Annotated in this window: 53 protein-coding genes (1 of these 53 only partly in view); 37 read left to right on the top strand and 16 right to left on the bottom strand. The window is 74.8% G+C overall.

Annotation, left to right across the window (positions count from 1 at the left end; translation table 11 throughout):
- Positions 1 to 1,014 carry the 3' portion of a mechanosensitive ion channel family protein gene (locus SH587_RS10135; protein ID WP_320670483.1) on the top strand. 90 nt of this gene lie to the left of the window's left edge, so only the last 1,014 of its 1,104 coding nucleotides appear in the window; its start codon lies off the left edge, out of view; the stop codon is at positions 1,012 to 1,014.
- Here the strand turns inward: SH587_RS10135 and SH587_RS10130 are convergent.
- Entirely contained in the window at positions 1,011 to 2,111 is a 1,101-nt protein-coding gene (locus SH587_RS10130; protein WP_320670482.1) for a peptidoglycan DD-metalloendopeptidase family protein, read from the bottom strand. The two genes, SH587_RS10135 and SH587_RS10130, sit on opposite strands and share 4 nt — an antisense overlap.
- A gap of 194 nt (positions 2,112 to 2,305) precedes the next feature.
- Between SH587_RS10130 and SH587_RS10125 the strand changes: the two genes are divergently transcribed.
- Entirely contained in the window at positions 2,306 to 3,283 is a 978-nt protein-coding gene (locus SH587_RS10125; RefSeq protein WP_320670481.1) for a class I SAM-dependent methyltransferase, read from the top strand.
- A 67-nt stretch (positions 3,284 to 3,350) separates the two neighbouring features.
- Here the strand turns inward: SH587_RS10125 and SH587_RS10120 are convergent, their stop codons facing one another.
- Positions 3,351 to 4,370 carry a mevalonate kinase family protein gene (locus tag SH587_RS10120; protein WP_320670480.1) on the bottom strand — a complete coding sequence of 340 codons (1,020 nt, stop codon included), beginning with the start codon at positions 4,368 to 4,370 and terminating at the stop codon, positions 3,351 to 3,353.
- Positions 4,367 to 5,257, bottom strand: coding sequence for a sugar phosphate nucleotidyltransferase (locus SH587_RS10115; RefSeq protein WP_320670479.1), 891 nt, complete (start codon positions 5,255 to 5,257; stop codon positions 4,367 to 4,369). Before SH587_RS10115 ends, SH587_RS10120 begins: the two co-directional genes overlap by 4 nt.
- Before the next feature lie 149 nt (positions 5,258 to 5,406).
- Here SH587_RS10115 and SH587_RS10110 point away from each other — a divergent pair, with 149 nt between their 5' ends.
- Genes SH587_RS10110 through SH587_RS10095 form a run of 4 tightly spaced genes read left to right on the top strand, consistent with a single transcriptional unit; the run spans position 5,407 to position 8,973 of the window.
- Positions 5,407 to 6,417 (top strand): branched-chain amino acid ABC transporter permease, encoded by a 1,011-nt coding sequence (locus SH587_RS10110; RefSeq protein WP_320670478.1) that lies wholly within the window; start codon positions 5,407 to 5,409, stop codon positions 6,415 to 6,417.
- Positions 6,418 to 6,420: 3 nt separating this feature from the next.
- Positions 6,421 to 7,401 (top strand): branched-chain amino acid ABC transporter permease, encoded by a 981-nt coding sequence (locus SH587_RS10105; protein WP_320670477.1) that lies wholly within the window; start codon positions 6,421 to 6,423, stop codon positions 7,399 to 7,401.
- Entirely contained in the window at positions 7,394 to 8,194 is an 801-nt protein-coding gene (locus SH587_RS10100) for an ABC transporter ATP-binding protein (protein ID WP_320670476.1), read from the top strand. Before SH587_RS10105 ends, SH587_RS10100 begins: the two co-directional genes overlap by 8 nt.
- Positions 8,194 to 8,973 carry an ABC transporter ATP-binding protein gene (locus SH587_RS10095; protein ID WP_320670475.1) on the top strand — a complete coding sequence of 260 codons (780 nt, stop codon included), beginning with the start codon at positions 8,194 to 8,196 and terminating at the stop codon, positions 8,971 to 8,973. The genes SH587_RS10100 and SH587_RS10095 overlap by 1 nt, the downstream gene beginning before the upstream one ends.
- A 108-nt stretch (positions 8,974 to 9,081) precedes the next feature.
- Here the strand turns inward: SH587_RS10095 and SH587_RS10090 are convergent, their stop codons facing one another.
- Complete coding sequence (locus SH587_RS10090) at positions 9,082 to 10,377, bottom strand: ABC transporter substrate-binding protein (RefSeq protein WP_320670474.1); 1,296 nt, start codon at positions 10,375 to 10,377, stop codon at positions 9,082 to 9,084.
- Positions 10,378 to 10,600: 223 nt separating this feature from the next.
- Here SH587_RS10090 and SH587_RS10085 point away from each other — a divergent pair, with 223 nt between their 5' ends.
- A complete protein-coding gene (locus SH587_RS10085; protein ID WP_320670473.1) occupies positions 10,601 to 12,940 on the top strand; it encodes a putative bifunctional diguanylate cyclase/phosphodiesterase in 2,340 nt (779 codons plus the stop codon).
- Between the two features lie 68 nt (positions 12,941 to 13,008).
- Positions 13,009 to 14,259 (top strand): NAD(P)/FAD-dependent oxidoreductase, encoded by a 1,251-nt coding sequence (locus tag SH587_RS10080; RefSeq protein ID WP_320670472.1) that lies wholly within the window; start codon positions 13,009 to 13,011, stop codon positions 14,257 to 14,259.
- Positions 14,260 to 14,337: 78 nt separating this feature from the next.
- Here the strand turns inward: SH587_RS10080 and SH587_RS10075 are convergent, their stop codons facing one another.
- Positions 14,338 to 14,535: a hypothetical protein gene (locus tag SH587_RS10075; protein WP_320670471.1), complete on the bottom strand. Its 198-nt coding sequence runs from the start codon at positions 14,533 to 14,535 to the stop codon at positions 14,338 to 14,340.
- A gap of 84 nt (positions 14,536 to 14,619) precedes the next feature.
- Here SH587_RS10075 and SH587_RS10070 point away from each other — a divergent pair, with 84 nt between their 5' ends.
- The 3 genes from SH587_RS10070 to SH587_RS10060 all read left to right on the top strand — a co-directional run bounded on the left by SH587_RS10070 (position 14,620) and on the right by SH587_RS10060 (position 17,337).
- Complete coding sequence (locus SH587_RS10070; protein ID WP_320670470.1) at positions 14,620 to 15,114, top strand: RrF2 family transcriptional regulator; 495 nt, start codon at positions 14,620 to 14,622, stop codon at positions 15,112 to 15,114.
- Positions 15,115 to 15,208: 94 nt separating this feature from the next.
- Positions 15,209 to 15,976 carry a Fe-S cluster assembly ATPase SufC gene (gene sufC / locus SH587_RS10065; protein ID WP_320670469.1) on the top strand — a complete coding sequence of 256 codons (768 nt, stop codon included), beginning with the start codon at positions 15,209 to 15,211 and terminating at the stop codon, positions 15,974 to 15,976.
- 104 nt (positions 15,977 to 16,080) lie between these two features.
- The gene (locus SH587_RS10060) at positions 16,081 to 17,337 is read left to right on the top strand and encodes an aminotransferase class V-fold PLP-dependent enzyme (protein WP_320670468.1); all 1,257 of its coding nucleotides are present in this window, start codon (positions 16,081 to 16,083) and stop codon (positions 17,335 to 17,337) included.
- A 25-nt stretch (positions 17,338 to 17,362) separates the two neighbouring features.
- Here the strand turns inward: SH587_RS10060 and SH587_RS10055 are convergent, their stop codons facing one another.
- From SH587_RS10055 to SH587_RS10045, 3 genes are all read right to left on the bottom strand, one after another.
- Complete coding sequence (locus SH587_RS10055) at positions 17,363 to 17,782, bottom strand: PIN domain nuclease (protein ID WP_320670467.1); 420 nt, start codon at positions 17,780 to 17,782, stop codon at positions 17,363 to 17,365.
- 3 nt (positions 17,783 to 17,785) lie between these two features.
- Entirely contained in the window at positions 17,786 to 18,007 is a 222-nt protein-coding gene (locus tag SH587_RS10050) for a hypothetical protein (protein ID WP_320670466.1), read from the bottom strand.
- 102 nt (positions 18,008 to 18,109) lie between these two features.
- Positions 18,110 to 19,375, bottom strand: coding sequence for an esterase-like activity of phytase family protein (locus SH587_RS10045; RefSeq protein ID WP_320670465.1), 1,266 nt, complete (start codon positions 19,373 to 19,375; stop codon positions 18,110 to 18,112).
- A gap of 99 nt (positions 19,376 to 19,474) precedes the next feature.
- On the opposite strand from SH587_RS10045, the gene sufU reads away from it, so the two are divergent.
- A complete protein-coding gene (sufU, locus tag SH587_RS10040) occupies positions 19,475 to 19,915 on the top strand; it encodes a Fe-S cluster assembly sulfur transfer protein SufU (protein ID WP_320670464.1) in 441 nt (146 codons plus the stop codon).
- Between the two features lie 25 nt (positions 19,916 to 19,940).
- Here sufU and SH587_RS10035 read toward each other — a convergent pair whose 3' ends face one another.
- A complete protein-coding gene (locus SH587_RS10035; RefSeq protein WP_320670463.1) occupies positions 19,941 to 21,386 on the bottom strand; it encodes an MFS transporter in 1,446 nt (481 codons plus the stop codon).
- 102 nt (positions 21,387 to 21,488) lie between these two features.
- Here SH587_RS10035 and SH587_RS10030 point away from each other — a divergent pair, with 102 nt between their 5' ends.
- From SH587_RS10030 to sufD, 6 genes are all read left to right on the top strand, one after another.
- Positions 21,489 to 22,082 carry a TetR/AcrR family transcriptional regulator gene (locus tag SH587_RS10030; protein ID WP_320670462.1) on the top strand — a complete coding sequence of 198 codons (594 nt, stop codon included), beginning with the start codon at positions 21,489 to 21,491 and terminating at the stop codon, positions 22,080 to 22,082.
- 49 nt (positions 22,083 to 22,131) lie between these two features.
- Positions 22,132 to 23,130 (top strand): amidohydrolase family protein, encoded by a 999-nt coding sequence (locus tag SH587_RS10025; RefSeq protein ID WP_320670461.1) that lies wholly within the window; start codon positions 22,132 to 22,134, stop codon positions 23,128 to 23,130.
- A complete protein-coding gene (locus SH587_RS10020; protein WP_320670460.1) occupies positions 23,127 to 23,681 on the top strand; it encodes a cysteine dioxygenase in 555 nt (184 codons plus the stop codon). The genes SH587_RS10025 and SH587_RS10020 overlap by 4 nt, the downstream gene beginning before the upstream one ends.
- A 187-nt stretch (positions 23,682 to 23,868) precedes the next feature.
- On the top strand, positions 23,869 to 24,183 hold the full coding sequence (locus SH587_RS10015) for a Rieske (2Fe-2S) protein (protein WP_320670459.1): 315 nt from the start codon (positions 23,869 to 23,871) through the stop codon (positions 24,181 to 24,183).
- A 3-nt stretch (positions 24,184 to 24,186) separates the two neighbouring features.
- A complete protein-coding gene (gene sufB, locus SH587_RS10010) occupies positions 24,187 to 25,638 on the top strand; it encodes a Fe-S cluster assembly protein SufB (protein ID WP_320670458.1) in 1,452 nt (483 codons plus the stop codon).
- Positions 25,639 to 25,765: 127 nt separating this feature from the next.
- The gene (gene sufD / locus SH587_RS10005; protein WP_320670457.1) at positions 25,766 to 27,070 is read left to right on the top strand and encodes a Fe-S cluster assembly protein SufD; all 1,305 of its coding nucleotides are present in this window, start codon (positions 25,766 to 25,768) and stop codon (positions 27,068 to 27,070) included.
- 240 nt (positions 27,071 to 27,310) lie between these two features.
- Here sufD and SH587_RS10000 read toward each other — a convergent pair whose 3' ends face one another.
- Complete coding sequence (locus SH587_RS10000) at positions 27,311 to 28,180, bottom strand: calcium-binding protein (protein ID WP_320670456.1); 870 nt, start codon at positions 28,178 to 28,180, stop codon at positions 27,311 to 27,313.
- Between the two features lie 243 nt (positions 28,181 to 28,423).
- On the opposite strand from SH587_RS10000, the gene SH587_RS09995 reads away from it, so the two are divergent.
- The 8 genes from SH587_RS09995 (at position 28,424) to SH587_RS09960 (ending at position 37,585) form a co-directional block, all read left to right on the top strand.
- Positions 28,424 to 28,915, top strand: a complete 492-nt coding sequence (locus SH587_RS09995; RefSeq protein WP_320670455.1) for a calcium-binding protein — start codon at positions 28,424 to 28,426, stop codon at positions 28,913 to 28,915.
- Between the two features lie 103 nt (positions 28,916 to 29,018).
- The gene (locus SH587_RS09990; RefSeq protein ID WP_320670486.1) at positions 29,019 to 29,684 is read left to right on the top strand and encodes a response regulator transcription factor; all 666 of its coding nucleotides are present in this window, start codon (positions 29,019 to 29,021) and stop codon (positions 29,682 to 29,684) included.
- Positions 29,685 to 29,689: 5 nt separating this feature from the next.
- Positions 29,690 to 31,057: a HAMP domain-containing sensor histidine kinase gene (locus SH587_RS09985; RefSeq protein WP_320670454.1), complete on the top strand. Its 1,368-nt coding sequence runs from the start codon at positions 29,690 to 29,692 to the stop codon at positions 31,055 to 31,057.
- Between the two features lie 36 nt (positions 31,058 to 31,093).
- Positions 31,094 to 32,944 carry a hypothetical protein gene (locus SH587_RS09980; RefSeq protein WP_320670453.1) on the top strand — a complete coding sequence of 617 codons (1,851 nt, stop codon included), beginning with the start codon at positions 31,094 to 31,096 and terminating at the stop codon, positions 32,942 to 32,944.
- Between the two features lie 58 nt (positions 32,945 to 33,002).
- Positions 33,003 to 34,610, top strand: a complete 1,608-nt coding sequence (locus tag SH587_RS09975) for a cellulase family glycosylhydrolase (RefSeq protein ID WP_320670452.1) — start codon at positions 33,003 to 33,005, stop codon at positions 34,608 to 34,610.
- A 74-nt stretch (positions 34,611 to 34,684) separates the two neighbouring features.
- Positions 34,685 to 36,121 (top strand): cystathionine beta-synthase, encoded by a 1,437-nt coding sequence (locus SH587_RS09970; protein WP_375341747.1) that lies wholly within the window; start codon positions 34,685 to 34,687, stop codon positions 36,119 to 36,121.
- Positions 36,122 to 36,126: 5 nt separating this feature from the next.
- Positions 36,127 to 37,218, top strand: coding sequence for a trans-sulfuration enzyme family protein (locus SH587_RS09965; protein WP_375341752.1), 1,092 nt, complete (start codon positions 36,127 to 36,129; stop codon positions 37,216 to 37,218).
- A 34-nt stretch (positions 37,219 to 37,252) separates the two neighbouring features.
- Positions 37,253 to 37,585: a hypothetical protein gene (locus tag SH587_RS09960; protein WP_320670449.1), complete on the top strand. Its 333-nt coding sequence runs from the start codon at positions 37,253 to 37,255 to the stop codon at positions 37,583 to 37,585.
- Positions 37,586 to 37,637: 52 nt separating this feature from the next.
- On the opposite strand, the gene SH587_RS09955 is transcribed toward SH587_RS09960, so the two are convergent.
- The 3 genes from SH587_RS09955 to SH587_RS09945 all read right to left on the bottom strand — a co-directional run bounded on the left by SH587_RS09955 (position 37,638) and on the right by SH587_RS09945 (position 39,733).
- Positions 37,638 to 38,366: a PadR family transcriptional regulator gene (locus SH587_RS09955; protein ID WP_320670448.1), complete on the bottom strand. Its 729-nt coding sequence runs from the start codon at positions 38,364 to 38,366 to the stop codon at positions 37,638 to 37,640.
- Between the two features lie 139 nt (positions 38,367 to 38,505).
- Positions 38,506 to 38,760 (bottom strand): hypothetical protein, encoded by a 255-nt coding sequence (locus tag SH587_RS09950; protein ID WP_320670447.1) that lies wholly within the window; start codon positions 38,758 to 38,760, stop codon positions 38,506 to 38,508.
- Between the two features lie 67 nt (positions 38,761 to 38,827).
- Positions 38,828 to 39,733: a beta-keto acid cleavage family enzyme gene (locus tag SH587_RS09945; RefSeq protein ID WP_320670446.1), complete on the bottom strand. Its 906-nt coding sequence runs from the start codon at positions 39,731 to 39,733 to the stop codon at positions 38,828 to 38,830.
- 108 nt (positions 39,734 to 39,841) lie between these two features.
- Here SH587_RS09945 and SH587_RS09940 point away from each other — a divergent pair, with 108 nt between their 5' ends.
- The 5 genes from SH587_RS09940 (at position 39,842) to SH587_RS09920 (ending at position 47,782) form a co-directional block, all read left to right on the top strand.
- Positions 39,842 to 41,077: a PucR family transcriptional regulator gene (locus SH587_RS09940; protein WP_320670445.1), complete on the top strand. Its 1,236-nt coding sequence runs from the start codon at positions 39,842 to 39,844 to the stop codon at positions 41,075 to 41,077.
- Positions 41,078 to 41,236: 159 nt separating this feature from the next.
- Complete coding sequence (locus SH587_RS09935; protein WP_375341751.1) at positions 41,237 to 42,781, top strand: acyl-CoA carboxylase subunit beta; 1,545 nt, start codon at positions 41,237 to 41,239, stop codon at positions 42,779 to 42,781.
- A complete protein-coding gene (locus tag SH587_RS09930) occupies positions 42,778 to 44,823 on the top strand; it encodes an acetyl/propionyl/methylcrotonyl-CoA carboxylase subunit alpha (RefSeq protein ID WP_320670443.1) in 2,046 nt (681 codons plus the stop codon). The genes SH587_RS09935 and SH587_RS09930 overlap by 4 nt, the downstream gene beginning before the upstream one ends.
- The gene (locus SH587_RS09925; RefSeq protein ID WP_320670442.1) at positions 44,820 to 46,610 is read left to right on the top strand and encodes an acyclic terpene utilization AtuA family protein; all 1,791 of its coding nucleotides are present in this window, start codon (positions 44,820 to 44,822) and stop codon (positions 46,608 to 46,610) included. The genes SH587_RS09930 and SH587_RS09925 overlap by 4 nt, the downstream gene beginning before the upstream one ends.
- Positions 46,611 to 46,627: 17 nt before the next feature.
- Entirely contained in the window at positions 46,628 to 47,782 is a 1,155-nt protein-coding gene (locus SH587_RS09920; protein WP_375341750.1) for an acyl-CoA dehydrogenase family protein, read from the top strand.
- Positions 47,783 to 47,828: 46 nt separating this feature from the next.
- On the opposite strand, the gene SH587_RS09915 is transcribed toward SH587_RS09920, so the two are convergent.
- Complete coding sequence (locus SH587_RS09915; RefSeq protein WP_320670440.1) at positions 47,829 to 48,299, bottom strand: peroxiredoxin; 471 nt, start codon at positions 48,297 to 48,299, stop codon at positions 47,829 to 47,831.
- Between the two features lie 89 nt (positions 48,300 to 48,388).
- Here SH587_RS09915 and SH587_RS09910 point away from each other — a divergent pair, with 89 nt between their 5' ends.
- Positions 48,389 to 49,552, top strand: coding sequence for a M20/M25/M40 family metallo-hydrolase (locus tag SH587_RS09910; RefSeq protein ID WP_320670439.1), 1,164 nt, complete (start codon positions 48,389 to 48,391; stop codon positions 49,550 to 49,552).
- A 43-nt stretch (positions 49,553 to 49,595) separates the two neighbouring features.
- Positions 49,596 to 50,339 (top strand): LOG family protein, encoded by a 744-nt coding sequence (locus SH587_RS09905; RefSeq protein ID WP_320670438.1) that lies wholly within the window; start codon positions 49,596 to 49,598, stop codon positions 50,337 to 50,339.
- Between the two features lie 96 nt (positions 50,340 to 50,435).
- Here SH587_RS09905 and SH587_RS09900 read toward each other — a convergent pair whose 3' ends face one another.
- A complete protein-coding gene (locus SH587_RS09900) occupies positions 50,436 to 50,792 on the bottom strand; it encodes a rhodanese-like domain-containing protein (protein ID WP_320670437.1) in 357 nt (118 codons plus the stop codon).
- A gap of 86 nt (positions 50,793 to 50,878) precedes the next feature.
- Here SH587_RS09900 and SH587_RS09895 point away from each other — a divergent pair, with 86 nt between their 5' ends.
- The 3 genes from SH587_RS09895 to SH587_RS09885 all read left to right on the top strand — a co-directional run bounded on the left by SH587_RS09895 (position 50,879) and on the right by SH587_RS09885 (position 53,284).
- On the top strand, positions 50,879 to 51,328 hold the full coding sequence (locus SH587_RS09895; RefSeq protein WP_320670436.1) for a Fur family transcriptional regulator: 450 nt from the start codon (positions 50,879 to 50,881) through the stop codon (positions 51,326 to 51,328).
- A gap of 117 nt (positions 51,329 to 51,445) precedes the next feature.
- The gene (locus tag SH587_RS09890) at positions 51,446 to 52,609 is read left to right on the top strand and encodes an acyl-CoA dehydrogenase family protein (RefSeq protein ID WP_320670435.1); all 1,164 of its coding nucleotides are present in this window, start codon (positions 51,446 to 51,448) and stop codon (positions 52,607 to 52,609) included.
- Between the two features lie 48 nt (positions 52,610 to 52,657).
- Complete coding sequence (locus tag SH587_RS09885) at positions 52,658 to 53,284, top strand: metallopeptidase family protein (RefSeq protein WP_320670434.1); 627 nt, start codon at positions 52,658 to 52,660, stop codon at positions 53,282 to 53,284.
- Here the strand turns inward: SH587_RS09885 and SH587_RS09880 are convergent.
- A complete protein-coding gene (locus SH587_RS09880; protein WP_320670433.1) occupies positions 53,281 to 53,820 on the bottom strand; it encodes a MarR family winged helix-turn-helix transcriptional regulator in 540 nt (179 codons plus the stop codon). The genes SH587_RS09885 and SH587_RS09880 overlap by 4 nt on opposite strands.
- Before the next feature lie 190 nt (positions 53,821 to 54,010).
- Between SH587_RS09880 and SH587_RS09875 the strand changes: the two genes are divergently transcribed.
- Entirely contained in the window at positions 54,011 to 55,639 is a 1,629-nt protein-coding gene (locus tag SH587_RS09875) for an MDR family MFS transporter (protein WP_320670432.1), read from the top strand.
- Positions 55,640 to 56,241: the final 602 nt, after the last annotated feature.

Genomic DNA, 56,241 nt, shown 5'->3' with positions numbered 1-56,241 from the left:
GAGAAGCGGCTCAACCGCACCTGCGGCGAGGACGGAGCCAGCTGGCAGGCTGATCTCTGCCGTTCGATCTGGGACGGGCGGCCCGGCCAGACCGGCAACAAGCTCGCCGCCGAGACCGTCCACTGGCTGACGACCGGCTTCCTCTCGATCCTCCTGATCTTCGTCGTCGCCTGGATCGTCAACCGGCTGGCGCGCCGCTGCATCGTCAAGCTCGGCCGCCGGGTCGGGGCCGGCGGCAAGCTCTCGCGCGGGCTCTCGGCCGTCCGCCGGATCACCCCCGACGCGCTGCTGGAGACCCGCGAGATCAGCGTCCGCGGCGAGCAGCGGCGGGAGGCGGTGCTGGGGATCCTCAAGAGCGTCGTCACCGGCCTGATCTACGCGACGGCGATCTTCATGGCCCTGGGCGAGATCGGGATCGACCTGGCCCCGCTGCTGGCCGGCGCCGGCGTGCTCGGCGTCGCGCTCGGCTTCGGTGCCCAGACGCTGGTCGGCGACTTCCTCTCCGGCGTCTTCATCCTGGTCGAGGACCAGTACGGCGTCGGCGACGAGGTGACGTTCCGGCCGAAGTCGGCGGCCGGCGAGCCGGTGACCGGGACGGTCGAGGCGCTGAGCCTGCGCAACACCCGGCTGCGGGCGCTCGACGGGACCGTCTGGCACGTGCCGAACGGCGAGCTGCGCGCGGTCGGCAACCAGAGCCAGCACTGGTCGCGGGCGGTGCTCGACATCGCCGTCGCGCACGGGGCCGACATCGCGAAGGCGAAGGCGACGATCGCGCGGGTCGCCGAGCAGGTCCGCGAGCACGACGCCAGCGTGCTGGAGCCGCCCGAGGTCTGGGGCGTCCAGGCGTTGAACCCGAACGGCGTCACGATCCGGCTGGTGCTGAAGACGACGCCCTCGCAGCAGTGGCGCGTGACCCGCCTGGTCCGCGAGCGGATCCTGCAGCAGTTCGCCGCCGAGGGGATCCCGCTGCCGGTCTCCTCGCCGCCCGCCGGCGAGGCGCTGCCCTCGGTCTAGCGCTTGCCGGCCGGGTTCCCGACCGCCTTCGCCCAGCGGTCGAGGTCGGGCTTCGGGTCGCGCGGCTTGCCGCCGGTGTACCAGCCCGGCTTGGTCCACAGCTCGAAGTGCAGGTGGCAGCCGTCGGCGTTGCCGGTGTCGCCGACCTGGCCGATCGGGTCGCCGGCCTTGACCGCCGTCCCCTCCTTCAGCGGCGAGCGGGCCTTCATGTGCATGTAGGCCTGGTCCTCGCCGGTCGGCGTGCCGGTGATCACGAGGTAGTTGCCGGCGGCCGACTGGACCTGGTTGTGGGCGACCTTGCCGGCCGACGCGGCGACCAGCGGGGTGCCGCAGGCGGCGAAGGCGTCGACGCCCTGGTGGCCGCCGCCGCGCTCGCCGAAGAAGGTGCCGGCGTCGCCCCAGTGCCAGCGGCCCTGGATCGGGAAGGTGTAGCCGTCGTCGCCGACCTTGGCGGCCGAGCCGCCGCCGGCCCCGCCACCGGCCTCGGTCGCGCCGGGCGGCGCGGGGGCGGTCTGGCGCAGGGTCCGCGACTCGGCGGGCGAGAGGACGCCGTCGGCCCGCATCGCCGCGGTCCGCTCCCACTGCTGGACCCGGCTGCGGACGGCGGCGGTGTACTTGCCGTGGGTCGGGACCCGGATCCCGCTGTCGATCAGCAGCCGCTGGATCGCGCGGACGTCGGTGCCGGTCGCGCCCAGCCGCAGGGTCCGCGAGGCGAACCGCTTCTCGGTCCGCTTCGGGTGCGCCCGCTTGCGCATCGCGATCCGCTGGGCGCTGTCGGCGACGCCGTCGACCGGCAGCCCCTCCTCGTGCTCGTAGCGGCGCAGCATCAGCTCGGTCGCGGGACCGAACTTGCCGTCGCGGGCGACCGGCAGGCCGACCTGCCAGAGGGTGTTCTGGAGCGCCATCACCTTGCTGCCCGAGTCGCCGAGGGCGAGGTCGGAGGCGCGCTTCTTGACCGCCGGTGCGCTGGCTGGCGCGTCGTCGCTGGGGACCGGATCCGCGCTGGCGACCGCCGGGGTCGCCGCGAGGGCCACGCAGACCGCTGAGGCGGCGAGGGCGCGGAACGGCGCAGGGACGTGGGCGGTCTGTCGTTGCACGGGCAGGCCTCCGGGTCTCGGTCGGAAAGCGAGATCGTCGAACCCGACCCTCGCTCGCGGCGGCACGCGGCGACGACGGACCGTTCGACGACGGTTCGGGTCGACACCCTACCCGTCTGACCCGCGGATCGCGATCAGCGACCGATCGCGGCGGGTGGCGCCTGTAGCGTCCGGGGCGTGACCGGAGCACGAGCATGAGCGGCCGCCGCGGCCCGCTCGCGGGGCGCCTGAAGCGCGCGGCCGGCTGGCCGGCGCGGCGGCTGCTGGACCCGCGCGTGGACTGGGCCGTCAACCAGATCGACGACCGGCTGGGCTCGCAGCGCGACACCCGCCCGACCGTCCACGAACGGCTCGACGGGCTCGAAGGCCGGCTCGACGCGCTCGAGCAGCTGGAGCGCTCGGTGCTGCACGCCGTCGGTCACGCGGTCGGCCCGGAGAACGAGCTCGAGGTCGGCCTCGAGCGGCTGGGCCCGGCGGCCGCGGCGCTGCTCAACTGGGCCAACGGACCGCACGGCTTCGCCGCCCAGGCGGGGCTCTGGTTCAACCCGCCGGCGCCGGTCGAGCACCGCGAGGGCGCGGTCGACCTGCTCCACGTCAACGAGCGGATCGTCGAGCAGCCGTGGGTCTTCGGCGCGGTCGCGGCGGCGACCGGCGGGCGGCCGGCGCGGCTGCTCGACCTCGGTGGCGGCGAAAGCACCGTCGGCGTCTCGCTGGCGTCGCTCGGCCACCGGGTGACGCTGGTCGATCCCCGTGGCCTGCGGCTGGCGCACCCGAACCTGACCGTCCGCGGCGAGCGGCTGGAGCAGACCCCGGACGACGCCGGGCCGTTTGACGCCGCGGTGGTGCTGTCGGCGGTCGAGCACTTCGGGCTCGAGCACTACGGCACCCCGCGCGGCGTCGAGCGGGCCGACCTCGAGGCGCTGGCCCGGGTCCGCGAGCTGGTCCGGCCTGGCGGCGCGCTGATCCTGACCGTGCCGATCGGGGCCCCGTCGGTCGACGGCTTCCAGCGGGTCTACGACCGCGCCGGCGTCGCCGAGCTGACGGCCGGCTGGACGGTCGACGAGCGGACGATCGTCCGCCAGCAGGACCGGCTGACCTGGGTCCGCGAGCCGGACGACGCGGGCGACGACCAGCGCCGCGGGGTGGCGCTGGTCCGCGCCCACCGCGACTGATCGGCGCCGCCCGATCGCCGCCCCGTCGATCGGCGGAGCGGCGGGACCCCCGACCGGCCGCCGCCGCTCAGGCCGGGCCGCCGAGCCGCGGCGCCGGCCACGGCTCGCGGACCGCGCAGCCGGCGGCGGTCCAGGCGTCGATCAGCGTCCGCGCCGTCGCGGGATCGGCCGGTCGCAGCGCGACGACCGCCCCACCGCTGCCGGCGAAGTTGACCGCCGCGCCGTGGTCGCGGGCGATCTCCGCCAGTCGGCGGTGGCGGGGGGAGGGGTCGATCACCCGCAGCCGGGCGTCGAGCGTGGCGTCGACCGCCCGGCCGAGCGCGTCGCGGTCGCCGGCGGCCAGCGCCGCCACGAAGTCGTCGGCGGCCGCGGCGGCGTCGGCCATCGCCGCCGCCACCGCCCGGTCGCCCCGCTGCCGCCGGGCCCGCAGGTCACCGTGGACGGCCCCCGACGACTCGCCGGCGGCGGGATCCCAGGCCAGCAGCAGCGGCGGCAGCCGGCCCGGGTCGAGCCGCCGCCAGCGGCCGACGGCGCCGTCGCAGACGTGCGCCGGGGCGACGTCCAGGGCCACCAGCCCGCCGCAGGCCAGCGCGACCCGGTCCTGGAGCCCGGCGGCGATCCCCAGCTCGACCGTCTCGCTCTCCAGCGCCACCCGCACCAGCGCGCGGTCGTCGAGCGGCAGCGCCCAGTGGTTGCGCAGCGCCCGCAGCGCGGCGACGACGATCGCGCTCGACCCGGCCAGGCCGACCTGGCGCGGCACGGTGGTGGTCGCGGTCAGCCGCACGCCGGCGGCCGGCTGCGGCCGTCCCCGCTCCTCGAGCCACCGCAGCAGCCGTGCGGTCGCCGCGGTCAGCAGCCGCCCGAGCGGCTGCGGGTGGTCGTGGCCGTCGCGCTCGCAGCGGGCCAGCAGCGCGGCCGGCGAGCGGTGGACGACGTGGCCGTCGCCGCAGGCGATCCCCGTCGCCGGCTCCGCGGTCGCGATCGCCCCGAAGTCCGCCAGCGCCAGCGCGACCACCCGGCCGCCGTGGCCGTCCGAGGGGTTGCCGGCGAGCGCCGCGCGGGCCGGGGCGCGGCCGACCGCGGTCACGGCGCGGCCAGCCGCTGCCGCAGGTGGGCGCCGATCGCGGCGCCGTGCTCGGGGTCGGCCAGCGCCGCGTCGATGCACGCCCGCCACCAGCCGTCGAGCGTGCCGGCGTCGCGCCGCTGCTCGCCCGGCAGCAGCGGCACCGCCACCACCGGGGCGCCGTCGCGGACCAGCCGGTCGAGGGCGTCGGTCAGCTGGACCTCGCCGCCGCGGCCGGGCGGCGTCTCGCGCAGGGCCCGCACCAGCGACGGCCCGGCGGCGTAGCGGGCGGCGACCACCAGCCGCGAGGGCGCGCGTTCGGGGTCGGGCTTCTCGACCAGCCCGGCGAGCGGGATCGGCGCCGCCACCGCCACCCCCTGCTCGGCGGCACGGGCGGCGTCGGCGCCGGCCGCGGTCGGGGCGACCACCCCGTAGGCGCCGACGTGGTCGGCCGCGACCGCCTCGACCGCGACCGCCGCCGCGGCGCCGTCGGCGATCGCCCGTCCCAGCCGCCGGACCAGCGCCCCGTCGGCCGGCAGCAGCGCGTCGCCGAGCGCGATCGCGAACGGCTCGTCGCCGCACCACGGCGCGGCCCGCAGGATCGCGTCGCCGAGCCCGCGCGGCTGCGGCTGGCGGACGGCGGCCAGCGCCGGCCAGTCGCCGTGCTCCTGCGCCCGCGCCTCCAGGTGGTCCTCCAGCGCGTGCTTGCCGGTCGCGGTCACGATCGTCACGTGCTCGACGCCGGCCGCGGCCAGCTCGCCGACGACGTGCTCGACCACCGGCAGCCGGCCGACCGGCAGCAGCTCCTTCGGGACCGCCACGCTCAGCGGTCGCATCCGGGTTCCGCGGCCGCCGGCGGGCACGATCGCGTGGCGCAGCGGCGGCGCCGGGGACGGGGGCGGGACCGACATCGCGCGATCCTCCCACGGCGCCTCGGTCGCGATGTTGCGTTCGTGGGGCGGCGCCTTCCACGCGCGTGAACCTGCGCGCCGCCGACGTCGCGTGGACGGCGCCGAAAACGGCCCCAGCGGGTCCGGCCGATCGGGTACGGTGCCCGGCCATGAGTGAGGCGGTCGCCACTCAGGGCGCCCCCGTCGCCGACGGCGACGAGCAGCGGCGGCTCCGCGACCGGCCGCTCCTGATCACCGCCGCGGCGATCGTCGCGGTCTCGCTGGCGCTGATCATCGGCGAGGGGCTCCACGGCTGGGGTCAGGCGTCGGTCAACGGGCTGGTCTCCGGCAGCTACGTGGCGCTCGGCGCCGTCGGCCTGACGCTGGTCTACGGCACGCTCAAGCTGACCAACTTCGCCCACGGCGACATGCTCACCTTCGGCGCCTACGCGGCGCTGCTGGGCAAGGTCACGCTCGGCCTGCCGTTCATCGCCGCGGTCGCCTTCGGGCTGGCGGCGAGCGCGATCCTCGGGCTGCTGTTCGAGCTCGGGATGTGGCGGCCGATGCGCCGCAAGGGCGCCGGTGCCTTCCAGCTGATGCTGATGTCGCTGGGGCTGGCGTTCGTGCTCCGCTACGGGATCCAGTTCATCGCCGGGACCGAGAACAAGAACTACGGGATCGACACCACGGCGGTGGTCGAGATCCTCGACCTGCGGCTGGCGCGGGTCGAGCTGATCGTGATGATCGTCGGCGTGGTGCTGATCCTGGCGACGGCGGTGATCCTGGCCCGGACCACGCTCGGCCGCCAGATGCGGGCGCTCTCCGACAACAGCGCGCTGGCCGAGACGACCGGGATCGACACCGCCCGGATCGTCTCCGTCACCTGGCTGTTCGCCGCCGGCGCCGCCGGCCTGGCCGGGGTGCTGGCCGCGATGGCCGCCAACTCCTTCACCCCCGAGTTCGGCTTCCGGCTGCTGCTGTCGCTGTTCGCGGCGGTGATCCTGGGCGGGATCGGCAACGCCTACGGGGCGCTGGTCGGCGGGCTGCTGATCGGCCTGGTCCAGGAGTGGTCGACGCTGCTGGTCGACGCCAACTGGAAGATCGCGATCGGCTTCGCGGTCCTGATCCTGATGCTGATCGTCCGGCCCCAGGGCATCTTCGGCACGGCGGGACGGGTGTAGGCGATGCACGAGCTGCTGCCGCTCGCGATCTCGTTCGACTTCTTCAACGGCGCCGACTTCTGGATCGGCGTCGGCCTGCTGGCCGGGATCTACACGATCCTGACGCTCGGCCTGCAGCTGAACGTCGGCTTCACCGGGATCCAGAACTTCGGCCAGATCGGCTTCGCTGCGATCGGCGCCTACGTGATGGCGCTGCTCGTCTCCGACGCCGACTGGAACTTCTGGGTCGCGATCCCGGTCGCGATCGGGTTCGCCGTCTGCGTCGCGGTGGTGCTCGGCGTGATCACGCTGCGATTGCGGGCCGACTTCTTCGCGATCGCCACGATCGCCTTCAGCGAGATCGTCCGCTACATCGCCCAGAACGCCCGCGGCCTGACCCACGGCAACCAGGGCGTGCAGGACTACGTCGCGACCTGGCGCAGCTTCTCGCGCGACGTCCGCCACGACGTCCTCGACGGGATCGGGATGGGCGGGGTCGAGTTCAACCAGATGCCGCTGCTGATCGTCACCTGGATCGCCGCGCTGCTGCTCCTGCTGCTGCTCCGGCACCTGACGAAGTCGCCGTGGGGCCGGGTCCTGCGGGCGATCCGCGAGGACGAGGACGCCGCCCGCGCGATGGGCAAGAACACGCTCCGGTTCAAGCTCCAGTCGCTGGCGATCGCCGCCGCCGTCGGCGCCTTCGCCGGGATCCTGCTGGCGCTCCAGACCCCGAACGTCGCGCCCGACAACTACCTGCCGCTCTACACGTTCATCGGCTACGCGGTCCTGATCCTCGGCGGCCTGACCAGCTGGTGGGGGGTCGCGGTCGGGGCGCTGATCGTCCAGTTCGTGCTCGAGGCGACGCGCCTGATCGACTTCGGCCTCAGCGAGTCGCAGACCTCGTCGATGCGGTTCATCATCGTCGGGCTGGTGATCATCCTGCTGGTCGCGTTCCGGCCCCAGGGCGTCTTCGGCAAGCGCGAGGAGATGGTGCTCGGTGACTGAGCCGACGCCGACGCCGTCCGGCGGCCCGGTGCTGCTGCAGGTGACCGACGTGGTCAAGCACTTCCGCGGGATCCGGGCGGTCGACGGCGCCACCTTCGGCGTCCGCGAGGGCACGATCACGTCGCTGATCGGGCCCAACGGCGCCGGCAAGTCGTCGCTCTTCAACGCGGTCACCGGCTTCTACCCGCCCGACCGCGGGGCGGTCGAGTTCGCCGGCCGCTCGATCTTCCGCAAGCCGCCCTACGCGGTCGCGCGGGCCGGGATCGCCCGCACCTTCCAGCTGACCCGGGCGCTGACCGCGATGCCGGTGATCGACAACATGCTGCTGGCGGCGCCGGCCCAGCGCGGCGAGCGGCTGGTCGGGGCGCTGCTGCCGTTCGGCACCCGCGCGCGGGAGAAGGAGCTGCGCGAGCGGGCGCTCGAGCTGCTGGCGCTGTTCCGGCTCGACGGCAAGGCCGACGACTACGCCGGCACCCTCTCGGGCGGCCAGCGCAAGCTGCTGGAGTTCGCCCGCGCGCTGATGACCGAGCCGCGGATGGTGCTGCTCGACGAGCCGATGGCCGGCGTCAACCCGAGCCTCGGCCGCGAGCTGCTGGCCTACATGCAGCGGCTGCGGACCGAGCGCGGGATGACCTTCCTCTTCGTCGAGCACGACCTGGAGGCGGTGATGGCCAACTCCGACCAGGTGGTGGTGATGGCCCAGGGCCGCGTGATCGCCGACGGCACCCCCGACGAGGTCCGCCAGGATCAGCGGGTGATCGACGCCTACCTCGGCGGGGCAGGGGGGACCTGATGGCCGACGAGCCGCTGCTGCGCGTGCACGAGGTCGTCGCCGGCTACCTGCCCGGCGTCGACATCCTGCGCGGGACCTCGATCTACGTCGACCCGGGCGAGATCGTCACGATCGTGGGCCCCAACGGGGCCGGCAAGTCGACGCTGCTGAAGTCGGTCTTCGGGCTGCTGAAGCCGCGCGCGGGCGACGTCCGCCTGCGCGGCGAGTCGATCGCCGGCCTCGCCCCGCACAGCGTCTGCCGGCTGGGCTGCACCTTCGTGCCCCAGACCGACAACGTCTTCCCGTCGATGACCGTCGAGGAGAACCTGGAGCTGGGCGCGCTCTCGAACCGCGAGGTCGACGTCCGCGAGCGGGTCGAGCGGATGTACTCGCTGTTCCCGCGGCTCGGCGAGCGGCGGCGGCAGCTGGCGGGCACGATGTCCGGCGGCGAGCGGCAGATGGTCGCGATGGCCCGGGCGCTGGTGCCCGATCCGGAGATGATGCTGCTCGACGAGCCCTCGGCCGGCCTCGCGCCGCGCTTCGTCGAGGCGATCTTCGAGCGGGTGGTCGAGATCAACCGCTCCGGCGTCACGATCCTGATGGTCGAGCAGAACGCCAAGCGGGCGCTGGCGATGAGCACCCGCGGCTACGTCCTCGACCTCGGCCAGCAGCGGTTCGAGGGGCCGGGGGAGGAGCTGCTCCACGACCCGAAGGTCGCCGAGCTGTACCTGGGCGGCGCCCGCGCCGACCGGCTCGAGGACCCGGCGACCGCACCGCTGCCCGGCGACCACGCCGAGTAGCGCCGGCGCTCCCGTCCCGGAACGACGACGGGCCCCGGGACGGCGTCCCGAGGCCCGCGAGCCGGCGTCCGCGCCGACCGTGGTCACGGCCGGCGCGAGCGCGGAGCGTCAGCCGCCGATCTGGACCGTGTCGGTCACCTTCAGGTCGGCGCCGTCGTAGGTGTAGATGTCGTAGCTGCCCGCGGTCGGGTCGCCGGCGTCATCGAAGTCGATCGGCCCCGAGGCGCCGTCGTAGTCGATGTCCTTGCCCGCCCGCAGGTCCTTGACCGCGGCGGCCAGCTGACCGGGACCGTACTTCGTGCCCGGCGCGCCGGAGACGGCCTTCAGCTGGTCCTTGATCGCCGAGCCCTCCTTCGAGCCGGCGGCGATCGCGGCCAGGCCGCAGAGCACGTGGGCGTCGAAGTTCTGGGCCGCGAACGTCGGCGGCTCGCCCGAGGGCGAGAGCGACGAGGCGCCGTAGAGGTCGGCGAAGGTCTTGGCGCCGGCCGTCTTCGGATCCGCCGCCGGGCGGGTGCCGTTGGAGCCGTCGATCGCCGCCACCGGGATGTTCTGCTTCTTCAGCTCCTTGGCGCCGCCGGCGACCGCCAGGCCATCGGTGTACCAGGCCTTCTTGGCGTCCCACTTGCCGGTCCGGACCAGCGCCGGGGCGACCTTGGCGAAGGTCTCCGGGAAGTCGACGATCACGTAGGCGTCGTCGCTGCCGTTGCCGGCGATCTTGCCCGCCTCGGAGTTGTACGAGGGCTGGTTGGGGTCGTAGAGGACGGTGCCGGTGACCGAGCCGCCGGCCTTCTCCCACTCGCCCTTGAGGGCCTTGGCGATGCCCTCGCCGTAGGCGTCGTTGCGGGCGCCGATCGAGATCTTCTTGCCGCTGGCGCCGCCGAGCTTCTGCCCGATCGCGTCCGACAGCACCTTGCCCTGGCGGGCGTCGGAGATCGCCGTCCGCCAGACGTAGCCCTCGTCCTCGAGCCCGGTCAGCTCGGGGCTGGTCGAGGCCGGCGAGATCAGCGGCACCTCGTTGTCGACCGCGATCCCGTTGCCGAGCGCGAGCGTGTTGGCCGAGGCGTAGGCGCCGACCAGGCAGGTGGCGCCGTCGTTGGTCAGCTTGCTCGCGGCCTGCGGCGCGGAGGTCGGCTTCGACTCGTCGTCGGCGGCGACGTTCTTGATCGTGATCCCGCTGACGCCCGCCTCCTTGAGCGCGGCGGTCAGCTGCTGGACGGCGATCTTGCCGGCCTTGTCGCCGCCCGGGCCGTAGGTGTTGAGGTCGCCGGTCAGCGGCACGATGTCGCCGATCGTCAGGTCGAAGGAAGCGTCGGCGGCATCGCCGCCGCCTCCGCCGCCACCACCACTACTGCCCTTGTCGTCGTCGCCGCACGCGGCGAGGCCCGTGGCCAGCACCGCGGTCATGCCCGCGGCCAACCACCTGCTTCGGAGACGGTTCACTGGTGCTCCCCTCCTGTGTGGGGTCGGTGGACGGATCGCCCCAGCGCGATCCAGGTCCGTGGCTATCCCTATCCGGCCCGGCCGTCGAACGCAAGCGGCGACGCGCCCACCCGCGGCGGCCCCGCCCTCCGACGAACGTCCGTGCTGCTCGTCACACGGCTACGATGGCGTCAAGGTGCGGGGGGTGATGGGACACACGTCGTCGCCATGGTCGGCGATCGCGGTCGTGGGTCAGCGGATACCCCTGCGGGTCCTGCAGCTGGTCGCCGGCCTGGTCGCGCTCGCGGGCGTGATGGCGATCGCGCACGCGATCGAGGGCGGGACCACGACCGACGTCGGGCTCCGCCTCGCCGAGACGGTGCTGGCCGCCGTGGCGCTCGTCGGGACCCTCCACCGCGCCCGCCGGACGCCGCCGGGCGCGCTCCGGGCCGGCTGGATCAGCCTCGGCGGGGCGGCGGTCGCCGCGCTGGTGACGACCGCCGCGGTGACGGTCGACCCGCAGGAGCCGGCGCGGCTCGGGGCGCCCTCGTTCTTCGACGTGCCGTCGCTGCTGGTGGCGCCGCTGGCGATCGTCGGCGCGCTGCTCTTCGCCCGCCCGCCGCGCGACCGCGCCCAGGCCGGCCGGATCCTGCTCGACGGGATCGCGATCGGCTGCGCCACCGGCCTCGTCGGCTGGTACCTGGTGCTGCGGCCGTTCGTCGACGCGGGGGTCGAGACGACCCCCTCGCGCGGGCTCGCGCTGGCCTACCTCGGCTGCGACGCCGCGGCGATGGCGCTCGGCCTGCTGGCGCTGCTGCGGGCCCGCCGCTCGCTGCGCTGGACGGTCGCCGGCGCGGTCGTCGCGCTCGGGCTGCTGCTCGTCTCCGACGTCGCCCGCGGGTTCGCGTTCCTGCCCGGCTACGCGGCGCCCGACGCGGTGACCGAGATCGGCTGGGTGCTGGCGCTGGCGATCTTCGCGCTGGCGGTCTGGATCGCGCCCGGGGCCGAGCGCCGCCACGGCCGCAGCGCCCCGCGCGGCTGGCTCTGGTGGCTGACGCTGCCCTACCTGTTCCTGATGCCGGTCGCCGGCGTGCTGCTGGTGGCGGCGGTCCGCGGCGACGCCGACGTGCCGATGGTCGCGGGGGCGGCGGTGATCATCGCCGTGCTCGGCTTCCGGCACGTGATGGCGCTGCACGAGAACGCCGGCCTGACCCACCGGCTGGCGACCTCGGTCCGCGAGCTGGAGCACCGGGCCGAGCACGACGAGCTGACCGGCCTGCTCAACCGCAGCGGCCTGATCGGCGGCCTCGACCGGCTCCGCGACGGCCACGGCGAGGGTGCCCCGGTGGCGCTGTTCTTCGTCGACGTCGACCGCTTCAAGGGGATCAACGACACCCTCGGCCACACCGTCGGCGACGCGGTCCTGCGGGCGATCGGCGAGCGGCTGCGCTACGCCACCGGCCGCGACGGCCTGGCGGCGCGGTTCGCGGGCGACGAGTTCGTGCTGGTGCTGACCGACGTCGGCTCCTCGGCCGAGGCGCTCGCGCGGGCCCAGGACGCGCTCGACCTGGTCGAGCGTCCGATCCCGCTCAGCGACGGCGGCGAGGTCGTCGTGACCGCCTCGGCCGGGGTCGCGATCAGCGACCGGCTCGGCGACGGCGAGTCGATCGTGCGCGAGGCCGACCTGGCGATGTTCGAGGCCAAGCAGGGCGGCCGGGCCCGGATCCAGCTGTTCGAGGAGGGCCTCCGCGAGCGCAGCCTCGACCGGGTCCGGATCGAGCAGGAGCTGCGGCGGGCACTCTACCGCCGGGGCGAGTTCGAGGTCCACCTGCAGCCGCTGGTGGCGCTGGAGAGCGACCGCCTGTGGGGCGCCGAGGCGCTGGTCCGCTGGCGCCATCCCGAGCACGGGATCCTGCTGCCGGGGCGGTTCCTGTCGGTCGCCGAGGAGAGCGGCCTGATCGTGCCGCTCGGCTACCTGGTCCTGAGCGAGGCCTGCGCCGCGGCCGCCGCGGTCCCGGGGATGGTCGTCTCGGTCAACCTCTCGCCGCGCCAGATCCACGACCCGGGCCTGGTCCCGACCGTCGCCGACAACCTCGCCCTCCACGGCCTGCCCGCCGAGCGGCTGTGCCTGGAGGTGACCGAGGACGTGCTGGTCGACGACCGCACGATCGGCGTGCTCGAGGACCTGCGGGCGCTCGGCACCCGGGTCGCGATCGACGACTTCGGGGTCGGCGCCTCGTCGCTCAAGCAGCTGCGGCGGATCCCCGGCGCGCTGGTGAAGATCGACCGCTCGTTCGTGATGGGGATCGACAGCGACGAGGGCCACGACGATCGGGTGATGGTCAAGGCGCTGGTGACCGTCGCCGAGCAGCTGGGCCTGGAGGTCGTCGCCGAGGGGATCGAGCGCCAGGAGCAGCTGGAGGCGGTGCTGGAGCTCGGCGCCAGCATCGGCCAGGGCTGGCTGCTGGGCCATCCCCAGCGGGCGGCGGCGTTCGTGACCGCGGCCGGCTCGCGGCCGCTGGTCCGCCGCGGGCCGCGGCGGGCCTGATCGCCCGGCCGGCGGGTCGGCCGGCGGCGACCGGGTGACGGGCTGTCAGCCGGTGCTAGGTTCGCGCCATGAGCAGCGAGTCGCGCACCGACGTCCTCCTGATCGGCGGAGGGATCGCCGCGGCCTCGGCCGCGCGGGCCCTGCGCGAGGGCGGCTTCGAGGGCAGCGTCGTGCTCGCCACCCGCGAGCTGGACGCGCCCTACCACCGCCCGCCGGGGTCGAAGGAGCACCTGCGCGGCGAGCAGGACCAGGCCGAGGCGCTGATCCTGCCCGAGGGCTGGTGGGCGGAGAACGACGTCGACCTGCGGCTGCGGACCGGGGTGCTGTCGCTCGACGCCGAGGCGAAGGTCGCCAAGCTCCAGAGCAAGGAGGAGCTGGCCTTCGACCGCGCGCTGGTCGCGACCGGGGCGATGGTCCGGCGGCTGGCCGTCGACGGCGCCGGGCTGGAGGGCATCCACTACCTGCGCTCGCTGCGCAACTCCGACGCGATCCGCGGCGATCTGGCCGAGGCCTCCGAGGCCGAGTCCGACGGCCGCCCGCGGGTGGTCCTGGTCGGCGGCAGCTACATCGGCTGCGAGGTCGCGGCCAGCCTGACCGCCACCGGCACCCCGGCGACGATCCTGATGCAGGAGTCCGAGCCGCTGGAGCGGACCTTCGGGACCGAGATCGGCCGCTGGGTGCGGGCGCGGCTGGAGGCCGGCGGGGTCGAGGTCCGCGGCAACGTCGACGTGGTCGGCTTCCGCAACGGCGACGGCGGCCAGGACGAGGGCCGGGTGGCCGCGGTCGAGCTGGCCGGCGGCGCCACCGTCGCGGCCGACATCGTCGTCGCCGGCGTCGGCGCCCAGCCGGACGTGATGCTGGCCAAGCGGGCCGGGCTGACCCTCGGCGACAGCGGCGGCGTCCGCTGCGACGACCGGCTGCGGACCTCGGCGGCCGGGATCTGGGCCGCCGGCGACGTCTGCGAGTACGACTCGGTGCTGCACGGCGACCGGGTCCGGATCGAGCACGAGGAGGCCGCGGCCGCCCAGGGCGCCTACGTCGGCCGCCAGTGGCTGGGCGAGGACGCGCCGTTCGCCGAGGTCCCCTACTTCTTCAGCGACCTGGCCGACTGGGTCAGCTTCGAGTCGCTGGGGCCGGCGCGGCGCTGGGACCGGACGCTGCTCCAGGGCAGCCTGGCGGAGGACCGCTTCGCCGTCTGGTTCCTGGAGGGCGACCGCGCGCGCGGCTACGCCACCTTCAACGGCGGCGGCGACCTCGACGTGGCGCGGGCGATCCTGGCCGCCGGCGAGCCGGTCGACGACGCGCAGCTGGCGGGCTGAGGCCCGGCCCCGGAACGACGACGGGCCCCTGGTCGGGGCCCGTTCTCGTGCTGCTCCCGCGCGGCGGGAGCGGGCGGATCAGACGTCGGTGACGACGACGTCGGCGTCGTCGGGACGCTCGCCGCGGGCGTAGGCCTGGTTCTCGGCCCGCTCGCCGGCGACCTGCGACAGCGCGTAGATGATCGGGACCATCGCGAAGCCCGGGATGATCACGAACCAGAGCAGGATCAGCCAGATCGTGTAGGTGGTCCCACTGGTGGCGGCGAGGACGCTCATGACGGCGCGAGCATATCCGACGCTCGGGCGGGAAGGCGGCTCGGGCCCGGGTCACTCCGACCGCGCTGGTAGGCTTTCACGACCGTGATCTTCACGACCAAGGCCGAGTACGGGGTGCGCTTGATGGTGCGCCTGGGGGAGCTCCCGGGCGACGAGCCCGTCTCCCTCAAGACGGTCGCCGACACCGAGCGGCTGCCGCTGGCCTACCTGGAGCGGATCGTGGCCCTGCTGCGCCGGGCCGGGCTGGTCGAGAGCACCCGCGGCGCGCACGGCGGCTACCGGCTGGCGCGTCCGGCGGCGGAGATCCGGATGGACGAGGTGATCGTCGCGCTCGAGGGCGCGGTGGCGCCGATGTCCTGCTTCGTCGACGATCGCGAAGGCGACCGGGTGCTCTGCTCGCACCTCGACGACGACGGCAGCGGCTGCGCGACCAAGCTGCTGTGGACCCGCGTCCAGGGCGGCGTCTTCGGCGCCCTCCAGCGGACGACGCTGGCCGAGCTGGTGCGCTTCCAGGCGCCCGGCGACGGCGAGCCGGCGGCGCTCGACGTCCGCAGCTCGCCGGCCGCCTCGGCGGTCTGAGCGGCCCCGGCCGCCTTCCGCACCCCGGTCCGCGCTGTGCGGGCCGACCCCCAGAGACCTTCACCCACCCCCTCACCACCCGACCCTGAGACCCATGGCTGACCTCGAGATCAAGAACCTCCACGTGAGCGCCGGCGAGAAGCAGATCCTGCGGGGTCTCGACCTGACGGTGAACCAGGGGGAGATCCACGCCCTGATGGGCCCGAACGGCTCCGGCAAGTCGACGCTGGCCAACGTGATCATGGGCAACCCGGCGCTCGACGTGACCGAGGGCCAGGTCATCTGGCAGGGCGAGGACATCACCGAGGCCGATCCCGACGAGCGCGCGCGGAAGGGCCTCTTCATGGCCTTCCAGTACCCGGTCGCGATCCCCGGCGTGACGATCGTCAAGTACCTGCGGATGGTGATCAACGCCCACCGCGAGGAGCGCGGCGAGTCCGAGATCTCGCTGAAGGAGTTCCGCCAGCTGGTCGAGGCCGCGATGGTCCAGACCAACGTGCCGAAGGAGTTCGGCTCGCGCTACCTCAACGACGGCTTCTCCGGCGGCGAGAAGAAGCGGCTGGAGATGCTGCAGCTGGCCCTCCAGCGGCCGCAGGTGGCGGTCCTCGACGAGACTGACTCGGGCCTCGACGTCGACGCCCTCAACGTCGTCTCGCAGGCGGTCAACGCGGTCAAGGCCGAGACCGGCCTCGGCGCCCTGATCATCACCCACTACCAGCGGATCCTGCACCTGATCAAGCCCGACCGGGTCTCGATCCTGGTCGATGGCCGGATCGTCAAGGAGGGCGGCCCCGAGCTGGTCACCCAGATCGAGGCCGAGGGCTACGGCAAGATCCGCGAGCAGCTGGCCGCGCAGGCCTGAGCGCGCTGCGCCCGCTGCGACGTTCCGGTCGCCGAGCGACCGGAACGTGACCGGCGGCGGGCGCCCCCACGGGGTTTTCCGCCCGTCGCGGTAGGATTTGGTTCGTGCCCGACGCCTCGCCCCTCACCGAGTCCGCCGCGCCGGCCCTCGACGTCGACGCGGTCCGCGCCCAGTTCCCCTACCTGGAGCGCGAGGACGACGTCGTCTACCTCGACAGCGGCGCCAGCGCCCAGAAGCCGCGCGCCGTGCTGCAGGCGATGTACGACTTCGGCGGCTCGCACTACGCGAACATCCACCGCGGGGTTCACGTGCTCGCGCGCGAGGCCGACGCGGCCTTCGACGCGGCGCGGGCGACGGTCGCGGCCTTCGTCGGCTCGTCCCCGCGCGAGACGATCTTCACCGGCAGCGTCACCCAGTCGATCAACCTGGTGGCGCACAGCTGGGGCGCGACCAACGTCGGGCCCGGCGACGAGGTCGTCATCACCCAGATGGAGCACCACGCCAACCTGGTGCCGTGGCAGCAGCTGTGCCTGCGCCAGGGGGCGACGCTGCGCTACCTGGAGCTGGACGAGCAGGGCCGGATCAGCCTCGACCAGCTCGACGGGTTCCTGGCCGGGGGCCGGGTCAAGCTGGTCGCGCTGGCCCACGTCTCGAACGTGCTGGGGACGATCAACCCGGTCGCCGAGGTCGTCCGCCGGGCCCACGACGCGGGCGCGCTGGTGCTGGTCGACGGCGCCCAGGCGGTGCCGCAGCAGCCGGTCGACGTGGCCGCGCTGGGGGCCGACTTCTACGGCTGGACCGGGCACAAGCTCTACGGCCCGACCGGGATCGGCGTGCTCCACGTCCGCCGCGAGCTGCTGGCCGCGATGCCGCCGTTCCTGACCGGCGGCGACATGATCCGGATCGTCGACTTCCACGAGACCAGCTGGGCCGACGGCATCCACCGCTTCGAGGCCGGGACGCCCCCGATCATCGAGGCGGTCGGCCTGGCGGCGGCCTGCGACTGGGTCGACGCGATAGGCGGTCCGGCGGCGGTCCACGCCCACGAGCGGGCGATCACCGCCTACGCCCTCGAGCGGCTGGGCGAGATCGACGGGATCGACGTCGTCGGCCCCCGCGATCCGGCCGAGCGCGGGGCCCTGACCGCCTTCGCCATGGCCGGGGTCCACCCCCACGACGTGGCGGAGATCATCGCCCGCGACGGCGTCTGCGTCCGCGCCGGCCAGCACTGCGCCGAGCCGCTGCACCGGGCGCTCGGCATCCCCTCGACCACCCGCGCGAGCTTCGCCGCCCACACCACCCGCGACGAGATCGACGCGCTGGTGGCCTCGATCGGGCGCGTCCAGTCGATCTTCGGCTGAGGGCGAGGGCGGGACCGCGGCGGCGTCAGGCGACGCTGCCGCGCGGGACGACCCAGCGCATCGGCTGCCCGGTGACCTCGGCGATCAGGTCGAAGTCGGCGTCGTAGTGGAGGACGGTCAGGCCGGCGCTCTCGGCGCAGGCCGCGATCAGCAGGTCGGGGAGCTTGGCCCCGCGGTGCTGCGAGCGCTTCGCCAGCGTCCCCTGGACGGCGAGCGCACGGTCGACGACCGCCTCGGTGAGCGGGACGCGGGGCCACGCCCGCATCGCGGTGGCGAGATCCGCGTAGCTGGACGGGTCACGGGCGCTGTAGAGCACCTCGAGGTCGACGATTCCGCAGGTCGCCACCTGGCCGGAGGTCACCATCGAATCGATCACCGCGCCGACCTCGGGGCGGGTGCGGCGTCGCGCGAACGCGCTCTTGTCGATCAGGAACGTGGCCGACATCCGTCATCGCCACGCGGAGCGCATCAGCTCCTCGTCGTCGATGTCGGTCGCCTCGGGATCCATCAGCAGCTCGACGGCCCGCCGACGGGCGTCCAGCAGCAGCACCTCGTCGAGGGCGGCATCGACGGTGGCGGTCAACGTCCGCGTCCCGAGCCGCTGCTTGACGGCGTCGACCTTGGCGAAGTCGACCTCGAACGAAGTCTTGCGGCGATCGGCGGAGCCCATGGACCGAGGATAGCGCGGCCCGCCACCGGAGATAGCAACAATCCAGCGCCAAGATAGCGCCAGTCCGGTGGCGGACCTGCGTCGGAACGGCGCGCTGCGGGCTCAGCGCTCCCGCAGCGCCGGAACGTCGACGACGATCAGCTCGGTGTCGTCGGGGCGGCCGGCGACGCGGCCGTTGGAGAACGGGAAGTTGTTGTCGTTGGCCACCAGCACGCGGCCGCCGCCGAGCGGCAGCACCGACTCGACCGACTGGAGCGCGAACGAGAACGGGTCGCCGAGGCCGAAGCTGCCGGGGGTCGCGACCGTCACGCCCGGGTCGCGCAGCCGCAGCAGGTCGGCGACCTCGGTCTTGACCAGCGAGCCGTCGGGGTTCGTCCGCCGCAGGTCGACCACGAAGAGCTTCTTGACCAGCGCCTTCGCGCCCTCGAAGTCGTCCCGCTCCAGCACCAGCAGCCGCTGGCGGTCGAGGGCCTGGGCGTCGGCGACGAGCGTGGTCGGCAGCTCGGTCCGGTAGCTCCAGGTCCGCCCGGTGTAGCGCGCCCGCCGCACGTCGAACTCGTGGATCAGGCGCCGCTGCTGGTCGCCGTCCCCGGTCAGCGCCTTCTCCGTGATCGGCAGCAGCGTCCGCCCACCGGGCAGCGCCGCCATCGCCTCGAAGCCGCCGCTGGCCGGCAGCGTCGCCGGAGCGCCGGCCGCGACCTCGGCGCTCTGGGGGCTGCGGACGCCCGGCAGCGGGATCGGCGCCCGCAGCAGCCGTCCGCGGCCGTCGACCTGCAGCAGGTAGGGGCCGAACTCGTCGCCGATCCAGAAGCTGCCGGCGCGGCCGGGCTGGAGCGACTCGATGTCGAAGTCGGCGCCGGTCAGCTGGCGGCCCTCGCGGACGATCGGGAACGGCACCCGCCGGGCCGGGTCGCTGAGGCGGATCGGGGCGATCACCCGCACGCTGCCCTCGCCGCCGGCGCGGGTCCGCCAGCGCGGCCGCACGCGGTCGAGCTGGAGCAGGTAGTCGGCCGAGTTCGCCTTGCTGCCGAAGCCGTTGTCCGCCAGCCCCAGGACGTCGCCGCCGCGCGTGGCCAGGACGCCGGAGAAGCCGGGGATCGGCTGGCCGGGGAACGGCGGCGTGACACCGTTGATCGGCGCGCTGCCGAGCGCGGCGCCCGACGGCGGGCCGGGCAGGTAGAGGGTCGCCGAGAGCGTGGCGCGGGCCAGCAGCGTCGGCGCGGCGGCCGGCCGCTCGCCGTCCGGACGGTGGTCGGGCCGGTGGTCGGCCGGAGCGCCGACGGCGACGGCGGGGACAGCGGGGACGGCGGCCAGCGCCAGCACGGCGGCGGCCAGCGGCAGGGGGCGGGGGCGGGGGAGCGAACGCATCGCCGCCAGGCTCGCCGCTGCTCCCGCGGGCGGTGTTGCCCGGCCGTGAACCGCGCCGCGCCGGGCCCGATCCCGTCACCTGCGACCATGGAGGACGTCATGGACGAGCTGTACCGCGAGAACATCCTCGACCACTACAAGCGTCCACGGAACTGGGGCGTCCTCGACCCGGCCGATCTGGCCTACGAGGACAAGAACCCGCTCTGCGGCGACCAGTTGAAGGTGATGCTGCGGGTCGACGACGACCGCCGGGTGACCGAGGTCAAGTTCGACGGCCACGGCTGCGCGATCAGCCAGGCCGCGGCGTCGATGGCCTCGGAGGAGCTGGTCGGCAAGACGGTCGACGAGCTGCTGCGGCTCGACCAGGCCTTCATCATGGACCTGCTCGGGATCGAGATCTCCGCCACCCGCGTGAAGTGCGCGCTGCTCTCGCTGAAGGTCGTCAAGTCGGCGGCGCTCGGCGGCGCGGTCGACTGGGAGGACGACGTCAGCGAGTCCGCCCCGCCCGCCACCGGCACCGGCTCCTCGGCCGGCGTCTAGCGCGGGGCGGACCCACCCGCCCCGCCTAGGCCGCCGACGGCTCGGCGGCCCGCCGCTCCCCGCGCTGGCGCCGCGCCATCGGCCCCAGCAGCGCGACGGCGAGCAGCGCCGCGGCGACCATCACCCCGGCCTGGACCTGGAAGGCGGCGGTGAAGCCGTCGGTCAGCGCCTGCGGCGGGGCGACTCGCGCGGCCAGCGCGTCCTCGGTGCGGCTGGTGGCGATCGTCACCATCGCCGCGATCCCGATCGCGCCGCCGACCTGCTGGCCGGTCGTCAGCAGCGCCGACGCCAGCCCGCCGTCGCGGTCCTCGGCCCCGCCGGTGGCCAGGTCCATCAGCACCACGAAGCCCATCCCGAGCCCGCCGGCGGTCAGCATCAGCGACGGCATCAGATGGCCGGCGTAGGAGCTGTCCGGGGTCAGGGTGCTCATCAGCCACAGCCCGCCGCCGGCGGCCAGCAACCCGGCGCCGATCGGCAGCCGCGGGTCGCGCCGCATCAGGAACCGGCCCGCGATCGCCGACATCACGCCCATCGTCAGGCTGAAGGGCAGGAACGCCAGGCCGGTGGTCAGCGCCGACCAGCCGAGCACCCGCTGCATGAAGAGGGTCTGGAAGAAGAACATCGCCATCAGCCCGCCGGCGCCGAGCAGGACCGCGCCGTTGGCCACCATCGCCCGCCGGCGCCGCAGCAGCGTCGGCGGCAGCAGCGGCGAGGCGGAGCGCCGCTCGCTGGCCACGAACAGCAGCGCCAGCAGCGCCGCGCCGACGAAGCCGAGCAGCGTCCGGGCCGAGGTCCAGCCGGCGTGCTCGGTCTCGACCACGGTGAAGACGAGCAGCAGCAGCGCGGCGGTCGCCAGCGTGGCGCCGGCGACGTTCGGCGAGGTCCGCGCGTCGCGCTGGTCGTCGGCCGGCACGATCCGGGGCACCAGCGCCAGCGCCGCCAGCCCGACCGGCAGGTTGACCAGGAAGACCCAGCGCCAGTCGAGCAGCTCGACGATCACGCCGCCCGCCAGCAGCCCGGTCGCCGCCCCGAGCCCGATCAGGCTGGCCCAGACCGACAGCGCCCGGCCGCGGCCCGGCTCCTCGCGGTAGGTCGCCAGCAGGATCGCCAGCGCGGCGGGGGAGAGCATCGCCGCGGCCAGTCCCTGGAGCGCCCGCGCGGCGACCAGCACCTCGGACTCCCAGGCCGCGCCGCAGAGCGCCGAGGCGGCCACGAAGGCGGCCAGCGAGACGCTGAACATCCGCCGCGGTCCGACCCGGTCGGCGATCCGGCCGCCGATCAGGAGGAAGCCGCCGAAGGTCAGGAAGTAGGCGTTGACGACCCACGACAGCGACGACTCGGAGAACCCGAGGTCCTGGCCGACGGTCGGCAGCGCGACGTTCACGATCGTGTCGTCGAGGATCAGCATGAACTGGGCGACGCACGCCATCAGCAGGATCAGCACGGGCGCGGCTGGGGCTCGGGTGGGCACGGGGACCTCCGGTCGGGACGGGAGTTCTCCACCTGGAGAACTGATTCTACGGTTGTAGAAGATTGGTCTCCGATCGTCAAGGGACCGTGCGATACTGCACACGTGGCCCGTGCCGTGACGACGACCGATCGCCGCGACCTGCTGGTCGCCGAGGGCCTGCGGCTGGTGGCCGAGGGCGGGCTCCAGGCCGTCACCCACCGCTCGGTCGAGCGGGCGGCCGGCGTCCCCCACGGCTCGGTCACCTACTACTTCGAGAGCCGCGAGGGCCTGCTGGCGGCGATGGTCGAGCGGCTGGTCGCGCGCTGCCGCGAGGAGGTCTCGGAGATCGCCCACCGGCTGGCGGTCGCGATGGCCCCGCGCGACGTCGAGCTGGACGTCGAGCCGTTCGTCGACGCGCTGCTGGCCTGGATGGACAACAACCGCGAGATGCACCTGGCGCGGCTGGAGTTCGAGCTGGCCGCGGTCCGCGATCCCCAGCTGCGGGCGCGGATGAGCGAGGCGGCGGAGATCTTCTGGCGGCTCTGCGTGCCGCTGGTGCTGGCCGCCGGCTCGGAGGATCCCGAGCGCGACGGGCGGGCGATGGCGTCGATGGTCGACGGGCTGCTGCTCGATCACCTGGCGCACGAGCCGGTGCGCCGCGACGTGGTCGCCGCGGCGGTCCGCCAGACGCTCCGCTCGTGGGCGCCCGACGGCTGACCCGGACTCTAATTCCCTAAATCCGACCGGATTTGATAGTTTCCGGGTCATGCCCGTCGCCACCGACCTCCACCAGCACGCCTGGCCGGAGCCGTTCCTGGCGGCGCTCTCGGCCCGCAGCGAGGGGCCGCGGACGGTCCGCGAGGCCGAGGGTCGCTGGACGCTGCTGCTGCCCGGCGAGCCGCCGTACCCGATCGGCGAGGGCGAGATCGACCTCGACCGCCGCGCCGGCGGGCTCTTCGCGGCGGCGATCGACCGCGCGCTGCTGGTGCCGCCGCTGGCGCTGGGCCTCGACGCCCTGCCCGCGGAGGAGGAGCGGCGGCTGCTGGCCTCCTGGCAGGACGCGGCGCTCGCGCTCGGGGCGCCGTTCGGGGTCTGGGCCGCCGTCGCCAGTGGCGATCCGCGGCCGGCCGACCTGCGCTCGGCGCTGCGGCGGGGCGCGATCGGGCTGGCGCTGCCGGCGGCCGCGTTCGCCGACGCCGCCGCGCTGGAGCGGTTCGGTCCCGTGCTCGAGGAGCTGGCGCGCGCCGACCGGCCGCTCTTCGTCCACCCGGGCGCACCGGCGGCGGGCGCCGAGGGTCCGGCGCCCGCCGCCTGGTGGCCGGCGCTGGCCGACTACCCGGGGCAGCTGCTGCGCGCCTGGTCGACCTGGCTCGATCGCGGCGCCGACCAGCACCCGACGCTGCGGGTGGCCTTCGCCGCCCTCGCCGGCGGCGGCCCGCTGCTGCTGGAGCGGCTGGCCGCCCGCGGCGGCCCGGTCGAGCTGGCCCGCTCGTCGCGGATCGCCTACGAGACCTCGTCCTTCGGCCCGCGGGCGCTGGCCGCCGCGGCCCAGGCCGTCGGTACCGACCGCCTGGCCTTCGGCAGCGACCGACCGGTCGTCGACCCGCGCCAGCAGCACGTGCCGGCCGTCGCCGGGCTCGACCCGCAGCGGCTGGCGACCGTCGCCGCCGCCCAGCTGCTCGGCGAGCCGCAGGCCGCGGCCGCCGCGCCCGAGCGCCCCGCGCTGACCCTGACCGCTCCGTCCGCCGCCCAGGAGGCCGCATGACCACCGCCGTCGCCGCGTCCACGCCGATCCGCGAGGAGGAGCGGCCGGCGGGGCTCGGCGACCTGCTCCCGCGCGCCGGCGGCCTGGCGCCCGACGAGCTGCAGGGCTTCGCGGCGGCGATCGCGGCCCGGCCGGAGCGGTGGTCGTCGCTGGTCCAGCACGACCCCGAGCGGCGCCACTACGCGCTGCTGCACGAGGACGACGACGTGACGGTCTGGCTGATCTGCTGGAGCGCCGGCCACGACACCGGCTTCCACGACCACGAGCACTCGAACGCCGGCGTCGCGGTCGCCGAGGGCGCGATCGTCGACGAGCGGCTGACCGCCCGTGGCGAGCCGATCGTCCGCCGGCTCGACGTCGGCGGCGGCACCACGATCGAGCCGGCCGAGATCCACCGGGTCCACCACCCGGGCGGCGCGCCGGCGGTCTCGATCCACGCCTACTCGCCGCCGCTGCGGCGGATGGGGGCCTACGAGATCGCCGACGACGGTCGCCTGCTGCGCCATCCGCAGCAGGGCGACGACGGGCTCGCCCCGGTCCGTTCCCGCTAGCCGGGCCGGGGACCGCCGGAAACCCCCGGCGGGGACGGGGAGTTAGGGCTCCCTATTTGAAGTCCCTCAAAAGTGGGCCGGCGGTCCGGGTCGCGGGGACGATACAATTCCGCCTACAGGCATCGGACTTGCGGACGGACGTCCTCCGCCGCGACGACCGAGGCCCGTGACCCGACCCGCCCCCTCCGTGCCCCTGATCGACGTCTGCCCACTGTCCGCCCTCCCCGACGGGGAGCGGATGACGCTGGAGCACGACGACGTGGAGATCGTGGTGGTCAACTGCGGTGGCGAGCTGCTGGCGATGGAGGACCGCTGCAGCCACGACGACGGCGACCTCTCCGAGGGGTCGCTCGACGTCACCGCCTGCACCATCGAGTGCCCCCGCCACGGGGCGCTCTGGGACCTCCGCAGCGGCCGCCCGCTGACCCTGCCGGCCTTCGAGCCGGTCGACACCTTTCCCGTCGTCGTCGACGGGGACACCATCAAGCTCGAGGTGGACTGACGCATGCCCACGCCCCCGGAGACCTCCGCCAGCCTGCTCAACGAGGAGGAGGCGGCCCTCAAGGACCTGAACGCCGACTACACGGCGAAGTACGGCTTCCACGACGCCGAGAACTACCTCTACAAGGCGCCGAAGGGCATCAACCGCGAGATCGTCGAGAAGATCTCGGAGTTCAAGGACGAGCCGCAGTGGATGCGGGAGTTCCGGCTCAAGTCGCTGGAGCACTTCGAGGCCCGTCCCCAGCCGACCTGGGGCAGCCCGATGCTGGCCGAGGTCGACTACGACGACATCCACTACTTCGTCCGCGCGTCGGAGAAGGCCTCGCGCACCTGGGACGAGGTCCCGGAGGACGTCAAGAACACCTTCGACCGGCTCGGGATCCCCGAGGCGGAGCGGAAGTTCCTCGCCGGCGTCGGCGCCCAGTACGAGTCCGAGGTCGTCTACCACCAGGTGAACGAGGAGCTCGAGAAGCAGGGCGTGATCTTCCTCGACATGGACACCGCGCTGCGCGAGCACGAGGACCTCGTGCGCGAGTACTTCGCGACGGTGATCCCGCCCAACGACAACAAGCTCGCCGCGCTCAACAGCTCGGTCTGGTCGGGCGGCTCGTTCGTCTACGTGCCGCCGGGCGTCCACGTCGAGATGCCGCTGCAGGCCTACTTCCGGATCAACACCGAGAACATGGGCCAGTTCGAGCGGACGCTGATCATCGCCGACGAGGGCTCGTACGTGCACTACGTCGAGGGCTGCACCGCCCCGACGTACTCCAGCTCGTCGCTGCACTCGGCCGTGGTCGAGCTGATCGCCAAGCCGGGCGCGCGGATCCGCTACACGACCGTCCAGAACTGGTCGCAGAACGTCTTCAACCTCGTCACCAAGCGGGCGATCGCGCAGCAGGACGCCACCGTCGAGTGGGTCGACTGCAACCTCGGCTCGAAGCTGACGATGAAGTACCCCGCCGTCTACCTGATGGGCGAGCGGGCCCACGGCGAGGTGCTCTCGATCGCCTTCGCCGGCAACGGCCAGCACCAGGACGCCGGCGCCAAGATCGTCCACGCGGCGCCCAACACCACCTCGAACATCTTCGCCAAGTCGATCTCGAAGGACGGCGGGCGCTCGTCGTACCGCGGCCTGCTCGAGGTCGGCAAGGGCGCGGTCGGCTCGAAGTCGAAGGTCGTCTGCGACGCGCTGCTGCTCGACGAGCGCTCGAAGACCGACACCTGGCCGACGATCCGGATCGACGAGGACCAGGTCGACATCGGCCACGAGGCGACCGTCTCGAAGGTCGGCGAGGAGCAGCTCTTCTACCTCCAGTCGCACGGCCTGCCGGAGGACGAGGCGGCGAAGCTGATCGTCAACGGCTTCATCGAGCCGATCGTCAAGGAGCTGCCGATGGAGTACGCGGTCGAGATGAACCGGCTGATCGAACTCCAGATGGAAGGCAGCATCGGCTGACCTCGTCTCGCCGCGCCTGGGGGCGTCCTCGGGCGCTCGTGGCCTGGCGGCCACGTCGCTTCCTGCGTCCTTCCCAGGCACGACGATCCTTCGGCCAGACGAGCTGCCTTGCGGGCTCGATCTCGGCGTGACTCCCTTCCCGGACTGCTTCATGACCACGACCACGACCCCCGATCCCACCTGGCTGGCCGCGCGCCGCGACGCCGCGCGCCAAGAGCTGGCGACCCTCGAGCTGCCGCGCTTCCGCGACGTGCCGGGGTGGGAGTTCACCGAGATCCCCGAGCTGGACCTGGCCGCCTTCCCGGCGCCGGAGCCGGTCTCGGCCGACGAGGACGCGATCGCCTTCGGGGCCGCGCCGGCCGTCTTCGACCACCTGCCCGCGGGCACGGTCAAGATCACCCAGATCGACGATCAGACCTTCGGCGGCGAGACCCCGGAGGCCGATTCCGAGGGGCCGCTGGTGCTGCCGCTCGACATCGCCGCCGAGCGCCACCCCGATCTGGTCGAGCCCTACCTGGGCCGGATCGAGACCCAGCGCACGCCCTTCACCGCCCGCAACGACAGCGAGTGGCGCGGCGGGTTCTTCGTCCACGTCCCGCGCGGCACCCACCTGGAGGCACCGGTCCTGCTGACGCTGATCCAGGCCCAGGCCGGTCGCGCGCTGTCGCCGCGGACGCTGATCGTGCTCGAGGAGGGCGCCGAGGCCGAGATCTGGTCGCAGGCCGTCTCGACCTCGCCCGAGCTGGAGGCGCTGGTCAACGGCGTCGTCGAGATCCACGTCGGCGCCAACGCCCGGCTGCGCTTCGTCGACGTCCAGGACCTCTCCGAGAAGACCTGGATCTTCGGCGCCCAGCGGGCCACCATCGACCGCGACGGCTGGATCGACTGGATCACCCTCGGGCTCGGCTCGGCCAAGGGCAAGGTCTTCCAGGAGACGTCGCTCGACGGGCCCGGCGCCCACGGCCGCGTCACCGGCGGCTACGCCACCCACGGCAAGCAGCACCTCGACTTCGACACGCTGCAGACCCACATGGCCCCCAACACCACCTCCGACCTGGCCTTCCGCGGCGTCCTCGCCGAGAAGTCCTCGACGGTCTGGCGGGGCATGATCAAGGTCGACGAGGCGGGCCAGCAGACCGACGCATTCCAGGAGTCGCGCAACCTGCTGCTCGGCCGCAAGGCCCACGCCGACGCGATCCCCGGCCTGGAGATCGCCGCCAACGACGTCCGCTGCACCCACGCCGCGGCGATCGCCCAGATCGACCCCGAGCAGCTCTTCTACCTGCGCTCGCACGGGCTCCCCGAGGGCCGCGCCAAGCGGCTGGTGATCGAGGGCTTCCTGGCCGAGCTGGTGACCCGCTTCGAGGAGGGCCCGGTCCGCGAGGCACTGGCCGACGTCCTCCAGCGGCGGCTCGAGACCGTCCTCGGCTAACCGCCGCGGACAACGCCTCCACGTACGACGACGGGCCGGCGGATCTGCCGGCCCGTCGTGCGTTTCGCGGGCGCGCGGGGAGCGGGACGGCTCCCGGTCCGGCCCGGTGGGGGAGCGGCCGGGACCGGGAGCGCGTCGCGGCTCGCTCCCGCTCCCCGGTGCGGGGGGACACCGGGAAGCGGGAGCCAGCCGCGACGCGACGGCGCGCGCGACGGGGGGACCGCGCGCGCCGAGCCGTAGCTACTGCGTGACCTTCTCGCTCTTCGGCGACTCCTGGGCGTCCTCGCTCGCCGACTCCTTGGGGGAGGGAGCCCGGCGCTGGACGACCTCGCACGACCCGTTCGGGTTCGCGGCCGTCGCGTCGACGATCACGTCGACCAGGTCGAGGAACGCCTTGTCCTGACCGTCGCCGCAGGTGATCCGGTCGACCTCGCCGTCGCGGGTCCGGATCTGGTCGTTGCCGGGACCGCCGTCGAGCGTGTCGCCGACCTGGTCCGGCGCGCCGTTCGGGCCCGGCTGGACGTCCTTGCGGGCCATCGCCCAGAGCCGGTCGTTGCCCTCGCCGCCGGAGACCGTGTCCTGGCCGCGGTTGGCGAAGATCACGTCGTTGCCGGCGCCGCCCTGGAGCTGGTCGTCGCCGAGCCCGCCCGCGATCCGGTCGGGGCCGAGCTGGCCGTCGACCACGTCGTTGCCGCTGCCGCCGTAGATCCGGTCGGCCGCGTCGCCGCCGCGGAGGGTGTCGTTGCCGGCCGCGCCGTAGATCCGATCGCGCGAGAAGCGGTCGCCGACGCCGTTGCCGTCGCCGACCACCGTGTCGTCGCCCGACCCGCCGTTCAGCCAGTCGTCGCCGGAGACGCCGTGGATCTGGTCGTTGCCCGGGCCGCCGAAGACGCGGTCGGCGCCGGGGCCGCCGATCAGCGTGTCGGCGCCGCCGCGACCGAAGATCCGGTCGTTGCCCTGCCGCCCGTCGATCCGGTCGGCGCTGTTGGTGCCGACCAGCCGCTCGCCGCGGGGGGTCCCGTCGATCGTCGCCGCCAGCGCCGTGGCGGGCAGGATCGCCAGGGCGGCGACGGCCAGCGCGGTCGCGCGGCGTGGGGTAGTGGGGATCATCCGGTGGCTCCTCGGGAGTCGGTCGGTGGACGACCACGGTTATCGCCGACCGGGCCGCCGCCATGGGGCGCTTCTCACCAACCCCTCACCGTTCGTGAGAACGGCGTGAGAGATCGCCGACGAACCGGCACGCGTCGGCGGGGCAGGTGCGACGATGCAGCGGCGTCCGACCGACCGTGCCGATCGTCGGCCGGACCGCGGGCCCGCCCGGGCTCTCCGCGCCCCCTCGATCGGCCGACGCCCATGATCGCTTCGCTCCGCACCCCCTCACGGCTCCTCGCCACCGTCCTCGTCGCGCTGCTGGTGGCGCTGCTGGTCGTCGCCGTCGCGCCGGCGGCCAACCGCAACGGCGGCCCCGGCAACGACACCCTGCTCGGCACCGGCCGCGCGGACGTGATCCACGGCAACGGCGGCAACGACACGATCCGCGGCCGCGGCGGGGCGGACCGGCTCTACGGCGACGCCGGCAACGACACGATCTTCGGCGACGGCGGCGGCGACCTGCTCGACGGCGGCGCCGGCAACGACATCCTGATCGGCGGCGCCGGGGCCGACCGGATCGTCGGCGGACCCGGCCGCGACACGATCAGCGCCGGCGGCGGCAACGACGTCATCTACGCCCGCGACGGCGAGGTCGACCGCGTCACCTGCGGCGGCGGCCGCGACACCGTCACCGCCGACCGCGGCGACATCGTCGCCCGCGACTGCGAGCGGATCCTCAAGCCCCGCCGCTAGGCTGGCCCGCGACCACCGTCGACCCGCCGCCGCCATCACCGCTCCGCCGCCCCCCTCCGCGCCGGCCAACGGCCACGCCCCCGGCACCGCCGAGGGCCGGCCGCTGATCCTGCTCGTCGACGACGACGCGGCGATCCGGCGGACGCTCGCCGTCGGGCTCGAGCTGGAGGGGTTCTCGGTCGTGCCGGCGTCGGGCGGCCGGGCGGCGCTCGAGGCGGTCCCGCGGGTGCGGCCGGCGGCGATGCTGCTCGACCTGACGATGCCCGACCTCGACGGGCTCGAGGTCCTGCGCCGGCTCCGCGCCGAGGGCGAGGACGTGCCGGTCTGCGTGCTCTCCGCCCGCGACGAGGTCGACGACCGCGTCACCGGCCTGCAGGCCGGGGCCGACGACTACGTGGTCAAGCCGTTCGCGCTCGAGGAGGTCGCCGCGCGGCTCCACGCGCTGCTCCGCCGGCGGCCGCCCGGCGACGGCCAGCGGCTGGTGGTCGGCGACATCGAGCTCGACCCGACCACCCACGTCGCCACCCGCGGCGGTCGCGACCTGGGCCTGACCCAGCGCGAGTTCGCGCTGCTGCAGCTGTTCCTCCGCCATCCCGGCGAGGTGCTCGACCGGGCGCGGCTGCACGCCGACGTCTGGGGCTACGACTTCGACCCCGGGACCAACATCGCCGACGTCTTCGTCGGCTACGTCCGCCGCAAGCTCGAGGCCGAGGGCGGCGCCCGGGTCCTGCACACGGTTCGCGGCGTCGGGTTCGTCCTGCGACCCTGACGTCCGTGATCCTCGGCAACCTGCGCAGCCGGCTGACCTTCGGCGTCGTCGCCGTGCTGGCCGTCGTGCTGGCGATCGGCGGCGCGGTGGTCGCGCGTGGGAACGACCGCTCGGAGCACGACAACCTCGACGACCGGCTGCAGCGGACGGCCGAGCTGGCCGACACCGTCGTCAGCGAGAACATCACCGAGGAGAGCGTCAACAACGACGAGCGGCTGAACCGGGTGCTGCTCGCGACCGGCAGCTCGCTGGTGATCCAGGTCGGCAGCTTCCGCCCGGTCGCCGGCGTGCCGCTGCCGAAGGGCACCCCGCCGGCGCCGCTCGGCTTCTCCAGCCGCCGCGTCGGCCGCCGGATGCTGCGGACCTACGCCAAGCTCTACCGCCGCGACGGGATCGACACCCGGGTCGAGGCGTCGAGCGACATGCGGCCGCTCGACCGCCGGCAGGCGTCGCTGGAGCGGCGGCTGCTGCTGATCGGGGTCGCGATGCTGGCGCTCGCCGGGCTCGGCACCTGGTTCGCCACCGACGTCGTGCTGCGGCCGCTGCGGCGGCTGCGGGCCGCCACCCACGGGATCGCCGGCGACGACGACCTCGAGCGGCGGGTGCCGGTCGACGGGCCGGCCGAGCTGCGCTCGCTGGCCGGATCGTTCAACGCGATGCTGGAGCGGCTGGGGCGCTCGGCCCGCGAGCGCAACCAGGCGCTGGCCGCCACCCGCCGCTTCGCCGCCGACGCCGGCCACGAGCTGCGGACGCCGCTGACCGCGGTCCAGGCCACGCTCTCGGCGATCGACCGCCACCCCGACGTCGACCCGGCCACGCGGCAGGCGATCGTCGCCGACGCGCTCGCCGAGCAGCGGCGGCTGGTGGCGCTGCTCGACGGCCTCCAGGCGCTGGCCCGCGGCGACGCGAACCCGGTCGAGGACAGCGACGTCGACCTGGCCGCGGTCGCGGCCGAGGCGGCCCGCCGCTTCGGCGATCGCCACCCGCAGGTGCGGCTGGTCACGCGGCTGCCGGACGAGGCGGTGGTCGTCCGCGGCTGGGAGCCGGGCCTGCGCTCGATCGTCGACAACCTGCTGGAGAACGCGGCCCGCCACGGCCGCGACGACGGCGAGGTGCGGTTGGCCGTCAGCCCGCCGTCGGGGGCCGACGGTCCGCTGCTGGTCGTGGCCGACGATGGGCCGGGGATCCCCGAGGAGGAGCGGGGCCGGATCTTCGAGCCGTTCGCGCGCGGGCGGGCGGTCGACCGGCCGGGGTCGGGGCTCGGCCTGGCGCTGGTGGCGCAGCAGGTCCGCCACCACCGCGCCACCGTCACGATCGACGACGCCTCGATCGGCGGCGCCCGCTTCAGCGTCCGCTTCGACGGCGGCGGGTGACGCGCGGCGCGGACGCCAGCGGCTACGCTCGCGCCCGTGTGGGGAACGGGTCGTCGTCGAATCAACCGTGCCGCGACGGTCGGGGTCGCCGTCGCGCTGCTCGGATCAGGGCCGGCCGCGGCGGCCGACGAGCCGCCACCGGAGCCACCGCTCTACGCGACGATGCTCGACCGCTGGAGCGACAGCGCCTTCGCCTACCGCGGGCTGCCGGGCCCCCCGCGGACCCGGCTCAACAGCCTGATGCTGCGGCTGCACGTGCGGGCGGTCGTCGACGGTCCCGGCGTCGTTCCGGCCAGCTACGCCGACCGCCGGCGGGTGGCCGAGCTGGTCGACACGCTGACCCAGCGACCGGCCTTCGTCGACGGGCCCTACACCCGCTACGACCGGCGCAACCCCGACCAAACGCACCGGCCCGGGTTCACCCAGGCGGCCGGCCGCGGCGGCAGCAGCCGCAACGCCGCCCAGCACATCGCGATCGACCCGGAGGTCTCGCTGGCGCTGGCCGAGGCCTACGTCGCCCGCGAGCAGCTGCGGCTGCCGGCGACCCTCGCCAGTCGCGTCCGGCGGGCGGTCCTGCGGGTCGCCCGCCACCGGATGTTCGCCCCCGACCAGGTGCGGATCGGCCAGCTGCTGTGGACGGCCGAGATGCTGTGGGCGAAGCGGCTGGTCGACGGCGACGTGCGGGCGTTCGTGCGCGACTACCGCCGCGCGCTCGACACCCAGCGACGGCTGCTGCCGCGGCTGCTGACCCGCGACGCCGGCTACCGCTACTCGCCCGAGGACCAGGCCAACCGGCTGAACCGGATGGACACCCCCGAGTACAGCCTGATCGCGCTCGCCGGCGCCCAGTACCTGCCGCAGGCGCTGCGGGCCGGGATGAAGCTGCGGGGCGGCGAGCGGACGCTCTACCGGCGCTGGATGCGGCGGGTGATCTGGGGCTCGTTCGGCAACGACGGGACGCTCAACTGGGACACCGGCTGGGGCGCCGAGCGCCGCTACCTGACCCAGTACTGGGGCTGGGCGGCGGTCGAGCTGCAGGCGATCGGGATGATGCCCGGTGGCTTCCTGCCCGCCTCCGACCGCCGTCGCGTCGCCGCCCTCTGCGGCCGGGTCCGGACCCGCTACCTGGAGCTGGCCGACGCCCGCGGGGTGCTGCCGAAGACGCTCTACAACGCCTCGACCCGCTTCCGGGCCAGCGGCAGCGACCAGGCGCTCGGCTCGCTGCGACTGCTGCGGGCGGTCGCCGACTGCGGCCGCGACGCGACCCCGGCCGCCGCGGCCAGCTTCGACCGCGACCAGCCGCGCTACGCCGTCACCACCTCGCGCTACTCGACCTCGGTCGTCGGCTGGTCGCGCGACCTGACCGCCGGCGCGCTGCCGACGCGGCTGATCGACGCCGGCGGCCGCGCGATCGGCGGCCTCGGCGGTCGCCGCTCGGGCTTCGACCTGCAGGCGGGCGCGCTGCGGCTGGCCGGCGCGACCGAGGCCAGCACCAAGGTCCGGCTGCGGGCGCGGGCGGGCAGCGGTCCGCTCGCCGGCCGCCGGACGCTGCGGGCGACGGTCACCCGCGGCAGCGCCTCGGCCACCGTCCGCTACCGGTTCGAGGACGCCGGCTGGACGATCGCCGGCCGGCTGCGGCGCGCGGCCGAACGGCGCTGGCGGATCCCGATCGGCGGCAACGCGAACGTCGAGGTCCACCGCGGCAGCACCACGGTCCTGCGGATCCGGCCGGCCGAGGGCAGCAGCTGGCAGGTGCGGATCCCCGAGCGGGCCTCGGTGTCGGTCGCCCCGGTCGCCCGCGATCCGCTCGACCCGACCGTCCGGCGGGTGGCGATCGTGAAGCTGGCCCGCGGCCGCGCGATCGACCTCCGCGTGCGGGTCGGCTGAGCCGGCGGCGGCTGGACGGACGGTCGATGCGGGCGGGGGCGTCTGGAACGATTCCCCGGTGGTCGCTCCCCGTCTTCGCCGTGCCCGCGGTCGTCGTCCGTTGCCGTGGGCGACGGTCGGGCTGCTGCTCGCCCTGACCGTCCCGGCGTCGGCCGACGCCGCCCGCCGCGACCGCTGGACGCCGGCGCTGAAGCTCGGCCCGAAGCGGGTGGCGATCGACGACCGCTACCTGACCACCACGGCCGCCGACCGCCCCGCCGCCCCGGGCACGATCGGGCCGGCCGAGGCGCTGCGGGTCGGGCCGTCGGCCAACGGCGACCGGGCGCTGCTGACCGCCGACGGCCGGCGGGTGATCCTGCGCGGGGCCAACGTGGCGGCGCTGGTCGACTACGGCGGCGCCCACGGCACGGTGCCGGTGACCGCCGCCGACGGCGTCCAGGCCCGGGCGCTGGGGCTGAACGTCGTCCGGCTGGCGATCTCGTGGTCGCGGATCCAGCCGCAGCCGCAGGTGATCGACCGTGGCTACCTGGCCGAGGTCGAGCGGGCCGCGCGGGTCTTCGCCGACCGCGGGATCTACGTGCTGCTCGACATGCACCACGACCGCTACGCGGCCAACCTCGGCCAGCCGTCGTACGTCGAGGCCGACGGCGCGCCGGCCTGGGCGGTCGACACCGGCGGCGCCTCCTGCTCGTCGCTGATCGGCAGCCTCCAGGGCCACGGCCGCTACTACACGACCCCCTGCGCGGCCGCCGCGGCGCAGGCGTTCTGGGACGACCGGACCGTCGGCGGCCGGCCGCTCCAGCAGGCCTACGCCGACGCGGTCGCCGCCGCCACCGCGACCGGCCGCCGGCTCGGCCCGGCGTTCGCGGGGATCGAGCTCTACAACGAGCCGGTCAGCCCCGATCCGGCCTGGCCGCCGAGCTGGGCCGAGGAGCGGCTGTTCCCCTTCTACGCGCGGCTGGTGGCGCGGCTGCGGCGCGACGGCTACCGCGGCCCGATCTGGTTCGAGCCGTTCGGACCGGCGGCGGCCCGCTTCGCCGGCGGCGACGGCCAGCTGGTGTTCGCGCCGCACCTCTACACCGACGTCTTCGGCGGCGACGTCGACGCCGGCAGCGAGGGGCGGCTCGGCGCCGCCTACGACGAGGCCCGCCAGCAGGCGGCGGCCTTCGGCGCGGCCCTGGTCCCGGGCGAGTTCCCGGGCGCCGGCGGCGGCCCGTGGGAGGCCTACCGCCGCTGGCAGCTCGGGCTCCAGGACCGCCATCTGACCGGCGGCGTGGTCTGGGTCTGGAAGCAGCACCCGACCAAGGACTACGGCTGGGGCGTGCTGGCCGCCGACGGCGGGCTACGGCCGGGCAGCCGGATCGCGCTCGACCTCGGCCGCCCGCGGCTGGTGGCCGCCGAGCCGCGGGTGCTGGCCCAGGAGGCGGACGACGACGAGCTGACGGTGCGCACCGCGGGCGCCGGCACCGTCGAGCTGTGGACCGGCGCGGCGACCGGGGCGGCGGCGGCCCGCGGGGCGGCGCCGAGCCTGACGGTCGACGGCCGCGCGGCCGACGGGGTCGAGATCGTGCGGGCCGCGGCGACGCTGCCGGGGACGTCGCTCGGGGGCCGTCGGCTGCGGGTCCGCGTGGGCGCCGGACGCCACCTGCTGCGGCTGGCGCCGTAGCCCCTCCAAAGCGTCATGGTCAGGTTCGTGGACCACGACCGCACCAGCGATCGCGAAGGGCGTACAGTAGGGGTATGTCCCAGGTCCCGATTTCCGATCAGGATTCTCCTGAAAAGGTGGCCGGCGCCGCCGCGCCCGTCATCCACGACTCGATCCTCGACGCGATCGGCGAGACCCCGCTGGTCCGGCTCTCGCGGATCGGCGCGGGCCTGACCCCGCAGCTGGTGGCGAAGATCGAGGCGCTCAACCCCGGCGGCTCGATCAAGGACCGCCCGGCGCTGCGGATGATCGAGGCGGCCGAGCGGGCGGGCCTGCTGCGGCCCGGGGGGACGATCGTCGAGCCGACCTCGGGCAACACCGGCGCCGGGCTGGCGATCGCGGCCCGGATCAAGGGCTACCGGGTCGTGACGGTGATGCCGGACAAGATGAGCCAGGAGAAGATCGACCTCCTGCGCGCCTACGGGGCCGAGGTGATCGTCACCCCGACCGACGTCGCGCCCGACTCGCCGCGCTCGTACTACCGGGTCGCCGACCGCCTGACCGAGGAGATCCCCGGCGCCTTCCAGCCGAACCAGTACCAGAACCCCGCCAACCCGCAGACGCACCAGGAGTGGACCGGTCCCGAGCTGTGGCGCCAGACCGGCGGCCGGATCACGCACCTGGTCGCCGGCGTCGGCACCGGCGGCACGATCACCGGGCTCGGGCGGTTCCTGAAGCAGCAGAATCCCGAGATCCAGATCATCGGCGCCGACCCCGAGGGCTCGATCTACTCCTCGAAGGAGGTCCGGCCCTACCTGACCGAGGGCGTCGGCGAGGACTTCTGGCCGGCGACCTTCGACCCGTCGGTGGTCGACCGCTACGTGACCGTCACCGACAAGCAGTCGTTCCTGATGGCCCGCAAGCTGTCCGAGGCCGAGGGGATCCTCTCCGGCGGCTCGGCCGGGATGGCGGTCGTCGCCGCGCTCCAGGTCGCGAGCGAGATCGAGGACCCGAACGCGCTGGTGGTGGTGATCCTGCCCGACGGCGGCCGCTCCTATCTGTCGAAGATCTACAACGACACCTGGATGCGCGAGCACGGCTTCCTCGACCGGCCGCCCGAGCGGACCGTCGGCGACGTGCTGCGCAACAAGGAGGCCGAGGGCGGGGTTCCGCAGCTGGTCTCGGTCCGGCCGACCCACCGGGTGCGGCAGGCGATCGCGCTGCTCCACGAGCACGACGTCTCGCAGCTGCCGGTGGTCTCGCCGCACGACGAGCAGGCGGTCGTCGGCTCGATCGGCGAGCGCGGGCTGCTGCGGCGGGCGGCCGCCGACCCGGGCGTGCTCGACGCCGAGATCGGCGACGTGATGGAGCCGCCGTTCCCCGCCGTCGCCGCCGACGACCCGGTCCGCGAGGCGGTCGAGATCCTGACCGGCGACCAGGACCGGCAGGCGCTGGCGGTGATCGCCGACGGGCGGCTGGCCGGGCTCGTGACCCGCTCCGACCTGCTCGAGTCGCTGGTGGTGCGCTCGTGAGCCGGGTGCCCGACGACGCGCGGATCGCCACCCGCACCGTCCACGCCGGCCTCGATCCCGACCCGACCTACGGCTCGATCGTCCCGCCGATCCACCAGACCTCGACCTACGTCCAGCCGGCGCCGGGCCAGTTCGTCGGCGAGTTCGACTACTCGCGTTCGGCCAACCCGACCCGGACCGCGCTCGAGAACGCGATCGGCCAGCTCGAGGGCGGCCGGGCGACGACCTTCTCCAGCGGCCTCGCCGCCGAGCACGCGCTGATCACCGCGGTCGCCCGGGCCGGGGCCCACGTGGTGCTGCCGAACGACCTCTACGGCGGCACCTACCGGCTGGTCGACAGCGTCCTGACCCGCTGGGGGCTGCGCTACGACCTGGTCGACCAGCGCGACCTGGAGGCGGTCGCCGCGGCGATCCGGCCCGAGACGGCGCTGGTCTGGGTCGAGACGCCGACCAACCCGAGCCTCAACGTCGTCGACGTGCCGGGGGTGGTCGCGCTGGTGCGGGACGCCGACGCCGATCCGCTGGTGGTGGTCGACAACACCTTCGCGACGCCGATCCACCAGCGGCCGCTGGAGCTGGGCGCCGACGCGGTCGTCCACTCGACCACGAAGTACCTGGGCGGCCACTCCGACGTCGTCGGCGGCGCGGTGGTGGTGCGCGACGAGCCGCTGTACGCGGCGGTCCGCCACGTCCAGAACGCGATCGGCGCGGTGCCGGGCCCGTTCGACTGCTTCCTGCTCCACCGCGGGCTGCGGACCCTGCACCTGCGGGTCCGCCAGCACGACGAGAACGGCCGCGCGGTCAGCGAGTTCCTGGCCGGGGTCGAGGGGGTGGCCGACGTCCGCTGGCCGGGCTTCGGCGGGATGGTCTCGTTCCGCCACCCGGACGCGGTCCGGATCGCCTCCTCGACCCGGATCTTCTCGCTCGCCGAGTCGCTCGGCGGGGTCGAGTCGCTGATCGAGGTGCCGCAGGCGATGACCCACCAGTCGGTCGAGGGCTCGGACGCCGCCGTGCCCGCCGACCTGGTGCGGCTGAGCTGCGGCGTCGAGGATCCGGCCGACCTGATCGCCGACCTGGCGCAGGCGATCGCCGGCTGAGGCGGCGGGAGCGGGCGGCCGTATGCTGGCGGGCGTGCCGAAGCCCGCCAGCTCGCCGACCGCCGTCGCCGCCTTCGAGGCGCTCGTGGCCGACCTCGCCGACGCCGGCGCGGTCGCGGGCGCGCTGTTCGGGATGCGGGCGGCGAAGCTCGGGACGAAGGTCTTCGCCGGGCTCTTCGGCGACGCGCTGGTGGTGCGGCTGGGCGCCGACGAGGTCGAGCGCCGGATCGCCGCGGGGGAGGGCGGGCCGTTCGATCCCTCCGGCCGGGGCCGGCCGATGAAGGACTGGCTGGTCAGCGCCGCCGCCGCCGACGCGTGGGCGCCGCTGGCCGCGGCCGCGCTGGCCGTCACCGCCGCCGAGGCGTAGCGGGGCGCGCTTCGCACCGCATGGGTGCCAAACGCGCCCCGGTCTGGCCGGGTCAGGCCTCCGCCGGGGCCTCGGGGTCGGCCTCGTCACCGTCGCCGTCGGCGAGGATCCGGTAGAGCCGTCGGCGGGTCTCGGTCAGGACCTCGGCGGCCTCGGCCTGCTGGGCGGGGCTGCCGGCCTGGGTCACCTGGAAGGCGGCGAAGCCGACCTCCCGCATCAGCGAGCCGACCTTCCAGGCCTGGTCGCTGATCCCGCCGGCCGCGGCCTCCCACGGCTGGCCGAGCCGCTCGCGGTGCTCCTCGACGTGGGCCTTGCCCGCGTCGGTCAGCGCGAAGAAGCGGCCGTTGCCGCGCTGCTCGCCCTGGACCAGGCCCTCGTCCTCCAGCTGCTGGAGCGAGGGGTAGACCGAGCCGGGGCTCGGCCGCCACGCACCGTGGCTGCGCTCCTCGATCTCCTGCATCAGCTGGTAGCCGTTGGCCGTCTCCTGCTCCTCGAGCACGAGCAGCAGGGCGGCGCGGACGTCACCGCGTCCGGCCCGCGGGCCGCGGCCGCGGGGTCCGCCGGGGAACGGCGGGCCGCCGGGACCGCCGGGGAAGCCCGGGAAGCCGGGCGGTCCGCCGCGCGGGCCGCGCCCGTGGCGCCCGGGACCGCCGCGCCGACCGGGGCCGCGGCCGCTGGTCATCGCGCTCAGGAGCTCCAGCCACCGCGGGTCGCCGAACGGCTCGGCCGCTCGGGGGTGGGGGCCGCAGGGGCGGCCCCAGTGGTGTGCGTGTGCCGTCATGTGGCACTCCTTTCGATCGCTTTCGATATGGCGACGATATATCGGTAGCGATCGTTCGTCAAGCGACTGGCCGCCGACGCCTCGCCGCCCGCGACGTTCCGGTCGGTCAGCGACCGGAACGTCACAGGCGGGGCGGGGGCTACGCGCGGCGGTGGGCGAGGAGCGTGGCCAGCAGGCCGATCGCCACGGCGGCGACGGCCACCGGCAGCAGGTCGACCAGCAGGCCAGTCAGGCGCGGATCGAGGACCCCGCTGCCGGCCGCCTCGGCGCGGCGGGCGGCGAGGCCGAGGAGCAGCAGCAGCGTCGCCACGACGGCGACGGCGATCGCGCGGCGCTCGGCCGCGGATGGTCCGGAGGAGCGGGGCCGCGGGGCGGCGAGCGGGGCGCTGGGCATGCGGTCAGCCTGGGCCACGGCGGGCCCGGCTACCATCGCCCCGCGGGGGGAACGGCGACCCCCGGGGTCAGGCGCCGCGCGGCGGCACGCCGAGGGCCGCGCGGGCCTCCTCGACGGTGGCGGGCCGGCGGCCCGCGTCCTCGATCATCTGCCGGCCCTTGGCGATCAGGTCGCCGTTCGAGCGCGCCATCGTGCCGTCGGGCAGGTAGAAGTTGTCCTCCAGCCCGACCCGGATCGAGCCGCCGAGCGAGAGCGCCGCGGCCAGCATCGGCCACTGCACGCGCGAGATCCCGATCACGCCCCAGTGGTGCTCGCCGCCGTCGGGGACCGGTAGGGCGGCCCCGACCTCGGCCAGGTTGTCGGCCATCGTCGCCAGGTTGCGGGCGGTCGGCGGGATCCCGCCGACGACGCCCATCACGAAGTCGGCGTGCAGCGGCCCGTCGAGCAGCCCCATGTCGATCAGCGGCGCCAGGCTGCCGACGTGGCCGACGTCGAAGCACTCGTGCTCGGGCTTGATCCCCAGCCGTCGCATCGCCTCCAGCAGCGCGACGATCTCGTCGAACGGATTGGGGAAGATCGTCGAGAAGACGAACGCCTTCCGCCGCTCCGAGTACTTGGCGTAGTTCATCGAGCCCATGTTGAGCGCGGCGACCTCGGGCCGGCAGGCCTCCAGGTAGGCGATCCGCTTCTCGACCGAGACCCCGATCGTGCCGGTCGAGAAGTTGACGATCGCCGCGTCGCCGACCTCGCCCCGGATCGCCTCGCTGATCGCGGCGAAGTCCTCGATCTCGTAGCTCGGATGGCCCTCCGGTGTGCGGGCGTGGATGTGGATGTGGACCCCGCCCTCGTCGACGATCCGGCGCGCCTCGGCGGCGTACTCGGCCGGCGTGTAGGGGATCGCCGGGCACTGGTCGCGGTTGGCGATCGAGCCCGAGATCGAGCAGGTGAGGATGGCGGGATGATCGAGGCTCATCGGTGCTGCCGACGATACGACCGGTCGCGCGCGACGGCTGCGGCTCGGCTCCACAGTCGCACCGGGGACGGTTGTGGGACCTCCCCAGCGACCGGCTAGGCTGGAGCCGTGCCCGACGCCGCCCAGGTCGACGAGGCCATCCGCTCGGCCGCCGCCTTCCTGGAGCAGGCCGCCGCCGAGCTGGCGCCCCGGACCGCCGCCGAGATCCACGCCGGCGTCCCCGACCTGCCGGCGGCGCTGGCCGTCACCGGGCAGAGCACCGCCGGCGTCCGCGAGCTGATCTCGGCGATCGCCCGCGCCGTCCTCCGCGGGACCGAGCCGGAGGCGCTGGTGGTCCCCGAGCAGACGCTGGAGCACGCCCGGATGTACGTCCGCCGCGGGGTCGAGCTGCCGGTCCTGCTGCGCACCTACCGGGTCGGCCACGGGGTGATGTGGCGGCTGTGGACCGACGCCGTCGACGACCAGGCCGACGATCCCGACACCCGGCTGGCGCTGCGCGACCGGGCGGCGGAGAAGCTGTTCGGCTTCATGGACGCCGTCACCGGGCGGGTGGTCGAGGAGTACCACGCCGAGCGCGAGCGCTGGTCGCGGAGCGCCGCCGCCCGCCGCGCGGCGACCGTCCGCGACCTGCTCGACGGCCAGCCGGTCGATCCGGCCGCGGCCGGGCGGACGCTCGGCCGCGAGCTGGCCGGGCGCCACGTCGGCGCGGTGCTCTGGACGGCCACCGGCGAGGACGCCGCCGGCGCCCCGGCGCGGCTGGAGCGGGCGGCGGCCGAGGTCGCGGTCGCGCTCGGCGACCCGCGACCGCTGCTGGTGCCGGTCGGCCACCGGGTGCTGTGGATGTGGGCCACGCCGGGGCCGGCGGCCGACCACGAGCCGGCCGGGCCGGCGGCGACGGCGCTCCGCGGCGACCGGGTCAGCGTCGCGCTCGGCGAGCCGGCCAGCGGCGTCGACGGCTTCCGCCACAGCCACGAGGAGGCGGTCGCCGCCCGCCGGGTGGCGGTCGTGGCCGGCCGCCGTCCGGGAGCGACCACCCGCTGGCAGCGCTCCGGGCTGCTCGGGCTGCTGGCCGTCGACGCCGAGCTGGCCGCCCGCTTCGCCCGCCGCGAGCTGGGCGAGCTGGACGCCGACGACGACGCCACGGCCCGGCTGCGGGCGACGCTGGCCACGTTCCTGCGCGAGGGCGCCCACGTCGCCCGCACCGCCGAGCGGCTGGGGGTCCACCCGAACACCGTCGGCAACCGCCTGCGCCAGTGCGAGACGGCGCTCGGGCGGACGATCGACCACCGGCGGATGGAGCTGCAGGCCGCGCTGTTGATCCGCGACGGGCTCGGCGGCGGCTGAGCGCCCTGCACAGCCCGCGGCGAAGGACTGTGGAGGTCGCACAGGACGGTCGTCGGCCCCCGATCTAGGGTCCCGACGACCGACCCCGGAGCCGCCGTGACCCCGCCCGCGACCGCCATCGACCCCCGCTCGGACGCCTACGCCGCCAACCAGCAGGCGATGACCGCCCAGCTCGACGAGCTGGAGCAGGTTCTCGACCAGGTCCGCGGAGGCGGGGGCGAGAAGTACCTCGATCGCCACCGCCAGCGCGGCAAGCTGCTGGCCCGCGAGCGGATCGAGCTGCTGCTCGACCGCGACAGCCCGTTCCTCGAGCTGCAGCCGTTCATCGGCCACGGCAGCGACTTCCAGGTCGGCGGCAGCGTCGTGACCGGGATCGGGGTCGTCGAGGGCGTCGAGTGCATGATCACTGCCAACGACCCGACGGTCCGCGGCGGCGCGTCGAACCCGTTCACGCTCCGCAAGGTCCTGCGCGCCAGCGAGATCGCGCGCGAGAACCGGCTGCCGCTGATCAGCCTGGTCGAGTCGGGCGGCGCCGACCTGCCGACCCAGCTGGAGATCTTCATCCCCGGCGGCCAGATGTTCCGCGACCTGACGCGGCTCTCGGCGGCGGGGATCCCGACGATCGCGATCGTCTTCGGCAACTCGACCGCCGGCGGCGCCTACATCCCCGGGATGTGCGACTACACGGTCTTCGTCAAGGACCAGGCGAAGGTCTTCCTCGGCGGTCCGCCGCTGGTGAAGATGGCGACCGGCGAGGTCTCCGGCGACGAGGAGCTGGGCGGGGCCGAGATGCACTCGCGCGTCTCCGGCCTCTCCGACGAGCTGGCCGAGGACGAGCCGGACGCGCTGCGGATCGGCCGCGACATCGTCCGGCGGCTGAACTGGCGCAAGCGCGGGCCCGGTCCGCGGACGCCCGCCGCCGCCGTGCGGCCGCCGCTCCACGACCCGGAGCAGCTGCTGGGGATCGTCTCGGCCGACCTGAAGGTGCCGTTCGACACCCGCGAGATCCTGGCCCGGATCGTCGACGGCTCGGCCTACGACGAGTTCAAGCCCCACTACGGGACCGCGCTCTCGACCGGCTGGGCCGAGGTCCACGGCTTCCCGGTCGGGATCCTGGCCAACGTCCGCGGCGTGCTCTTCAGCGAGGAGGCGCAGAAGGCGACCCAGTTCATCCAGCTGGCGAACCAGAAGGACGTGCCGCTGCTGTTCGTCCACAACACGACCGGCTTCATGGTCGGCAGGGACTACGAGCAGGGCGGGATCATCAAGCACGGCGCGCAGTTCATCAACGCCGTCTCGAACTCGACCGTGCCCCACGTCGGGGTGATCGTCGGAGCCTCGTACGGGGCGGCCAACTACGCGATGAGCGGCCGCGCGTACCAGCCGCGGTTCCTCTTCTCGTGGCCGTCGGCGATCTCGTCGGTGATGGGCCCCGAGCAGCTGGCCGGGGTGCTCTCGATCGTCGCCCGCCAGGCCGCGCAGGCCAAGGGCCGCGACTACGACGAGGAGCAGGACGCGGCGATCCAGCAGATGGTCCGCGACAAGATCTCCTCCGAGCAGGTGGCGCTGATGACCTCCGGCCGCGGCTACGACGACGGGATCATCGACCCGCGGGACACGAGGACGGTGGTCGGGCTGGCCCTCTCCGCCTGCCACTCGGCCGAGGTCCGCGGGGCCGAGGGCTTCGGGGTGTTCCGTCCGTGAGCGCCGCGCCGATCCGCCGCCTGCTGGTGGCCAACCGGGGCGAGATCGCCCGCCGGATCTTCGCCACCTGCCGGCGGCTGGGGATCGAGACGGTCGCCGTCCACAGCGAGCCCGACGGCGACGCGCCGTTCGTGCGCGAGGCCGACCTGGCCGTCGCGCTCGGCGGCGCCGCCCCGGCCGAGTCCTACCTGCGGGCCGACGCGATCATCGCCGCCGCCCGCGCGGCCGGCGCCGACGCGATCCACCCCGGCTACGGCTTCCTCTCCGAGGACGCCGGCTTCGCGGCCGCGGTCGCCGCCGCCGGCCTCCGCTGGATCGGCCCGACCCCGCAGACGATCGAGGCGGTGGGCTCGAAGCTGCGGGCCCGCGAGCTGATGGAGGCCGCCGGCGTGCCGGTGCTGCCCGGCGGCCGGATCGACGAGCGGGTGGCGGAGGACGCGCTCGCCGAGCAGGCGGCCGCGATCGGCTTCCCGCTGCTGGTGAAGGCGTCGGCCGGCGGCGGCGGTCGCGGGATGCGGCTGGTCGAGGAGCCGGCCGGGCTGGTCGACGCGGTCGCCGCCGCGCGCCACGAGGCGGCCGCGGCCTTCGGCGACGGCACGGTCTTCCTGGAGCGCTACGTCACCCGCCCGCGCCACGTCGAGGTCCAGATCCTCGGCGACGTCCACGGCACCGTCAGCGCGCTGCCCGAGCGCGACTGCTCGATCCAGCGCCGCCACCAGAAGCTGATCGAGGAGTCGCCGGCGCCGGCGATCGGCGACGACGTCCGCGCCGCGCTGGCCGACGCCGCGCGCAAGGCGGCGGGGGCGCTCGGCTACGTCAGCGCCGGCACCGTCGAGTTCGTGCTGGCGGCCGACGGGTCGGTCTTCTTCCTCGAGGTCAACACCCGGCTGCAGGTCGAGCACCCGGTGACCGAGCTGGTGGTCGGGCTCGACCTGGTCGAGCTGCAGCTGCGGATCGCCGAGGGCGAGCCGCTGCCGGCGGCCGCGATCGACCCGCCCGCCCGCGGCCACGCGATCGAGGCCCGGCTGGTGGCCGAGGACCCCGCCGCCGGCTGGCTGCCCCAGACCGGCCTGGTCGAGCAGTTCGGCTTCGCCGGCGCGACCGCCGACCCGGCGCCGACCGCGGCCACCACCGGCCTGCGGGTCGATACCGGCGTCGAACCGGGCAGCGTCGTCTCGCCCCACTACGACTCGATGCTGGCGAAGGTGATCGTCCACGCGCCGACCCGCGCGCTGGCGATCCGGCGGCTGGCCGACGCGCTGCGGCGGGCCGAGCTGGCCGGGCCGCGGACCGCCCGCGACCTGCTGGTGCGGACGCTCGAGTCGACCCCGTTCGCGACCGCCGTCCACGACACCCAGCTGCTCGACGGCCCGGCGCTCGATGCGCTGGCCGCGCCGCTGGTCGACGGCGAGCCGCTGCGACGGGCGGCGGCCGCGGCGGCGCTCGCGGGGCAGGCGGCCCGGCGGGCGGCGGCCGGCGCGGGGACGCTGGCCCCGAGCGGCTGGCGCAACGTGCCGGCGGTCGACCAGGCCGCGGTCTACGACGCCGACGGCGCGGGCGAGGACGGCCTGGCGGTCGCCTATCGGCTCGATCGCGGCGGCCGGCTGGCGACCCTGACCGTCGACGGGGCGCCGCTCGGCGAGGCGGTCGAGCTGGTCTCGGCGACCGCCGACGCGGTCGAGCTGCGGATCGACGGGCTCCGCCACCGTTTCGCGACCTTCGCCGGCGCCGACGCGCTGTGGGTCGCGACGGCGGCCGGCCAGGTCGCGCTGCGCGAGCGGCCGCGGTTCCCCGACCACGCCGCCGAGGCCGCGGCCGGCTCGCTGACCGCGCCGCTGCCCGGCACCGTCCTGCGGGTGCTGGCGAGCGCCGGCGACGCGGTCGTCGCCGGCCAGCCGCTGGTGGTGCTGGAGGCGATGAAGATGGAGCACGAGGTCACCGCCCCGGTCGACGGCACGCTCGCCGAGCTGCCGGTCGCGGTCGGCGATCAGGTCGACGGCGGCCAGGTGCTGGCGGTGGTCGACGGCGACGACGGCGGATGAGCGAGCCGCTGCGGATCGCCAACTGCTCGGGCTTCTACGGCGACCGGCTGGCCGCCGCGCGCGAGATGGTCGAGGACGGTCCGATCGACGCCCTGACCGGCGAGTACCTGGCCGAGCTGACGATGTTCATCCTCGCCCGCGGCCGCGCGGCGGGCCGCGGCGACGGCACGGTGCCGACCTTCCTCCGGCAGCTGGAGGAGGTGCTCGGGACCTGCGTCGAGCGCGGGATCAAGGTGGTCGCCAACGCCGGCGGCCTCGACCCGGCGGCGATGGCCGGCCACGTGCGGGCGCTGGCCGAGCGGCTGGGGCTGCGGGTGTCGGTCGCCCACGTCGAGGGCGACGACCTGCTCGCCCGCCTGCCCGAGCTACGGGCGGCGGGGGAGGAGCTGCGGCACCTTGACGACGGCCGTCCGCTGGCCGCGCTCGACGGCGAGCCGGTGACCGTGAACGCCTACCTCGGCGGCTGGGGGATCGCCGAGGCGCTGCGGGCCGGCGCCGACGTCGTGATCAGCGGCCGCGTGACCGACGCGGCGCTGGTCGTCGGGCCGGCCGCCTGGCGCTTCGGCTGGGCCCGCGACGACTGGGACCGGCTGGCCGGGGCGGTCGCCGCCGGCCACGTGATCGAGTGCGGCACCCAGGCGACCGGCGGCAACCTGGCCTTCTTCGCCGAGGTCGCCGACCTCCGCCGTCCGGGCTTCCCGATCGCCGAGGTCGAGGCCGACGGCAGCAGCGTGATCACCAAGCACGCGGGCACCGGCGGGACCGTCTCGGTCGACAGCGTGACCGCCCAGCTGGTCTACGAGATCGGCGGGCCGGCCTACCTGAACCCCGACGTCGTCACCCATTTCGACCGCCTGCGGCTGACCCAGGAGGGGCCGGACCGGGTCCGGATCGCCGGCGTCCACGGGTCGCCGCCGCCGCCGACGCTGAAGGTCTGCGTCAACCACGAGGGCGGCCATCGCAACGCGGTCACGGTCGTGATCCCGGGGCTCGACGTCGAGGCCAAGGCGCGGCTGTTCGAGCAGCAGCTGACGGCGGCGCTCGGCGACGCGCGGCCGGCGGTGCTGGAGACCCGGCTCGACCGCGTGGTCCGCGGCGGACCCGGCGGCGAGGCCTGCGGGCTGCTCGAGGTCCAGGTCAAGGACCGCGACCGGCGGCGGGTCGGGCGGGCGTTCTCGGGCGCGATCGTCGAGCTGGCGCTGGCCAGCTTCCCCGGCTTCCACCTGACGGCGCCGCCGGGCGACGCCCATCCCTTCGGCGTCCACTGGCCGGCGCTGATCGACGCGGCGCGGGTGCCGCACGCGGTGGTGCTGGAGGACGGGCGCCGGATCGAGGTCGCCCCGACCGCGGCCGACCCCACGGCCGCCACAGCCCCCGACCCCGACCCCGACCCCGACCCGCTGCCGCCCGCGCCCGACGGCCCCGTCCGCCGGGTCCCGCTCGGCACGCTGGTCGGCGCCCGCTCAGGCGACAAGGGCGGCAACGCCAACGTCGGCGTCTGGGCCCGCGACGACGCCGCCCACCGCTGGCTGCGCGGGTTCCTGACCGTCGAGCGGCTGCGCGAGCTGCTGCCCGAGACGGCCCCGCTGAGGGTCGAGCGCCACGAGCTGCCGGGGCTGCGGGCGCTGAACTTCGTGATCGTCGGGCTGCTGGGCGACGGCGTCGCCGCGTCGACCCGGCCCGATCCCCAGGCCAAGGGCCTCGGCGAGCAGCTGCGCGCGCAGCCCGTCGACGTGCCCGAGGCGCTGCTGACCCCTCCATCGACCACCGCGAGGACCACCCCGTGAGCATCGACGTCCCCGTCCTGCCCCTGATCGAGAGCGACGAGCTGCAGGCGGTCCGCGCCTCGATCCGCGAGATCGCCGACCGCTTCGGCCCGCACTACATGCGCGAGTGCTACGAGCGGGACGAGCCGCCGAACGCGATGTGGGAGGCGCTCTCCGAGGGCGGCTTCGTCGGCATCAACGTGCCCGAGCAGTGGGACGGCGGCGGGCTCGGGATGCTCGGCCTGATCACCGTCGCCGAGGAGCTGGCGGCCAACGGCAGCACGCTGCTGCTGCTCGTCGTCTCGTCGGCGATCAACGGCTCGATCCTGGCCAAGCACGGCACCCCCGAGCAGAAGGAGACCTGGCTGCGCGGGGTCGCCACCGGCAGCAAGCGGCTGGCTTTCGCGATCACCGAGCCGGACGCCGGCACCAACTCGCACAACCTGCGCACGACGATCAAGCCGGGCGGTCCCGGCAAGTACGTCATCAACGGCCAGAAGACGTTCATCTCCGGGGTCGAGCAGTCGGACGCGATCCTGGTCGTGACCCGCGCCGTGCTCGACGACGGCAACCTCGGCCTGCCGTCGCTGGCGCTGGTCGACAGCGACGCGCCCGGGCTGCGGCGCGACAAGATCCCGATGCCGTACCTCGGGCCCGACCACCAGTGGACGCTCTTCTTCGACGACGTCGAGGTCGACGAGGAGCGGCTGATCGGCGGCTACAACGGCGGCCTCGGCCCGATCTTCGACGGCCTCAACCCGGAGCGGATCATCGGCGCCGCGCTGGCGATCGGCGGCGGCCGGCTGGCGCTCGAGAAGGCGGCCGCCTACGCTCGCGAGCGGACGGTCTGGAAGCAGCCGATCGGCGCCCACCAGGGGATCGCGCACCCGCTGGCGAAGGCCAAGATCAACCTCGACCTGGCCTGGCTGATGACCCAGAAGGCGGCGGTCCTGAACGACGCCGGGGCGAAGGCCGGCGAGGCGTCGAACATGGCCAAGTACGCCGCCGCCGAGGCCGGGATCGAGGCGGTCGAGCGGGCGATCCAGACCCACGGCGGCAACGGCATCACGCTCGAATACGGGCTCTCCGACCTCTGGTGGGGCGTGCGGCTGGCGCGGACCGCGCCGGTCAGCGCCGAGATGATCCTGAACTTCGTCGCCGAGCACTCGCTCGGGCTGCCGAAGTCCTACTGAGCGTCGGTGGGCGGGGCCGGTCGTCGCGGCGGCCGGCCCCCGCGGGTCAGCCGGCGGTCGCGGCCGGCAGCGCGGCCAGCACCCGCTGCAGCTCGTCGACCGTCACGTAGGTGAGGCCGATCGCGTGGACCTTCTCCCACACGATCGTGCCGTGCTCGTCGATCACGAAGGTCGCGCGCTTGGTGCCCATCAGCCGCGAGGCGACGCCGTAGGCGCGGGCGACCGCGTGGTCGGGGTCGGCCAGCAGCGGCACGGTCAGCGCGTGGTGGTCGCGGAACGACTGCTTGCTGGCGACGTCCTTGCCGCTGATCCCGACGACGGTCACGCCGAGCGCCGACAGGTCCTCCGCCCGGTCGCGGTAGGAGCAGAGCTGCTTCGTGCAGACCGCGGTCTCGTCGCCCGGGTAGAAGGCCAGGACGATCCGCTCGCCGCGGTGCTCGGAGAGCGTGAAGCCGCCCTCGGTGCCCTGGAGCGTGAAGTCGGGCGCCGCGTCGCCGACCTTGGGGGTGGAGGCCATGGCCAGAGCCTACGCGTCGCGGTCGCGCGCGGAGGGGCGATCGGTCACGGAACGGGGCGCCGTCCGGCCGGCCGTGCAAGGGTAGGCCGGTGCCGACCGCCGAACACGAGATCGCCTGGCGCCTGCTGCAGGCGGCGCCCGCGGTCGCCGCCGACGCCGGCGAGGTGCTCGGGCCGCTGGTCGACCAGTCCTCGCCGAGCGGCGACGTGGAGGCGTTCGAGCGCTGCGCGGCGATCGTCGTCGAGCGGCTGCCGGAGGACGCCACCGTCGAGCGCCCGCCCTGCTCGACCCCCGGCTTCGCGCCCGACCTGCTGGTCCGCCTGCGCGGGACGGGTCAGCGGCGGATCGTCCTGCTCGGCCACCTCGACACGGTGATCGGCCACGACCAGCACCGGCCGCTGGTCCGCGACGGCGACCGCTGGGACGGCTCGGGCACCTTCGACATGAAGGCCGGCGACGCGCTGGCGCTCGGGGTGCTGCGGGCGCTGGCCGCGGTCGAGGGCGCGCGGGCGACCTTCGCCGAGGTCGCGCTGCTGCTGGTCGCCGACGAGGAGTGGCGCGAGGCGCCGTTCGCCCACGGCGAGCGGTTCGCCGGCTGGGACGCCTGCCTCTGCTTCGAGGGCGGCGAGCGGACCGACGCGGGCGACGAGGCGGTGGTCGTCCGGCGCAAGGCCGCGGCGACGATCCTGACCCGCGCCCGCGGTCGCGCCGCCCACGCCGGCAGCCGGCCCGACGACGGCCGCAACGCGCTGCTGGCGCTGGCCGAGGTGGCGCGGCTGGCGGCGGCCCACCACGACCCGCGCGGCGAGCACCGCCTGAGCGTGGTGCCGACGATGATCCAGAGCGGGACCGCGCTGAACGTGGTGCCGGACGACGGCGAGCTGACCTGCGACCTGCGGTCCGACCGGCTGGAGGCGATCGAGCGGGTGCTGGCCGCGCTCCCGACCGACCTCGGCGGGGTCGCGCTGGAGTCGCGCTTCGGCCGGATCTGGCCGGGGATGGACCACCGCGAGGGCGCCGCGCCGCTGCTCAGCCGTGCCGGGGCGATCCTCGGCCGGCCGATCGAGGCGACCTCGCGCGGCGGCGCCTCCGACGCCAGCCACCTGGCCCAGCACGTGGCGGTGGCGGTCGACGGGCTCGGCCCGCTCGGGGGCGGCGCGCACGCGATCGACGAGCACGTCGACGGCGGCAGCCTGGTGGCGCGGGCGCAGGTGGCGCTGGCCGTCGCCGCGGCGGTGCTGACCGGTTCCTGATCGCCCGCCGCGGGTGCCCGGATCGATCATCTAGGCTCGATCGGTGACCGTCCCCGCCCGCCGTCCCGACAGCTTCGACGAGGAGCTGCTGAACGCCGACCTGGCCGAGGTCGAGACCGAGCTGACCGACGAGCAGCGGCTCGACCGGATCCGCGCCGAGCTCGACCGGGCGTTCACCGCCCTCCGCGACGTCCGCCGCGGGGTGACGGTCTTCGGCTCCGCCCGCCTCGGCCCCGGCACGCCGGAGTACGAGCAGGCGCGCGAGATCGGCCGGCGGCTGGCGACCGAGGCCCGGGCCTCGGTCGTGACCGGCGGCGGACCGGGCCTGATGGAGGCGGCCAACCGCGGCGCCCGCGAGGCCGGCGGCCGCTCGATCGGGCTGCTGATCGACCTGCCGTTCGAGACCCACGGCAACGAGTACCTCGACCTGGCGATCGACTTCCACTACTTCTTCACGCGCAAGGTCTCGTTCGTCCGCTACTCCGGCGCGTTCGTGGCGCTGCCCGGCGGCTACGGCACGATGGACGAGCTGTTCGAGGTTCTCTGCCTGGTCCAGACCCGCAAGATCCGCCGCTACCCGATCGTCCTGCTGGGCCGGGCGTACTGGGGCGGCCTGGTCGCCTGGCTGCGCGAGCGGATGCTGGCCGACGGCCTGATCTCGCCCGAGGACGACGACCTCTTCCGCCTGACCGACGACCTCGACGAGGTGGTCGCGATCTGCACCGAGGCGGCCGACGCCCGCGACGCCGGCGGCCCCGGCGACGCCCACGGCGCCCTCGGCGGCTGACCGGGGCCCGCCGACCCCCCCCGCTTGCGTGGCGGTCGACCCCCGGCGTCCGGGGCCGATCCGCCACGCGAGCGGGGGAGGGGGACTCCGGCGGCCTCAGTGGTCGGCCACGGTCCCGTCCTCCGGGGTCAGCGGATGGCCGGCGGCGGCCCAGTCGAGGATCCCGCCGCGCAGCGACCAGGCGTCGACGCCGGCCTCGCGGAAGGCCTGGGCCGCCATCGCCGAGCGACCGCCGACCCGGCACTGGAAGACGATCGGGCGGCTGCGGTCGAGCTCGTTCGCGCGGGCGCCCAGCTCGTGGAGGGCGACGTGGACGGCGCCGGGGATCCGACCGGCCTCCCACTCGTAGGGCTCGCGGACGTCGACCAGGGTGACGGCGTCGCGGTCGAGCGCGTCGCGCAGCTGGGCGACGTCGACCTCGAGCCCGGGGTGGTCGAAGAGCGGATCGGCCATGGCCCGGACGCTACCGGGCGGCCCGGAGGAGGACGTACTTCTTACAAGGCTTTACAAATTAGGACGACCTATTAGAATCTGAGGGCATGGAAGCGTCCCCTCTCACCGGCTCGGCCGACGAGCAGCTCGTCGCGCGGCTGCGCGGGGCCGGTCTACGGGTCACCCCGCAGCGGCTGGCGCTCCACCGGCTGCTGGCCGGCACGCCCCGCCACGTGACGGCCGAGGCGCTGCTGCGCGAGGCCGCCGGCGAGCTGCCGGGCCTGGCGCTGCCGACGGTCTACTCGACGCTCGAGCTGTTCGCCGAGCTCGGCCTGGTCCGCCGCGTCGCCGCTCCCGGCGCCGCGCGCTACGACACCAACCCGTCGCCGCACGACCACTTCACCTGCACCGGCTGCGGGGCGCTGATCGACCTCGACACCAGCGCCGGCCGCGCCGCGGCCACCCGTGCCGCCGAGAGCGCCGGGCACGCGGTCCAGGCGGCGACGGTCGTCGTCAGCGGGCGCTGCGCGTCCTGCGTCGCCGCCAGCCGGAACTGATCGCCCCCGCGCTCGTTCGAGCGCCGTCGATCGCCGTGGCGCCAAGCCAACCCCGTCGCCGCGGGGTGTGGTCGGGCCACGTCGCGCGGGCTAATGCGTGGAAGTAGGATTATCTCCATGGCCAACGACCTGTCCACCGGCGTGTACGAGATCCCGAGCGACCTGCTGGAGTTCCGCGACGCGGTGCGCCAGATCGCGCAGGAGCAGATCGCTCCCCGCGCCGCCGAGATCGACGAGAAGGCCGAGTACCCCTGGGACGTCCGCAAGCTGCTCGGCGAGGCGGACATCCTCGGCCTGGCCGTGCCGGAGGCCTACGGCGGCACCCACCTCGGCACGCTGATGCAGAACCTCGCGGTCGAGGAGATCGCCAAGGTCTGCGCGTCGTCGGCCCTGATCCAGATGGTCCAGGAGCTGGGCTCGCTGCCGATCACCCTCTTCGGCTCGGAGGAGCTGAAGCAGCGGTTCCTGCCCAAGGTCGCCAGCGGCGAGCACGCGCCGGCCTTCGCCCTCTCCGAGCCCGAGGCCGGCTCCGATCCCGCCTCGATGAAGACCGTGGCCGTCCGCGACGGCGACGAGTGGGTCATCAACGGCGCCAAGAACTGGATCACCAACACCTCGGTCGCCGACTTCTACGTCGTCTTCGCGAAGACGAACCTGGAGAGCAACCGGATCACCGCCTTCGTCGTCGAGAGCGACCGCCCGGGCTTCTCCTGGGGCCCGCTGGAGAAGAAGCTCGGGATCAAGGGCTCGCCGACCGGCTCGCCGGTGCTGGAGGACGTCCGCGTCCCGCACGCGAACGTGATCGGCGAGGTCGACAAGGGCCTCTCGGTCGCGCTCGGCACGCTCGAGCGGACCCGCCTCGGCGCCGCCGCCCAGGCTGTCGGCATCGCCCAGGGCGCGGTCGACTACGCGACCAACTACGCCAAGGAGCGGATCGCCTTCGGCAAGCCGATCTCCAGCTTCCAGGGCCTGCAGTGGAAGCTGGCCGACGCCGAGACCCGCGTCGCCGCCGCCCGCGAGCTGCTCTACAAGGCCTGCTCGGTGGTCGACAACGAGCCGCGCGGCTCGCGCGCCGTCGGCAAGTGGACCTCGATGGCGAAGCTGATGGCCTCGGACACCGCGATGGCGGTCACCGTCGACATGCTCCAGGTCCTCGGCGGCTACGGCTACGTCAAGGACTACCCGATGGAGCGCTTCATGCGCGACGCGAAGATCACCCAGATCTACGAGGGCACGAACGAGATCCAGCGGGTGGTCATCAGCCGCGCGATGCTCGGCTGATCGGCCGGTTGCGGCGGGGCGGTGTCGCGGGTGCCCTACCCTAGGGCGATGGGCATCATGCGCGCCCCGCTGGTGACGGCGTTCGCCGGGCTCTGCCTGGCCTGCACCATCACGGTCCTGCTGGGCGCGTGGGCCAACGAGCCGCTGCTGCGGACCGTCCAGACGGCGGGGACGGTGCTGACCGCCGCGGCCGTCCTCTTCGGCCTGGTCGGCGTGGTCGTTGGCCGGATGAGCGACTACCGCACGCCGGAGACCGACGAGGAGTTCGAGCAGGTGGTCGAGCGGGCCGAGCGGCTGGCCGCCGAGGGCCTGACCGTCGACCCCGACGAGGGCGACTTCCTGGCCGCCGATCCCTACGAGGACGACGGCTTCGCCGAGCTGGTCCGCGAGGCGCTCGACGACCTGCCCGACCTGCTGCGCGGCGTGCTCGACACCAACGTCGCGGTGGTGATCTCCGACGACGGCCGCCGTCACCACGCCTACGGCCTCTACCGCGGCGACGGCGCCGTCCGCGACACGATCAACGACCAGATCCTGATCTTCCGCGACACGCTCCGGCGCGACTTCGGCCACGATCCCGACCTGCTCCGCGAGCAGGTGCTGATCACCGTCCGTCACGAGCTGGCCCACCACGTCGGCTTCGACGAGCTGGGCGTGCGGGACTTGGGCCTCTAGCCGGGCTGCTCGCCGTCCGACGCGAGCGCGGCCAGCTCGTCGGCGGCCCGCTCCAGCTCGTCGGCGATCGCGGAGAGCACGCGGGCGCCGGCCTCGCGGTCGGCCCGCGGGACCGCGTCGGCCACCCGCATCCGCCAGGCGGCGACGCGGCGGCGGCGGTCGTCGACCACCCGCCGGCCCTCCTCGGTCAGCGCCACCCGGACCACGCGCCGGTCGCCGGGGTGGGCCGAGCGCTCGATCAGGCCCTGCTCCTCGAGCTTGCGGATCATCGTCGTCGCCGTCGGCGGCGTGGTCGCGGCCAGCTCGGCCAGGCGGCCGACCGGCAGCGGCTCGTCGCTGTCCAGCAGCGGCTCGACCAGGTGGAACTGGGGGATCGAGAGGTCGCCCTGGAGGTGCTGGTTGCCGTGGCCGCGGATCCGCTTGGTGGCGCGGAAGAGCCGCACCAGCTGGTCGCGGACCTCGAGCAGCGAGGTGTCGTCCGCGTCCGGGTCGGGCCCGCAGGCGGAGGGGCGGTCGGGGTCGGCGGTGGCGGGCATCGACGGGTCGCAGGGAGCATGACGATCGCGCCGCGCCGCCGTCGCACCGGGGGCGGGGCGACGCGTCCGATCCAGAAGATGCTGAGGGTGCTAATAATAGCCGGACGCCACGATTCGGAACCACAGGATCGCGGCGCCTCGTTCGAGCGGTCCCCCGTTCGTCCCCGTCCCCGTCCTGGAGCGCCCGCCGATGACCGATTCCCTCCTGCGCGACCGCAAGCTGATGGCGATCGCGGCCGTCGTGATCGTCGGCGCGGTGATGTCGATCCTCGACACGACGATCATCAACGTCGCGCTGCAGGATCTGTCGAAGGACCTCGACGCGCCGCTCAGCACGGTCCAGTGGGTGGCGACCGGCTACATGCTGGCGCTGGCGGCGGTGATCCCGCTGACCGGCTGGGCGTCGGAGCAGTTCGGCGGCAAGCGGGTCTGGATCGTGGCGGTGGCGCTCTTCACCACCACCTCGGCGCTCTGCGGCCTGGCCCAGAACGTCGACCAGCTGATCGCGCTGCGGGTCCTGCAGGGCGTCGGCGGCGGCATGATCATGCCGATCGGGCAGATCATGCTGACCCAGCAGGCGGGCCCGCAGCGGGTCGGCCGGGTGATGAGCGTGATCGCGGTGCCGATGCTGCTGGCGCCGATCTTCGGGCCGACGATCGGCGGCCTGATCGTCGACCACCTCTCGTGGCGCTGGATCTTCCTGGTCAACGTCCCGGTCGGGATCGTCGGCCTGCTGCTGGCGCGGCGCGTGCTGCCGCGCTCCGAGGGCCACGGCGGCGTGCCGCTGGACTGGCTGGGGGCGATTCTGGCCAGCGGCGGGGCGGCGGCGTTCGTCTTCGGACTCTCCGAGACGGGGGAGAAGGGCGGCTTCGAGGGCGCGATCACCTGGGGCCCGATCGCCGTCGGCCTGGTGCTGCTGGTGCTCTACGTGCTGCACGCCATCCGGACCCCGCACGCGGTGATCAACGTCCACCTGTTCCGCAAGGTCGGCTTCAGCAGCGCCTCGGCGACGACCTTCGTGCTCGGCGGCACGATGTTCGGCGCGATGATCCTGCTGCCGCTCTACTTCCAGGTGGCGCGGGGCGAGGACGCCACCCACGCCGGCCTGCTGCTGATCCCGCAGGGGGTCGGGATGGCGATCGCGATGCCGCTCAGCGGCGTGATCACCGACCGGATCGGCGGCGGCCTGCCGACGATCGTCGGCGTCGCCGTGGTGACGGTGACGACCTTCATGTTCGCGGCGGTCGGCGGCGACACGTCGTACGTGCTGATCAGCGCGATCCTGCTCGTCCGCGGCTTCGGGATCGGGATGTCGATGATGCCCTCGATGGCGGCGGCGTACGCGACGCTCAGCCACGCCGAGGTGCCGCGGGCGACGACCGGCCTCAACGTCCTGCAGCGGGTGGGCGGGGCGATCGGCACCGCCCTCTTCACCGTCGTCCTGACGCGGGCGATGGCGGATCGGGGCTTCTCCGGCAGCCTCGGCGAGGGCGCGGCGCGGCCCGACGGCGCGGTGCCGCTCGAGGTCCGCAACCAGATCGCGGACGCCTTCGGCCACACCTTCACCTGGGCGGCGATCATCACCATCGTCGCCCTCGCGCCCGCGGTGCTGCTCGCGGTGGTCGAGCGGCGGGCGCGGCGCGCGGCGGCGCTGGCCGGCGGACCGGGGGAGGACGCGCCCGGCGCCGGTGGGCCGGGCGGACCGGGACCGGGGCCGGCGTCGGGGTCGGACGGTGACGGGCCGGCGCCGGAGGGTCCGACCACCGTCGAGCGGGCGGCGGCGGCCGCGAGCGGAGCGGGGCCGGCGGCGGGGGCTTGAGGGGGGCCTCTTGGCCTCCTGGCCGCGGCGGGTCGGTCGAGCGCGCAGCTGGGCAGCGAGCGGCTGGTCGTGAGGCGAGCCGTGCCGCGGCGGGCCTGGTCGGTGTTGCCGCTCGGCCTCGACGGGTGGGGGTCGTAGGTCAGCGAGGCACGTAGGGGAAGGGCGGGACGGCGTCGTGGCGTGGGCGTGGGCGCTGGGGGCCGGGCGGGTCGGCGGGGGGCGCGATGCGCTCCGCGGGTGGGTGGGGCGTCCGTGGCGCGGGGACGGCCCGCTGGATGGTCGGTCCGCGCGCCACGGCCCGCGCCACGACGTCGTGATGCGCAGGCGGCGCGCCCGACGGTCGTCCCGCGCGCCACGGCCCGCGCTCTGGTCGCGTGGCGCGGGAACGGCTCGCTGGATGGTCGTCTGATGCGCCACGGCCCGCTTCCCGCCGGCGTGACGCGCGAACTGCGCGGCGGACGGTCGTTCCGCGCGCCAAGGTCAGCGCCCGACAGCGGGACGCGGGAACGGCTCGCTGGGCGGTCGTCCCGCGCGCCACGGCCCGCGCCACGACGTCGTGACGCGCAGGCGGCTCGCCCGGCGGTCGTTCCGCGCGCCACGGC

This window comes from Patulibacter defluvii (assembly GCF_034096925.1).
Lineage (GTDB): Bacteria > Actinomycetota > Thermoleophilia > Solirubrobacterales > Solirubrobacteraceae > Patulibacter > Patulibacter defluvii.
The sequence above is the reverse complement of the archived record's forward strand: the minus strand, read 5'-3'. Positions and strand labels throughout refer to the sequence as shown.

Coding starts and splice junctions, on each gene's coding strand:
- SH587_RS09915 (WP_320670440.1), bottom strand. CDS start 48,299: ATGGCCTCCACCCCCAAGGTCGGCGACGCGGCGCCCGACTTCACGCTC.
- SH587_RS09945 (WP_320670446.1), bottom strand. CDS start 39,733: ATGAGCCTCGATCATCCCGCCATCCTCACCTGCTCGATCTCGGGCTCG.
- SH587_RS10095 (WP_320670475.1), top strand. CDS start 8,194: ATGGCCGACGAGCCGCTGCTGCGCGTGCACGAGGTCGTCGCCGGCTAC.
- SH587_RS09925 (WP_320670442.1), top strand. CDS start 44,820: ATGAGCGAGCCGCTGCGGATCGCCAACTGCTCGGGCTTCTACGGCGAC.
- SH587_RS09950 (WP_320670447.1), bottom strand. CDS start 38,760: ATGCCCAGCGCCCCGCTCGCCGCCCCGCGGCCCCGCTCCTCCGGACCA.
- SH587_RS10090 (WP_320670474.1), bottom strand. CDS start 10,377: ATGACCGCGGTGCTGGCCACGGGCCTCGCCGCGTGCGGCGACGACGAC.
- SH587_RS09895 (WP_320670436.1), top strand. CDS start 50,879: ATGGAAGCGTCCCCTCTCACCGGCTCGGCCGACGAGCAGCTCGTCGCG.
- SH587_RS09935 (WP_375341751.1), top strand. CDS start 41,237: ATGACCGCCCAGCTCGACGAGCTGGAGCAGGTTCTCGACCAGGTCCGC.
- SH587_RS09890 (WP_320670435.1), top strand. CDS start 51,446: ATGGCCAACGACCTGTCCACCGGCGTGTACGAGATCCCGAGCGACCTG.
- SH587_RS09875 (WP_320670432.1), top strand. CDS start 54,011: ATGACCGATTCCCTCCTGCGCGACCGCAAGCTGATGGCGATCGCGGCC.
- sufC (WP_320670469.1), top strand. CDS start 15,209: ATGGCTGACCTCGAGATCAAGAACCTCCACGTGAGCGCCGGCGAGAAG.
- SH587_RS10075 (WP_320670471.1), bottom strand. CDS start 14,535: ATGAGCGTCCTCGCCGCCACCAGTGGGACCACCTACACGATCTGGCTG.
- SH587_RS09900 (WP_320670437.1), bottom strand. CDS start 50,792: ATGGCCGATCCGCTCTTCGACCACCCCGGGCTCGAGGTCGACGTCGCC.
- SH587_RS09885 (WP_320670434.1), top strand. CDS start 52,658: ATGGGCATCATGCGCGCCCCGCTGGTGACGGCGTTCGCCGGGCTCTGC.
- SH587_RS09955 (WP_320670448.1), bottom strand. CDS start 38,366: ATGACGGCACACGCACACCACTGGGGCCGCCCCTGCGGCCCCCACCCC.
- SH587_RS09880 (WP_320670433.1), bottom strand. CDS start 53,820: ATGCCCGCCACCGCCGACCCCGACCGCCCCTCCGCCTGCGGGCCCGAC.
- sufB (WP_320670458.1), top strand. CDS start 24,187: ATGCCCACGCCCCCGGAGACCTCCGCCAGCCTGCTCAACGAGGAGGAG.
- SH587_RS10125 (WP_320670481.1), top strand. CDS start 2,306: ATGAGCGGCCGCCGCGGCCCGCTCGCGGGGCGCCTGAAGCGCGCGGCC.
- SH587_RS10110 (WP_320670478.1), top strand. CDS start 5,407: ATGAGTGAGGCGGTCGCCACTCAGGGCGCCCCCGTCGCCGACGGCGAC.
- SH587_RS09995 (WP_320670455.1), top strand. CDS start 28,424: ATGATCGCTTCGCTCCGCACCCCCTCACGGCTCCTCGCCACCGTCCTC.
- SH587_RS10105 (WP_320670477.1), top strand. CDS start 6,421: ATGCACGAGCTGCTGCCGCTCGCGATCTCGTTCGACTTCTTCAACGGC.
- SH587_RS09970 (WP_375341747.1), top strand. CDS start 34,685: ATGTCCCAGGTCCCGATTTCCGATCAGGATTCTCCTGAAAAGGTGGCC.
- SH587_RS10055 (WP_320670467.1), bottom strand. CDS start 17,782: ATGTCGGCCACGTTCCTGATCGACAAGAGCGCGTTCGCGCGACGCCGC.
- SH587_RS10045 (WP_320670465.1), bottom strand. CDS start 19,375: ATGCGTTCGCTCCCCCGCCCCCGCCCCCTGCCGCTGGCCGCCGCCGTG.
- SH587_RS10025 (WP_320670461.1), top strand. CDS start 22,132: ATGCCCGTCGCCACCGACCTCCACCAGCACGCCTGGCCGGAGCCGTTC.
- SH587_RS10080 (WP_320670472.1), top strand. CDS start 13,009: ATGAGCAGCGAGTCGCGCACCGACGTCCTCCTGATCGGCGGAGGGATC.
- SH587_RS10085 (WP_320670473.1), top strand. CDS start 10,601: ATGGGACACACGTCGTCGCCATGGTCGGCGATCGCGGTCGTGGGTCAG.
- SH587_RS10050 (WP_320670466.1), bottom strand. CDS start 18,007: ATGGGCTCCGCCGATCGCCGCAAGACTTCGTTCGAGGTCGACTTCGCC.
- SH587_RS10020 (WP_320670460.1), top strand. CDS start 23,127: ATGACCACCGCCGTCGCCGCGTCCACGCCGATCCGCGAGGAGGAGCGG.
- SH587_RS10000 (WP_320670456.1), bottom strand. CDS start 28,180: ATGATCCCCACTACCCCACGCCGCGCGACCGCGCTGGCCGTCGCCGCC.
- SH587_RS10115 (WP_320670479.1), bottom strand. CDS start 5,257: ATGTCGGTCCCGCCCCCGTCCCCGGCGCCGCCGCTGCGCCACGCGATC.
- sufU (WP_320670464.1), top strand. CDS start 19,475: ATGGACGAGCTGTACCGCGAGAACATCCTCGACCACTACAAGCGTCCA.